Source organism: Fibrobacter sp., from assembly GCF_045131395.1.
Lineage (GTDB): Bacteria > Fibrobacterota > Fibrobacteria > Fibrobacterales > Fibrobacteraceae > Fibrobacter.
On sequence record NZ_JBGUQY010000008.1, the window covers coordinates 1 to 57,671 of the forward strand.

At 50.0% G+C, this 57,671-nt stretch carries 33 protein-coding genes (1 of these 33 running past the window's edge); 23 read left to right on the plus strand and 10 right to left on the minus strand.

The features are described from left to right. The 4 genes from ACJMNB_RS04410 to ACJMNB_RS04425 all read left to right on the plus strand — a co-directional run. Window positions 1–1,228, plus strand: a 1,228-nt coding sequence (locus ACJMNB_RS04410; protein WP_405339382.1) for an FISUMP domain-containing protein, incomplete at its 5' end; no start/stop codon positions are given. 1,952 nt (window positions 1,229–3,180) lie between these two features. After that, entirely contained in the window at window positions 3,181–16,170 is a 12,990-nt protein-coding gene (locus tag ACJMNB_RS04415; protein ID WP_405339384.1) for a hypothetical protein, read from the plus strand. A 6-nt stretch (window positions 16,171–16,176) separates the two neighbouring features. Continuing rightward, entirely contained in the window at window positions 16,177–18,342 is a 2,166-nt protein-coding gene (locus ACJMNB_RS04420; RefSeq protein WP_405339386.1) for a hypothetical protein, read from the plus strand. A gap of 115 nt (window positions 18,343–18,457) precedes the next feature. Continuing rightward, window positions 18,458–20,416: a hypothetical protein gene (locus tag ACJMNB_RS04425; protein ID WP_405339388.1), complete on the plus strand. Its 1,959-nt coding sequence runs from the start codon at window positions 18,458–18,460 to the stop codon at window positions 20,414–20,416. A 2-nt stretch (window positions 20,417–20,418) separates the two neighbouring features. Here the strand turns inward: ACJMNB_RS04425 and ACJMNB_RS04430 are convergent, their stop codons facing one another. After that, window positions 20,419–24,267, minus strand: coding sequence for a DUF3857 domain-containing protein (locus ACJMNB_RS04430; protein WP_405339390.1), 3,849 nt, complete (start codon window positions 24,265–24,267; stop codon window positions 20,419–20,421). Between the two features lie 235 nt (window positions 24,268–24,502). On the opposite strand from ACJMNB_RS04430, the gene ACJMNB_RS04435 reads away from it, so the two are divergent. The 4 genes from ACJMNB_RS04435 (at window position 24,503) to ACJMNB_RS04450 (ending at window position 28,589) form a co-directional block, all read left to right on the plus strand. Beyond that, window positions 24,503–25,285 (plus strand): Rpn family recombination-promoting nuclease/putative transposase, encoded by a 783-nt coding sequence (locus ACJMNB_RS04435; protein ID WP_405339392.1) that lies wholly within the window; start codon window positions 24,503–24,505, stop codon window positions 25,283–25,285. 76 nt (window positions 25,286–25,361) lie between these two features. Further along, the gene (locus ACJMNB_RS04440) at window positions 25,362–26,156 is read left to right on the plus strand and encodes a fibrobacter succinogenes major paralogous domain-containing protein (RefSeq protein ID WP_405339394.1); all 795 of its coding nucleotides are present in this window, start codon (window positions 25,362–25,364) and stop codon (window positions 26,154–26,156) included. Window positions 26,157–26,528: 372 nt separating this feature from the next. Beyond that, entirely contained in the window at window positions 26,529–27,530 is a 1,002-nt protein-coding gene (gap, locus tag ACJMNB_RS04445) for a type I glyceraldehyde-3-phosphate dehydrogenase (RefSeq protein WP_295038476.1), read from the plus strand. A 135-nt stretch (window positions 27,531–27,665) separates the two neighbouring features. Beyond that, window positions 27,666–28,589, plus strand: a complete 924-nt coding sequence (locus tag ACJMNB_RS04450; protein WP_405339397.1) for an FISUMP domain-containing protein — start codon at window positions 27,666–27,668, stop codon at window positions 28,587–28,589. 79 nt (window positions 28,590–28,668) lie between these two features. Here the strand turns inward: ACJMNB_RS04450 and putP are convergent, their stop codons facing one another. Continuing rightward, window positions 28,669–30,210, minus strand: a complete 1,542-nt coding sequence (gene putP, locus ACJMNB_RS04455; RefSeq protein ID WP_405339399.1) for a sodium/proline symporter PutP — start codon at window positions 30,208–30,210, stop codon at window positions 28,669–28,671. 54 nt (window positions 30,211–30,264) lie between these two features. Here putP and tsaA point away from each other — a divergent pair, with 54 nt between their 5' ends. After that, window positions 30,265–30,978 (plus strand): tRNA (N6-threonylcarbamoyladenosine(37)-N6)-methyltransferase TrmO, encoded by a 714-nt coding sequence (gene tsaA / locus ACJMNB_RS04460; RefSeq protein ID WP_405339401.1) that lies wholly within the window; start codon window positions 30,265–30,267, stop codon window positions 30,976–30,978. On the opposite strand, the gene ACJMNB_RS04465 is transcribed toward tsaA, so the two are convergent. Then, on the minus strand, window positions 30,956–32,167 hold the full coding sequence (locus tag ACJMNB_RS04465; RefSeq protein WP_405339403.1) for a sialate O-acetylesterase: 1,212 nt from the start codon (window positions 32,165–32,167) through the stop codon (window positions 30,956–30,958). The two genes, tsaA and ACJMNB_RS04465, sit on opposite strands and share 23 nt — an antisense overlap. 142 nt (window positions 32,168–32,309) lie before the next feature. On the opposite strand from ACJMNB_RS04465, the gene ACJMNB_RS04470 reads away from it, so the two are divergent. Next, window positions 32,310–32,858: a hypothetical protein gene (locus ACJMNB_RS04470; protein ID WP_405339405.1), complete on the plus strand. Its 549-nt coding sequence runs from the start codon at window positions 32,310–32,312 to the stop codon at window positions 32,856–32,858. A 94-nt stretch (window positions 32,859–32,952) separates the two neighbouring features. On the opposite strand, the gene ACJMNB_RS04475 is transcribed toward ACJMNB_RS04470, so the two are convergent. The 4 genes from ACJMNB_RS04475 to sstT all read right to left on the minus strand — a co-directional run bounded on the left by ACJMNB_RS04475 (window position 32,953) and on the right by sstT (window position 39,197). After that, complete coding sequence (locus ACJMNB_RS04475) at window positions 32,953–35,505, minus strand: 1,4-beta-glucanase (RefSeq protein ID WP_405339407.1); 2,553 nt, start codon at window positions 35,503–35,505, stop codon at window positions 32,953–32,955. A 118-nt stretch (window positions 35,506–35,623) separates the two neighbouring features. Then, a complete protein-coding gene (locus ACJMNB_RS04480) occupies window positions 35,624–36,412 on the minus strand; it encodes a hypothetical protein (RefSeq protein WP_405339409.1) in 789 nt (262 codons plus the stop codon). 10 nt (window positions 36,413–36,422) lie between these two features. Then, window positions 36,423–37,724, minus strand: coding sequence for a GGDEF domain-containing protein (locus ACJMNB_RS04485; protein ID WP_405339411.1), 1,302 nt, complete (start codon window positions 37,722–37,724; stop codon window positions 36,423–36,425). A 231-nt stretch (window positions 37,725–37,955) separates the two neighbouring features. Beyond that, entirely contained in the window at window positions 37,956–39,197 is a 1,242-nt protein-coding gene (gene sstT, locus ACJMNB_RS04490; RefSeq protein WP_405339413.1) for a serine/threonine transporter SstT, read from the minus strand. 136 nt (window positions 39,198–39,333) lie between these two features. On the opposite strand from sstT, the gene ACJMNB_RS04495 reads away from it, so the two are divergent. Then, complete coding sequence (locus ACJMNB_RS04495; protein WP_405339415.1) at window positions 39,334–41,118, plus strand: AMP-dependent synthetase/ligase; 1,785 nt, start codon at window positions 39,334–39,336, stop codon at window positions 41,116–41,118. On the opposite strand, the gene thiH is transcribed toward ACJMNB_RS04495, so the two are convergent. After that, on the minus strand, window positions 41,115–42,380 hold the full coding sequence (thiH, locus tag ACJMNB_RS04500) for a 2-iminoacetate synthase ThiH (RefSeq protein ID WP_405339417.1): 1,266 nt from the start codon (window positions 42,378–42,380) through the stop codon (window positions 41,115–41,117). The two genes, ACJMNB_RS04495 and thiH, sit on opposite strands and share 4 nt — an antisense overlap. Window positions 42,381–42,464: 84 nt before the next feature. Here thiH and thiS point away from each other — a divergent pair, with 84 nt between their 5' ends. The 3 genes from thiS to ACJMNB_RS04515 all read left to right on the plus strand — a co-directional run bounded on the left by thiS (window position 42,465) and on the right by ACJMNB_RS04515 (window position 44,296). Continuing rightward, window positions 42,465–42,659: a sulfur carrier protein ThiS gene (thiS, locus tag ACJMNB_RS04505; protein ID WP_072978161.1), complete on the plus strand. Its 195-nt coding sequence runs from the start codon at window positions 42,465–42,467 to the stop codon at window positions 42,657–42,659. Continuing rightward, entirely contained in the window at window positions 42,659–43,297 is a 639-nt protein-coding gene (gene thiF, locus ACJMNB_RS04510) for a thiamine biosynthesis protein ThiF (RefSeq protein WP_405339419.1), read from the plus strand. The genes thiS and thiF overlap by 1 nt, the downstream gene beginning before the upstream one ends. Before the next feature lie 231 nt (window positions 43,298–43,528). After that, window positions 43,529–44,296: a thiazole synthase gene (locus ACJMNB_RS04515; RefSeq protein WP_405339421.1), complete on the plus strand. Its 768-nt coding sequence runs from the start codon at window positions 43,529–43,531 to the stop codon at window positions 44,294–44,296. Window positions 44,297–44,523: 227 nt separating this feature from the next. Here the strand turns inward: ACJMNB_RS04515 and ACJMNB_RS04520 are convergent, their stop codons facing one another. After that, window positions 44,524–46,764 (minus strand): DUF748 domain-containing protein, encoded by a 2,241-nt coding sequence (locus ACJMNB_RS04520; RefSeq protein ID WP_405339423.1) that lies wholly within the window; start codon window positions 46,762–46,764, stop codon window positions 44,524–44,526. Window positions 46,765–46,845: 81 nt separating this feature from the next. Here ACJMNB_RS04520 and ACJMNB_RS04525 point away from each other — a divergent pair, with 81 nt between their 5' ends. From ACJMNB_RS04525 to ACJMNB_RS04555, 7 genes are all read left to right on the plus strand, one after another. After that, window positions 46,846–47,733, plus strand: coding sequence for a sugar phosphate nucleotidyltransferase (locus ACJMNB_RS04525; protein ID WP_405339425.1), 888 nt, complete (start codon window positions 46,846–46,848; stop codon window positions 47,731–47,733). A 2-nt stretch (window positions 47,734–47,735) separates the two neighbouring features. Next, window positions 47,736–48,524, plus strand: a complete 789-nt coding sequence (locus tag ACJMNB_RS04530) for an RNA methyltransferase (RefSeq protein ID WP_405339427.1) — start codon at window positions 47,736–47,738, stop codon at window positions 48,522–48,524. 3 nt (window positions 48,525–48,527) lie between these two features. After that, window positions 48,528–48,866, plus strand: a complete 339-nt coding sequence (locus ACJMNB_RS04535; protein ID WP_405339429.1) for a hypothetical protein — start codon at window positions 48,528–48,530, stop codon at window positions 48,864–48,866. 25 nt (window positions 48,867–48,891) lie between these two features. Beyond that, window positions 48,892–49,326 carry a dUTP diphosphatase gene (locus ACJMNB_RS04540; RefSeq protein ID WP_405339431.1) on the plus strand — a complete coding sequence of 145 codons (435 nt, stop codon included), beginning with the start codon at window positions 48,892–48,894 and terminating at the stop codon, window positions 49,324–49,326. A gap of 143 nt (window positions 49,327–49,469) precedes the next feature. After that, a complete protein-coding gene (locus tag ACJMNB_RS04545; protein ID WP_405339433.1) occupies window positions 49,470–50,204 on the plus strand; it encodes a thioredoxin domain-containing protein in 735 nt (244 codons plus the stop codon). Window positions 50,205–50,316: 112 nt separating this feature from the next. Next, window positions 50,317–53,505: a carbohydrate binding domain-containing protein gene (locus ACJMNB_RS04550; protein WP_405339435.1), complete on the plus strand. Its 3,189-nt coding sequence runs from the start codon at window positions 50,317–50,319 to the stop codon at window positions 53,503–53,505. 117 nt (window positions 53,506–53,622) lie between these two features. Beyond that, window positions 53,623–54,264 carry a hypothetical protein gene (locus ACJMNB_RS04555; RefSeq protein WP_405339437.1) on the plus strand — a complete coding sequence of 214 codons (642 nt, stop codon included), beginning with the start codon at window positions 53,623–53,625 and terminating at the stop codon, window positions 54,262–54,264. 52 nt (window positions 54,265–54,316) lie between these two features. Here ACJMNB_RS04555 and glgB read toward each other — a convergent pair whose 3' ends face one another. Beyond that, window positions 54,317–56,533, minus strand: coding sequence for a 1,4-alpha-glucan branching protein GlgB (glgB, locus tag ACJMNB_RS04560; RefSeq protein ID WP_405339439.1), 2,217 nt, complete (start codon window positions 56,531–56,533; stop codon window positions 54,317–54,319). 88 nt (window positions 56,534–56,621) lie between these two features. Here glgB and ACJMNB_RS04565 point away from each other — a divergent pair, with 88 nt between their 5' ends. Together ACJMNB_RS04565 and ACJMNB_RS04570 are read left to right on the plus strand one after the other, a co-directional pair. Continuing rightward, window positions 56,622–57,455: a pyridoxamine kinase gene (locus tag ACJMNB_RS04565; protein WP_405339441.1), complete on the plus strand. Its 834-nt coding sequence runs from the start codon at window positions 56,622–56,624 to the stop codon at window positions 57,453–57,455. Window positions 57,456–57,463: 8 nt separating this feature from the next. Beyond that, window positions 57,464–57,671, plus strand: partial view of an acyl-CoA thioesterase gene (locus ACJMNB_RS04570; RefSeq protein WP_405339443.1) — the 5' end (the start) only. It continues 224 nt past the right edge of the window; 208 of the gene's 432 nt are visible here — the first part of the coding sequence; it begins with the start codon at window positions 57,464–57,466; its stop codon lies off the right edge, out of view.

Genomic DNA, 57,671 nt, shown 5'->3' on the forward strand with positions numbered 1-57,671 from the left:
CAACTGGAGGTCTTCTGTGAAGATTTTTAAAAGCGTTCTTGTCTTGTCCGTTCTCCTGACAATGCTTGTTGCATGCGGAGACGATTCTTCCTCTTCTGTTTCCCCAGAACCGGCCGGTGATTCTTCGTCTTCTGTCAACCAATCCTCGAGTTCTGTTACGGACAAAGGAACGTCTTCCGGTGGAAGTTCGAAGTCTTCTAGCTCTGTGAAGCCTGATTCGAATGGCTCGCAAAAAAAATCATCTTCTTCGGTGCAGCCGAATAGTAGTGAAGGAAAAACGGTTTCGTCAAGTTCTAACAACGGACAAAATGGGTCTAGTAGCTCGTCTCGGTATAAAACTTGTACGAGTGAAAAAGAGGGCATTGAAGCCTATATTTCGCAAGAAGAAAGTTGGTGTGTTTGCACGAATGGATTTTGGATTCCTGTATCATCTAGCTCTACAGAACCTTCTTCGAGTAGCAAGTATTACGACATGAGTCGGCTTTTTGAGAACGAGAATGGTTATAGCTATGGTGAATTTACGGACCCCCGTGACGGCCAGGTGTATAAAACACTTCGCTTTGAATTTGGCTTTGGGGATGTTGATTCCATCACAATCTTTGCTCAAAATCTGAACTATGGCAAGATGATTACGGGGGGAACCCAGATGACCGATTCTACCAAGTTCTGCTACGATGACGACCCGTGGTATTGCGAGAATGGTTTCGGAGGTTTGTACACCTGGGCTACGGTGATGAACTTCCCCGCGGCCTGCGATAGCTTTGCTATGGGAACAGTCGAATGCCCTGATTCGATTGACCTGACAAAAAATCATATAGAACAGTTGTATGGGGATCCTGACTATGTACTGCATCAAGGAATTTGCCCTAGTGGTTGGCACGTTATGAGTCGAGGAGAATGGGCTGTTTCCATGAGGTATAGTGGTTCAAGAGACGGTGCAAGTTATTTAGGTGGTATTTTGTGGGGCTCTAATCAGCGAGGATTCTCCCTTTTGCCGGCGGGAGTGCTTACGACGCAAATGGGTGATTCCCAAGAGAAATATATTAGATTTGCCAACATTGGTAAGTACGCAGATCATTGGATTCCTGGTGATTATAACGGCGGTTTAGTGAGAGATTCTGTTGCATCGTATGGTAATGCTGTTTTGATTACTCAAGATCATGTGGATCGATATGTGGGTACAAAAAAAGTTTTCGGTCTCTCTGTCCGTTGCACAATGGATTATTAATCCTTAGTTAACCATTCAAAAAAGTTTAACAAAAAAACAGGGCTTTGGGGAAAAGCCCATTGGGAGTTATTATGTCCAAGAAGAACAATAAGAAGTCTATCAAGAAATTCAACCGCAATGCATACAAAATCGAGTCGCTAGAACCGCGCCTGATGATGGATGCGGATGCTAACGATTGGATTGTTGAAGCTGGTTTAACAACGACAACGATGAATAGTTTCGTCGATTCCACAAACGCTGATTTTAGTGTAAATGTAGATGGCTTATCTCGACAACCGGATCAGTCGAATGATTATAAAAGGAATCCGATAACATTTGATGAGGCTTTTGATTTCGTTAATTCTCTTAAGAATTCTAGCGAATACAAAAATATTGAGTCGTTTATAGAGAAATGCGTTAATGCATGCCGTGATGATGTTAGCGCCCCCAAAAAAGCGGCTCTTGAATTGGCAAAACAAAATCTGAATGTGGTCGTGAATACTGCTGGTGTAACCCAGCAAGAAATTGATGATGCCCAGCAGCTAGTCGATGATGCCCAGCAAGAATATAACGATGCCTGGAATGATGCTTTTATTACGACAGATAGTTTGCTTACGAAATTGGATGCGGAAAAACCAAAATCTAATTGCAAGAATTGTAATTTTGCCAAAACAGTCAATGACGAAATTTTAGTCAATGTTGTCGGGATGTCTACAAATTCCCCTTTAAGGTCGAATGAGGATATTAACCCTGATATTGGTGAACAGACTCGTCTCGGTGTAGAATTTAAAGACGCTTATGATAAAACGATTTCATATAGCTGGTCGTTTACGATAGATGGCAAAAAAGATAACGGAATAGATTTTAAGCTACACGCGGATATGTCGCTAGGGTTCCAGCAGGATTTGTCAAAAAAAGATGCAGAACTTGGCGTGTTGGAATTAGAATCTAAGGCTGATGTAGATGAATCTGTTGCCGACTATGGAGTGAATGTCTCGCTCGATGCCGGTGATAATGTTTCGTATGCATTTGATAAATCGTATAATGTCGATTTGAATTTTGAATTAAAGAATTCTAGTCAGTTAAAAAATGATTTAAACTTGAGTTCTGCATCGGACATGGTGTTGAGTGGAACTTCCTTGGCTTCTGCAACTTGGGGTTCCGACGATAATTTGTTGAGAAAAATTAAGTATGTCCAGATGGGGGATGTTCTTAACAAATTGAACGACATGTGTTATGAGTTGTCTACAAGGGCTCGTGAAGGAGACCGTTCATTAAAAAATGATGACCTTGACGGTGCGTTGGATCAAAAAACAACATCTTTGATTGATTTTTCTAAGATGTTTGATCCAATTCTTAAAATCCCTCCCCAATCGCTACAGGAATTGATGACCCGTTTGAAAGCTAAGGCTGAAGTTGTAGTTGAAAATGGGGAATACGTTTTAAAGATCCCGTTTGTGCTTTCTTCTAGTTTGTTGTCTAAAGTTAGCTTTAATAATGAGTTTCTTCAAAAGTTAATAGCTGGGCAAACTAGTGGTTATTTTGATTCAACAAACGGTTTTCGATTTGATGTAACGGAAAAAAATTCTCTTGATTACACAAATGATTCCTCGTTAAGCTTTGACATGAAGCTTACGCTTACGGATTTACCTACACAGCTTGTTACGGATGCGACAATACTAAGAGACTATCTTAAGTATGGTGATGCTGATACATATGGAAAAGAAAAACGCTTAAGTCTTTATGGAAAGTCCTATGTGGCCGAGGGTGATTATCTCGTTTTAGATGAATCTAAAATTACAGAAGATGTTGAAATCGAAATAAGTCATGCAACAAGTACTGTTAAGGCGACCGTTAATAAGGGGACGGAATATAATAGCTCTATTGGTCAAGCCATTGTAAATAAATTCAAGACGATTGATAGCAAGGCAAAGTGTTATTCTAGCAATAGTATTTTTGCATTTGTATCGAAATTGAATGATGTTCATATGGCTGTGACTGGCGGAAATGCTCGTCAAGTCGGAATTTACGGAAACCGTCCGTTCGAGGAATCTTATCTGTTTGAATTGTCGGCTGGCGCCAAAGTGATCGTTGACTCAAAACAGATGGATGTTCCTAAGGACCCTACTCAATTTCAGAAATTTGCTTTGCAAATGCAAAATCAGCTTGGTGCTGGTTATAAGGTTGTCTATGTTGAAGACGCTGCCAATCCGGCAATATTGATTCAATTGGTCAATGATACGTTGAAATTTTCGAATTTTTCGGGTGGAGTAGTAATCAATTCTTTGATTCTTTACAGAAACCAGGATGATCAGACTGCTTTTAGTATAGATCCTTCGCTATCATCTTTTAAGTTTACGATTGATTTGACAAATCCAGTTGACGATGTTGTTGCTGGATCAAGTGTCAGCTCGTTTGAACTGTCTTTTGAATCCTCTGATTTTGAAAAATGCCTCGTTATCGATGATGTCGCTGATGTAATTAATTCAAGATTGGCAAGGTATCAGGATTCGACTACAAAAAAACAGGTAGTCTTTGCAGAAATAATTCAAGATGATACGAATGAAAAAAGACTTGCTTTTAGATGCGATAATCAAAGTATTGATGTGACTGCATCTGAATCTGTTTTTGGCTTTGATAAAGGAACAACTGTTTCAGCTTCGTCGAATTCGATTAGCCTGACAGTCCATGGTGTTGAATATGAAATTAGTTTGTACGATGCTTTAAATGATAACCTTGAAGACAGTAAAGGAAATGCGCTTACAATAAGAGACTTGCTAGAAATTATAAAGCAGAAAATGAAGGCTGTGCATTCTGTGGATCTTATCATAGCTAGCAATGGTCTTTCATTTGACGACGTGACCGAAATAAAAGATTTGGGAGCGTTTACCTTGGTAAAGACCTTGGGTCTCCATGAATATTTAGCGGACAGACCTTTAAAAGATGTAAAGACGAATGTAAGTTTGTCTAATATCAATTTGACAATGAATAACCAAGTTGTGCAGGGTGATGTGGTTGCCCATGCCAATATGGGAATGCTCGGTGTCGATTATTCTGGTAGTGTTGACTTTACTGCCAAATATGAAAATAAGGCTTCTGATTGGGATGAGTTTGTTAATGGTGCTAAAAAGACATGGAACTATGCTTCGAATGCGGCAAATACGATTGGTGTGAATTTGTCTGAAATTATTGACGGAAGTAAACAATGCGGCTCTATTGAAATCTTAGATGCTTCAAATAATTGGGATGGAACGTTTTATCAAAGTACACCTGCAGGAAGTAGCGTAATGTCTTTGCTGAAAAATTTCAGTTCAGACATGAATATGGCGATGTTCGCTACGAGTTTGGCCGATGGACTGCAGAAATTTTTGGACAATAAGATTGTTGGCAATGCGGAGTTAAAAAATATACTCCCGCTTATCGGTCGTTCTGCTCCGGAAGTTTTTGGAATTCAGTCCAAGGTGACAGAATTTGTGGGCGACTTGAAGCGCAATTTGCCCGTTACCTTGCAGGAACTGAGCGCACGCTTAAGTGCTTCGCTGGGTGCAACCCTGAAATTCTCTGTAGAAAGTGATGGAATCAAGGCTTTGTTTGGTTGGACTAAAAAAATAAATCATGAAAAAATAGCCATTAGCACCCTCTCTTTAGGTAACTCTGATATTTTTGTCGGCGGTAATGCTGAAGCGTATTTAGATGGATCTGTTGGATTAACGTTGAATATGAAGGTGGGGACTGTTAAAGGTGCAGATGGCTTTATGCCGGTGACATTCCTAGATGAGTCGATAGTTAATTTTGATGTGACCTTAAAGGGAAAGCCGCTCAAGTTTGACTTGTCTGTTTCGACTACGTCTGCCAGTGTTTCTCTCCTGAAGGTTGTGAGTACGAATGATGTTCCCAGTTATCTGAACATGAAAGCGAACATGGTGATGCATCTTGATGAGTCATCCCAAGAGTTGCAAAAAGACTCAGAAGATTTTAGGATTGGCGGAAAACTGTATGTAGAAGCAGCTGGTTTTGGTATCGGCTATATTGATGTCGGCGTTTATGATAATGGCTTGAATGTTGAATCGTGGGCAGGATCGGACTCTGATTCCAAGGGCAAGTTTAAACTGGCGGATCTTGTTAATACATCTGTAAGAAGTAACTTGATAGATGAAGATGCTACTAAGATTGTTGCGGGAAATCCTGTCTTGGATATGCGTAACGTGAATTTTGACCCTAGTAGCAATAATGCAATATTCCAAAAGTTGCGACTTGTTTCTGATGGATTGGGTTCTGTTTTGCGTCGTGCCCAATTGTGCGCCAGCAATGTCTTTGTGTCCGAAGCGTTGCGCAAGATTCCGTTAATCGGCGACAATATCATGGTGGCGGCTGACTGCCTTACTGAATTGGAATCAAAGTTTATTGAACCAGTAAGACGGTTCTTCTATGGGGATCATGAATTTACCGGAGCCTCGGTGGCCGAGTTCCTTTATGATCTTTTGGATAAGAGCGGCTTTTTGCAGGATGTTGGCTATTGTTCTGAATCGAGTCAGATTTGTTGGGCTGGTTCGACGTTTAATCAGACATTTACGCGTGATGGAAAACGGCGTGTTCAGTACAATGAATCGGAAAATGGGGCTGAATGGCGCTTTAAACTTGGAAAACGGTATAATTTGAATGAAAATGGTGATTTTGATATCGGTTTCCCGGGACTTGGGCTTCGTGGAGATGGTGGAATTGAATCGTATTTTAACTGGGAATGGTATTTGGGGTTTGGTGTATCTGAAACGGATGGTGCCTATATCTTGCTGTCAACAGGAAGTGATGTAGCTAATCCATCAGAAAATAAAGATGTAAGTGGATTTAAGATAACGGATGGAAAAAATAGCTTTCTTACAGGTGATGACATCCGTTTTGAAATAGGCATTGTACCGCACGGCACAATTGATGGTTCTCTTGGCTTCTTAAAGGGAACTGTTGAACTTGATGGTAATGAAGCGCAAAAGCTTACTCTCGGTGTCGATTTGAACGATGGTCAGAATGGTTCTAAAGATTTGCAAGATGATATTCGTACTGATGTAAGTTCTAAGCTAGAAAAAATCAAGATTTCGGATATTGGCAAGGCCCTTTCGATAGAAGCTAACTTAACGGGAGGCGTTAACCTTGATGCGACGTTGACAATGGGCTTGAATACGGGGAGCAGTATATCCATTGGTTTCCCTACGATTATTGCAAATTTCAAAATGGAGTGGGAGGCCAAATTTGGAGATTTAGTCGGCTCTTTGAATAAACTTGGATTTGAGGAAATAAAATTAGATATAGGAAGCTTTGGAGCGAATGTCCTAGAACCAATGCTGGGCAAAATCCAAAAGGTTGTTGAACCTTTGCAACCGCTTATCGACTTCTTGAAGATGGATGTCCCTGTGTTGGATAAGTTGCCGCTTAAGCCGAAGCACATGAAAATGCTTGACATCATCAAGTCTTGCGCCAAGGGGAAGTGTGACCTGAGCTTTTTGGATGATGTGGTTAATTTAGCCAATTTGATTACGCATGTAGGAGACTTAAATAAATTAGGAACGATTTCACTTGGGGCGTTGAGCTTTATTGATTCCAGTGGAAACTATGACAAAAATGCTTTGAGTGGGGTGACTGCGTTTGATGTAAACGCATATTTGAATACTTCTTTAGGATATTTGACAAGGATTTCTTCTCCTGAGGAAGCTGCTGCTAAGGATAAAAAGAAAGAAATTTTCGGTGCCGATGGTCAAGATTATGGGTGGGATATTCCCTTGATTTCAGATCCAGTGGATTCTGTAATACAGTTATTATTAGGGCAACCTTTGAATCTTGTCGAATATCATATGCATCCGCTTATATTCAATACCAAATGGGACAAGAATTTCCCCATTGTGGGCCCCCTTTGTGCTGATATCGGTTTTAGTTTTGGTGCCGATATTAAACTTGCCTTTGGTTACGACACTGTGGGCTTGATGGATTGGAAGAATAGTGGTTTTAAGGATGTTTTAGCTCTGGTAAATGGCTTCTATATCGATGATCGTGATAAAAACGGCGTTGATGTGGCCGAAGTCGTGTTCCATTCGGGTATTACGGCCGGTGCGAGCGTTGCCGGTATTGCTGGCGTAAATGTCGGTGTTAACCTGTGCCTCAACCTTAATTTTGATGACCCAAACAATGACGGTAAAATCCGCTTGCAGGAACTGGCAAGGAACCTTTCGCTTAACCCGATGACCATTTTCGATGCCTCCGTGACAATGGAAGCGGAAGCCTTTGCCTATATCAACTACTTTATTGGTCGCGAAGAATTTGACCTTTGGAAGAGTGGGGCTATTGAACTGTTCAATACCGATCGTGGAGATGCCGACGAACCGATTTTGGTCAGTGAACAGGATGGCGATATTTATGTAAATATTGGAGACTTTGCAGCCAAGCGTAACAAGGGTGATTTGAGCGATGGTGATGATCATTTGTTCGTTTCATCCAACGCCAAAAATGAATTGACTGTTAAATGGCAGCTAGGCTCTGGTAAGGTTATTGAAAAAACAGCAAAAATTGGATCGGGTAAAACCCTTTATGTTTACGCTGGCAAGGGTATAGATGTTGTTACATTCGATGGTACGGCCAATTTCAACATATATATTGATGGTGGAGATGATGGAGACCATATCGATTTGAGTGGTTTGACCTTGAATGACTCGTACACGGCCATTGTAAAGGGCGGCTTCGGTATAGACAGGATTCTTGGAGCCAAGGGACTGGGCGATTGCTTCTTGTTCGGTGAAACGGGTTTCACGGTTAAAGATGATAAAGAAAAAGTCAAATCGGCCTATTACTACCCGGCATCTTATGATTTGGCCGCGGGAAGTGCCTCGGAGCCGGTATCTGGAAACTATATTACGAGCAATGGTACCGGCTTGAACGTTATTTTTGGCGGTGCTGGTGGAGATACGATTGTCGGTGGCGCAGGAAATGATGTCATCTTTGGCGATGGCGGTCATTATGATGTAGGTTCGAAAACTGCCAAACGTTATGACATTTATGAAACGGGTGACTCCGACACTATCTTTGGTGGCGATGGGAAAGACCTGATCTTTGGCGGTGCTGGTGATGACACTATTCGCGGCGGAAAGGGCGATGACACGATTCATGGCGGCTTAGGAAACGATACGATTGCCGGTGATGAAGACGACGATAAACTCTACGGCTACGATGGCATCGATGTCATATTCGGAGACGGATTCGACAAGTCTGCTCTTGCTAGTACATTCCCTAAGGGATATGGTCCCGATAACTACGACGACCGGATTATGCCCAATTTTGGTTTCGACTATAAGAAATTTAATGGATCTTCTTTAAGTGGGAACAAAGTCAATGAACCTGCGGCTTTTACGGCTAATTACGGCAACGACTGGATTGAAGGAAACGATGGCTCCGATGTGATCTTCGGTGACAGTGGAGACGAGAATGGCGGTATTGACCGTATCTTTGGCGGTTCCGGTAATGACCTGATTGATGGCGATGGCGGCAATGACAACATTGACGGTGGCATTGGCGAAGATGTTATCTATGGTGGTCGGGGAAATGATGTCCTCGATGGTGGTGCCGACAACGATATTGTTTTTGGTGATGATGGCATTGATGGTTACACGTTTAAAGGCGATGTTGACGATACTGGGTTGTATACAGCATCAGGTGATGACAATCAAAAGCGCATTTTCGGCCAGCAAATGGGTATGTTTGCCGCTAAATTCGCGGTCGGTTGGAATGCTAAGGCTGACGGCAATGGCGGAAACGATGTCATTTATGCCGGTAATGGAAGCGATATTGTAGATGGGCAATCCGGAACGGATTCCTATAAGATAAAGGTGATGGATAACGGCAACCTCGGCTACACCAATGTAATGGATACTGGTGTAGGCGATTTGGCTGATTCCATGGTTATTGATGGAACTGTCGATGCCGATAACTTCTTGATTCGCGCCTCTTCTGCAAATTTGGGCTTTGTCGCCAAGTTGCCTGGTGAAGGCCCGAATGATCAAATTCAGCGAATCAATTTCTGGAAAACGGATGCTGGTGCAAGAGGCGTTGACAGTGTCGCCTTGAATACGGGTGCCGGTGATGACAGAATCGCTATTGATGGAACTATTTCCGCAATTTCTGTGGATGCGGGTGCCGGCAACGACAACATTACCGTTGGACAGATGTTCAATTCGGAAAGAACTTCGGGTGCAGATGCCAAGGTATTGCCGAAGGATGTTTTTGATACCACTTTCACGACAAAGGGATATTTGAGCAATGGTGTGCAACATTCTACCAATATTGAGGGTGGTGAAGGCAATGATGTCTTTAGCGTGTTGCATAATGATGCCGCGGTGTCGTTGTCTGGCGGAACGGGGAACGATACGTTTAATGTTGCCATGTTCCAAAAGATTGACAGGGTTACAAAAACAAAGTCGTTTGTAGAAAATAGCCCTGTTACCATGATTGGCGGTAGCGGTATCGACAGAATGAATATTGTCGGTAGCGATGGCGACGACAACTTTATTCTGAGAGACGGCAAGGTTTCTGGAAACGGTCTTGACGTTCAGACTGTAAGTGTCGAAAACAAGAATATCTATGGTAGCGATGGCGATGATTCGTTCTATGTAATGGATACCGCAGCAGGCGAAGTCACCAAGCTCATGGGTAACAATGGAAATGATTCCTTCTACAACGGCGGAGCGGGAAAGTCTAAAATCCCGACGGTTACCGGTAATAGCAGGAATAGCGACCCTGATGCTATTGCGGTACAGTTCTATACTCCTGGCTCCAGTGATCCCAAGGATACTGCCGTTAGTGCCGTAAGCGAAGATTACAATGGTGGAAGCCTTGCTTCTAAAGTGTACAACTATCAGGTGAATTTAAACAAGGCTCCTGAAGATGGTGAAATTGTTTGCCTGACTATTTTCGCGCCTGGCGAAACGACTGAAAAAACGAATCGCGGTGACAAGGGTATTTGGCTGGTTGATCCCAATGACAATGACAAGCTTTGCAAGTCTATTACAATTAAATTTGCGAAGAATGCGTCAACAGGCGTCTTTGCATTTGACAAGAAGGTTGATGTTAAAATTGTTGCCTTTGAAGATTCTGTACAAGAAGGAAACGACTATTTCAGCCTGTTGCACAATTTGGTTGTTGAAAATAAAACGTCAACTTATAGGGACTGTAAGAATGCAATTGTTTTCTTGAATGATGCTCCTCTTACGTCTAGGGATAATACCGTAATTAATCGGTTCTCTGTGACCGAGGAACATGTTGCTTCCGTAGAAGAAGTTGCAGCGAAATCATTTGAAGTAGAATTGCGAGCCCAGGTCCCGTCTTCTAGTGCGGTTCAGTGCTGGTATTTGGATAGTGCAGGAGCTCTTCATCCGGTAACGGCTACTGTTGCTGGAAATAAAGCAACGGTCTCTATTCCTTCTTCTGCAGGGGTGGGCAATAGGTTCTATATTAATTATGTTCATAGTGCAATCAATGTTAAAAACGAAAGTGTCGTGCAGTTGAGATACAGTACGACAGGAATGACAGATTTACTTTCGTTTAAATCTGATACAACTGCCACGACAGAATACATTTGTGCGAAAAGTGATATAGAGACGTATAAGACAAATGATAATGTACGCTATTACTATGAAACAGCCGGAACGCAATTGGTTATTTATAGCATTGCTTCTGGGAAATTGGCAACTTTGAATGGTACGATTGCGTTCGATGCCGATGTAGAAGTCTTTGTTCCTGATGAACCGGATGTTCTTAATGATCCTGCGAATAACGCTGGTTCCAGCAACGGAAAAAATACCATCGAGTTCATCAAGGGCCCCCTGTACGAAGACGGTGCTGGCAGAGAGGCCAACCTTGGTCTTGGTAACCCGTTGATGCTGAAATATAATGACGGTAAGGGCTTTGACGAGAAGAATGAAGTATCTGCTGAGTTTAAGGCCGTTCTTGATGCTGCTGCAGCGGCAGCCGCAAAGTTTGATGAAGGGAATTGCAAGGACCGTGTCTTTACAAACAACCATGAAAACGAGAAGGAAGGTGTCGAAAATACGCTCCAGGCTTTGGAGTCTGTCGGTACGTTCGATGAACGCCTGATTGCGGCAGGTGCCGATTCTGCAGAAGTTGTTAATTCTGATGATGCGTTGGTAATGCAGGCTGACACGGAATTCTATGATTCCGATAAGCATTCCTTGCGCTTTGATCATAAGGATGCCAATGCCGAAGATGAAAATCAGTTGACTTTGGCGAATATGGAATACGGTGAAATTAATCTTGGTTTAGCGAAGGACCAGGTTGATATTCATAAGTCCATTTATCGTGAGGACAACTTCCAGACTTATACTGTGGTGAACAGTGGTAAGGGTGATGACGATGTCTATATCCATAGTTATGCCGAAGAATCGGTCAAGGTAATTGCGACTATGGGTGTGGATTTGAAGGAAACGACCTATAAGGGCTCCTTACAGAATGTCGTTGCCTATTCAGTCTCTAACTTCAAGCTGGCTGCCAATGTTGAATCAACGATTTTGTCTGATATTAGAGATGCCAATGCTTCGGCGGCGGCAAGTGACTTGCTTAAGAGAAACCGAGTATTCCTGAACGTTGAGTATTCTGACGGTACGGTCCAGCGCCGCGAAGTTATATTGGATGAATATGACGGAAAAACCGTTACGACTTTGGTGCTTAAGCGTAAGTTGACTCCTGTGGCCAAGGGTGTCTCGATTAAGTCCGTATATTTGGCAAATTCCTATGCAGGAGATGGTACCCTTGTTGTAAATGCACAAGAAGGCGATGATACGATTACGGCCTATGAATTAGACCAGACTACGGGAAAATCTAAGATTACTCGTGACGGCCTTGTCGTGATTGGTGGTGTTGGCGACGATATTATTGATGTCGGAACCAATGCGATTGCCTTTGGGGACCGTGGTCAAGTTGTCTACGAGAATGAAAATGGCGAAGCTGTAACGGTATTGGGCTCGTCTTTGGATCTTAAGGATCCGCTTGAATCCGATCTCGATAAGCTGTATGACGCTGATTATACAACGCCTGCAGAAAAGGTTGATGCGACAACGAAAAAGAATAATACCAACTATTATCAGACCGATGGTGTGGTTCGCGATCCCAAGTACATCCATTCTGTGAGCGAATCTGTGGGTGGAAACGACATTATTACCACTCATGGCGATAAAAACGTTGTAATTGGCGGTGCTGGTGAAGACTCTATTCATCTTGACGGAAACAACAACGTTGCCTTGGGCGATAATGGTGAAGTCCTGTACGAAAGTGTCGTTAAGGATGCTCAAAATAATAAGATTAGTCATGTCTATGGTGATTCCCATAAGACATACCTGCACTATATCCAGACCACCAGCGATACGATGGGCGGTAAGGACGAAATTACCACGGGCAATGGCAATAACGTGGTGATGGGCGGTACCGCATCTGATAAGATTGCAACTGGCTATGGTAATGACATTATCGTTGGCGATGGTGGTGAAGCCTATGTCGATCGCAATCGCGATGCTCTGTTTGTAAATAATCAGGGACGAAACATCAAAACGCTTGATGACGGCAGCACGGATGAAGACGGCAGTGCCGGTTCCGATGTAATCAAGACAAAGGGTGGCGACAACGTTATCTTTGGCGGCCTGAATTATCAGTCCAGAAACTTCGACTTCGTTGAAAATGAGGCTGAGTCTAAATGGAAAACGGTAAATGCGGCTGAAAATAACGAAGACCTGATTGTATCCGGCTCCGGTAAGGATGTCGTGTTTGGCGATAATGCCTACGCTACGTTTAAGGGTAATTCTGCAATGGCCAACGGCATGCAGAATCAGCCTACAGTCTATGAAGAATCGACCGTTAGCTTCAACTTCCAGGGACAGGAATGGAGAGGCCTGGATGCTAACGACAAGGTTGGCGCTCCGGAATATGCTTCCAAGAACTGGAATAACATCAAGGAGTCTGTTGCGGGTACCTATGGTAACGATGACAGCGAAATTGTTTATATGAACAACAAGACCGCTGACAATAATGCCGATGCCTCGACAACGCGCACTCGCATGAGTGGCTTGACTGTAAGCTATGGCGGAAGCGAAGTCCACCGTACTACCAGCACCGATTCTACGATCAATCTCCAGGCATACAATCTTAACCTTTGGAATACCGAAAACGACAAGAATGCAAGGCTTATGAATTCGGGCCTTACGAGTACGGGTCATAACAATCACCTCGAAAATGTGCTCGAAGTCGCGGTTGACGGCCTTGCTCAGTACTTCACTCGCTATGAGGTTGTCGTATACCTCGACATGCCCGATGCCCATTCCTGGGATGGGCAGAGTGTACGACTTGTGTCGCTGTATATTGACGGTAGGCGTGTGCAGGGCTACTATGTGAATGACAACGCTGGAAAGGACTTTGGTAAGTATAACCAAGAAGAAGGCGGTGTCATTGGATTCAAGAAGGCTCAAAATAGCGCTTTTGATAAAAACGGCAATTTCATTTCGTTGACATCACAAAGTGTCAAGAACGTTGAATACGCAAACTATGTCGTATTTGATGTCCCGGAAAATATTGCTGCTGACCGAATTATCGTCACGATTGAAGACGGCTTCGAAGAACCGAACTACAACGGCAAGGATTTGCCGGGTATCGCGGGTCTCCAAGTCAAGGGTAAGCTCCATAAGCAAGATGTAGCTGCTTCTACTGATGTTGAACTTGGTGGAAAGGATGACATCAGGACTGGTGGTGGCGACGATATTGTCGTGGGTGGCACCGGTGGTGATTCGATTACCACTTATGGCGACGAACGCTACGGAATCTACGATAACGATGTTGTGTATGGTGACAATGCAAAGATTGTCTTGACCGATCGCGATAGCGATTTGAATACGGCGTCAACGATTTCGACGGCTGAATCCGTTGCAGTAAAGGATTTGACTCAGAATTACGATGACTTTATCTATACGGGTGACGGAAACGACACTGTTGTGGGTGGCATTGGTTCTGATCATATTGAATCCGGTGCTACGGCTGCCGCCGACTCGATGATGAATAATATAAATGTATTGTCTATCAACCTGTCTCGCGAATTTGAGACCGACTCGCATGTGATTGACGAGAACGAATATGCTGGTGTCGTGGCAGACAATGAATGGCACAATTTCTACCGCAATGGCCATGGCGTTGTTGTGTCTGAATTTGCCCACGAAGAGGAACGCAAGGACCTCCAGGAATATAACAATACGATGGATCGTATTAAGAATAATCCTGAAATGTACAACAAGTATGCCGTTGTCGAAGGTGTAGATGTCCAGCTCTACGCAATGGAACATGGTAGTCAACGGAATGCAACTAACTTGACTATCGAAGACTATGCCGAACTGGATGGCGATACCTCCAACTCCAAGTTGTTCAACACCTACATTGCAACTCAGCAGGCTGACGAAATTGTCCTGAAACTCAACAACATGAATCAGTTCGTAAACGCGTCGCACAATACGATTGACGGAACTTACGACCTGTATGTGTATCTTGGTGGTGATAACGACGACACGGATACTTACAACTACATTTATGAAGTTGCGGTGAACGGAAAGACTCGTTACTTGAATGACTGGACTGGCCGTACGTTCGATGGCGATTACCAAGAAGCCTATTGTTCCGATTATATCGGTGCCATGAGAGCTTTGCATGATGGTACAGCTCCTAAGGTAGGCTTGGTGGGTAACTATGTCTTGTTCCGCGGCCTTTCTGGAAATGTATGCGATATTCGCATCAAGAATGTCTATACCAGCAGCGGACAAGATCCGAAGAACTTGCCTATAATTACTGCCGTTCAGGTGGTTTCTGGTGACGGTCGTTATCAGGAGGCCGAATCGGGTATAAAGAAATTCAATGGCAAGAATTACAATTATGCTGATATAGCTGTTGGCGGCGACCATGACAAGGATCTTGTCTTTGGTGACGATGCTAAGCTGACCTTCGATATCGATGTACCCTATGCCGTAAACGACAACCTTACGGATTATGCGAACCGTGTAATTGATGCTTCGTCTATTGCTCTGACCGATAAGGCCGTGAAGGCGGTTGAAACGAAGGATAAAATTTACACCGGTAAGGATCGCGATGTGGTCGTGGCTGGCGAAGGTGCTGATACCATAGAAACGGGTATTGGTGACGATATCGCTATTGGCGGCAGTGCTAACCTGATGGTTGAACATAATAACCCGATTGGCGTGTTTACTCCGAATACCGAAATTGTGCTGAACCAGCATACGGTTAACACGGCTCTGCATGATCATTATCTTGATCACGATGGTGTTAAGACCGAAGAGTTCCAGTCAAAGCTCGATCAGGGACAAATCAAGGGCATCCAGATTATTGACAATCCGAATGACCGATTTGATGTTATCGATACTGGTGATGAACGTGACCTTTATTCTTTGGGCAACCAGGACAATAGCGAACTTGTTGTTCAAAAGCAGGATGACCCTGTAGACGATCCTGAAGAACAGGGACAGGGTGGTTCTGGTGAACATCAGGAAGAAGGCCTTATTCAGCAGTATGTTCTTGATTCGAAGAATACGAATTACGACCTTTCTATCAAGGCCGGAGAAACCATCATGTTGATCTTGACGGATTGGGAACAGGGTAATCCGTGGTATCGCCCGAATGTTGGCTTGCAAGTAGATGTGAATGGCACTTCGCAGCCGATTCTTGTTTTCAACTGGAACAATCTTGTTGAAAATAATGGTGTCGTAACCTTGGAACCTTCAGGAGCGCAGTCCATTAGAATTGTAGATAACAGCGTCTTTGTCGATATCCCCGATTCGGCAAATGTTGTGGGCGAAAATAAAATTGTCTTGATGATTACTTCTGAAGAAGATCTTAATTTTAAAGCAAGAATTTCTAACAGAAACTATTAATAGACAATGATTCTCGACCAGCAACGAAAAATCTTCCATGAATCCTGGTATCGTCTTGCCGAGGCGAAAGTCTCGCTTCGCGCAAGCGTCCGGGTTCACCGGCAGTTGTACCGAGGCGTACTTTGGTATGTCTTGTACGAATCGTTCACGAACCAGTATTTTCGCTTGCCCGAGGCGGCTTATGAGTTTATCTCGCGGTTGTCGCCTAAAAAGACGGTGGGCGAGGTCTGGAACGACATGCTGAACGGTGGGCTAGAAGATGTTCCGGGGCAGGGCGAGGTTATAGAGATGCTTTCGCAGCTGTACCAGGCGAATATGCTCTCTTACGAGGGGGCTAACGACGGTACGCTCTTGTTTGACCGAGACAAAAAGAAAACTCAAAAGAAGGTGAAAGCTTCGCTTTTGAACATTTTCTTTTTGAAGATTCCCTTGTTTGACCCCGATTCTCTTTTGCGGCGCCTTTCGTGGCTGATCGCCATCATTTTGAGCAAGCCTTTTTTGCTCGTGTGGCTTTTGACCGTGGCGGTCGCCGTGAATTACGGTGTCGAAAATTTTGATGCCCTGAAGGATCAAACGCATGGGTTCCTGGCTCCGTCGAATATCGGCTGGGTGTACGTGTGCACCGTGCTGGTAAAGCTGATTCATGAATTCGGGCATGCGAGTGTCGTAAAGAAATACGGCGGCGAGGTGCATACGGTGGGCGTCATGTTCATGCTGCTTGCGCCGCTGCCTTATGTCGATACCACGGCGAGCTGGGCTTTCCGCGAAAAGTGGAAACGCGCGTTCGTTGGGGCGGCGGGCATGCTCTTTGAATTCTTTATCGCATCGGTTGCGCTTATACTCTGGGCGAACTTGGGTGGCGGTATTGCCAAGGCGCTTGCTTACAACGTGTTCATTATCTGCTCCATTTCGACGGTGCTGTTCAACGTGAACCCGCTCATGCGTTTTGACGGCTACTACATTCTGACTGATTTGTTGGATATGCCCAACTTGCAGCAACATTCTGTACAGCACCTGAAATATTTGCTGGAACGCTATGTTTTCCGTAAGCGCGACGCCGAAGCTGTTGCCGAAACGTGGAGCGAGCGTTTTATCTATACGGTGTATGGTATAGCTAGTTCGATTTACAGGATTGTTCTGTTTACCGGCTTTGTGGTTGCAATTTCGGCGCATTACTTGATTCTTTCGTTCATCATGGGCATATTCTTGTGCCTGACTATGATCGTGATTCCGTTCGGAAAGTTTGTCAAGTACATTTTTGCGGGGCCCTCTTTGGCACAGGTCCGTAACCGTGCGGTGTTCCTGACGACCTTGTTTGTGGTGGCGGTTGTTTCGCTGCTGTTCTATTTGCCCGTTCCCGAAACCTTTACGGCTCCGGGGGTAATCGAGTCTCGCCACTACGAGAATACGATTGTTGCGCAGGGTGGGGTAGTGGTGCGTATTGGCCATGCACCGAACGATTTAGTGCACAAGGGCGATACGCTCATGGTGCTGGAAGATCAGGAACTTGATTTCCGCATTGAAGAAAAAAATGCCGAAATCAGGGAAACGGCGCAGATGTACTTCCATGCGCTTGAATATGCTCCCGAAAACATGCAGCCGATCAAGATTCGGATGGGGGTGCTGAAAGCCGAGCTAGAAGAACTGGCACAGGACCGCGCAAACTTGACTCTGGTTGCCGGACAAGATGGCATCTGGGATGCTCCCGATATTTCGGATTACCTGGGCCGCTATGTACGCAAGGGCGATTCGATTGGAATTCTGCTGGATACGACTTCGTACGACTTTTTGGCGGTGGTGGAACAAGAAAACGTGTCGAGGCTCTTTGCGGGGAAACCCCGTGGCGTGGCGGTTCGCCTGAATGGCGATGCTTTTACCGAACTGCAAACGGGTTCTGTGAATGTGATTCCTACGGCGCAAGATAAATTGCCCTCGAGTGCGCTTGGCTGGATGGGCGGTGGTGAGGTTGAAACACACTCGAACGGTTATTCGGAACAGACGGCGGAGCCTGTTTACCTGGTGCGTGTCGAACTGCCCGAAGATTCCAAGAAACTGGTTTTGATGAACCATGGCCGCTCGGGTAAAATCCGCTTTGACTTGGGCAAGAGCCCGATTGCCCTGCAGGGAATCAGGAAGATTCGCCAAGCCTTGCAGAAGTATTACAGGATGTAGCATAGCGTCACAAACAAGGCGACATAAAACCAGGAACAAAGTAACGCACACGTCATTGCGAGTCCCCTGCAAGGGGACGAAGCAATCCAAAGCGATAAATTGGTGTTTGATATAAATGAACTTAACAGAAAACTACAGATTGACAAGTCTCAAAAAACTTGAGAAAATACCGACGGGTATCGATGCCGCCGTATTTCGTCTATCTGGTAAGTTCAAGGGCCGCGCAAGCGTTCGCCATCGTATTCTAAAGATGGCTAAAAAAATCGACTTGCGTGGTAAAGACTTTGCGCCCCTGAGCGAGTCTATGCTTAAAGACCGCCTTGCAGAAATCAGCGAAAAGTTTAAGCGCCCTGTCAATAAAGCCGCTTTGATCGAAGCCTTCGCGTTGGTGCAAGAAAGTGTCGTTCGCACTTTGGGGTATCGCCCTTATGTGGAACAGCTTGCGGGGGCGCTGGCCCTGTATAACGGGTTTATTGCCGAAATGTCGACTGGCGAGGGCAAGACGGTGACTGCTGCCATGTGTGCCGTGGTGCGCGGCTGGAGTCGCAGACCCTGCCATGTGATTACCGCAAACGATTACCTTGCAAGTCGCGACGCCCAGATTATGGAAAGCCTTTACCGCTTTTGCGGAGTGAGCGTCGGTTGCGTTACCGGGAGTATGAAACCGCCTGAACGCCGTCAGGGCTATGCCTGCGACGTGACGTATTCTACGGCGAAAGAGGTGCTTGCGGATTTTTTGCGTGACCGCATTGCCATGGGCGACGACCAGCATTTTTCTAGGCGCGTGCTCGCCGGTTTTTCTCAACAGGGGCCGTCTGTTGCCGATAGGATTGTGCAGCGGGGAATCTATTCGGCTATTGTAGACGAAGCCGATAATGTATTGATTGACGAAGCGGTGACGCCGTTGATTATTTCGCGCGAAAAAGAAAACGCGGGCTTTAACGAAAGCTGTAGAATCGCTTATGCCCTTTCTCAAAAGCTGAAACGCGATGTCGATTATGCGGTCGATATCCGATTCAGGACGGTTCGGTTCCTTGTGGATATGGATGAACGCCTGGAATCGTTACAGTCGGTGGGCGACGGCTTTTGCAAGGCGAGTTTCTTGAAAGACTTGGTGCGTCAGGCGCTTGTTGCCCGTGAACTTTTTATTTGCGGCAGGCAGTACCTTGTCGAAGAGGGCAAGGTGGTGATTGTCGACGAATCGACTGGCCGTAAGATGCCCATGCGCTCGTGGAATGGCGGCTTGCACCAGATGATTGAACTTAAAGAAGGCCTGGAACTTTCGGGGCTTAAGGAGACTGAAGCCAGAATGAGCTTTCAGCGCTTTTTTAGGCTCTATAAGAATTTTTCGGGCATGACGGGGACCGGTAAAGAGGCCGCAGGCGAATTCTGGACGATTTACGGTGCGTCGGTACTTTGTATTCCGAACCACCGCAAGAATAAACGCAAGATTTCTCACTTAAAGGCCTTTACGTCTAAAAAGTCCAAGCGTGCGGCGATTGTTAATGAAGTTGTCAAAATGCATGAATCTGGTCGTCCGGTGTTGATCGGTACAAAGGATATCGACGAAAGTGAAATCTTGGGCGAGGAATTAGCCAGGCGTGGTCTGGAATGCCGCATTATTAACGCGGTTCGCAGCGAAGAAGAAGCGGCGATTATTGCCGATGCGGGCAAGTTCGGTGCCATTACGGTGGCTACCAATATGGCCGGGCGCGGTACCGACATCAAGATTAAGGACAATGTAAGGCGTATCGGTGGCTTGCATGTAATTGCGACAGAATGCAATGCTTCTTCGCGAATTGACCGTCAGCTTTTCGGGCGCTCGGCGCGTCAGGGGGATCCCGGTAGCGCAAGCCACTATGCAAGTTTCGAAGACGATGTGTTGCGCCGCAATTTGCCGGGGCCTTTGTCGTCGTTCTTTAGACGCATGGGCTTTTTACCGGTGGTGCCAAGCATCGCCGTGATGTGGGCCCAGCATTCTGCCGGAAGTAAGGCCATGAAAAGCCGTATTTCGGTACAGCGAACCGATACCTGGCTCGAGGATTCCCTCGGCTTTAGCGGCAACGGAATTTAATTTTACTTCACCTCGATCATCGGGCTTGTTTCGCTGAGCAGGTAGGTCCATTCTTCGCGGATCTTGTTGTATTCCGCCGGGTCGGCGTAAAGGGCGAAGGTGGTCCACTTGATGCTGTTCTTGCCGTCGAAATTCTTTTCGTAGCTTACGTAATCCGGGTCGCGGGTGAGCGGCTTCGGACCCGTAACCTTGACAGTCTTGCCGTTGGTGGCGGTGACGGATAGTTTGTATGCAAACTGCGTTTCGTGAGGCATGCGAATCGGGTGATGGCGCTTCGAAACCTTCGGCAGCTTGAACAGGCTGCGTTCCCACACGTTGGGGAAACGTCCCTTGAGTTCGGAGCCGCCCTGTCCGAAGTAGCCCTTGGAGGCGTAAGTCACGATCAAGGCCAGGGGCTTGTTGAATTCAGACAGGTTGTCGATACGGATGTTGCCGATGCTCACGTCGGGAATGCCCGAAGCCAGGAAGTCTTCCATGAGCTTTTCCTGTTCCTTGGCGTCGCGGCCGAAGAATCGGTTGCGCATGACGCTGGCGAACTTGCCTTGCAGCGAGATGGAGTCGCGGAATTCGCAGGCACCGTCGTTACCGATAAACAGGCGGTGTTCAATGCCGATTTGATGTTCCTGGTTGTCTTCCAGGATCGGCGTGGTGACCACGTGGCTGCTGTCGTCGTTGATCACGAGGGCCACCTTACCTTCCATATCCAGCGGCACGGGGCGATCGTTGCCCGTCTTGTCGGTGGCGTCTACCCAGCGCTCGGTGATTTGACCTTGGGCCGGAATGTAGAGAATCATATGGTTGAACTGCTGGATGGTGGGGAGGCCAGCGAAGCCTTCTTCGGTGAGGTGGATGGCGGTGAGGTAGCTCTTGACGCCGATGGATTCAAGCATTTCCTTGAGCAAAAGGGCCATGTCCTTGCAGTCGCCCTGATGCTTTTTGAGGGTGACTTCGGCGGTTTGCGGAATAAGGCTGTGGCCGCCGAATCGAATGTCACGGTAACGGATGTCGTGACGCACGAAGTTCACGATGGCCTTCACGGCGTTGTCGTTGGCCTTGCTGCCGCGGACTTCGCGGGCCTTTTCACGTACGCTCACTGCCTGTTTGAACTGGTGCTTGATCAGGTTCTGGTAATCTTCGCCTACGTTCTTCCATTCCTGTTTGCCGGTGAGCATCAGGCCTGCACCGAAGTCGCGGTACACGGGCATGTAGAGTTCCTTGCGGATAATCACCGGGTTTTCGATGCTCCATTCAATGCCGCCCTTGATAGCTTTCTTTTCCAGCGGGCCGTATTCTTCGGTCACAAAGCGGGCGGTGTCGGCGTAAATACGGAAGCTAGACTGGCCCACGGGTACATCTTTACTGCTCACGAAGTCGGTGTAGGGAATCATGCCCTTGTTTTCGATGTTCGTGCGGCTGAATTGCAGGTAAATGAAGTCGCCCGGTTCCAGCTCCTGCAGTGGGAAGTGCGCCGTCTGGGATTCATTCTGGCCGCCGATTTCGGTGGCGTAAGTAATGTAGGCTCCATTCAGGTTCGCCTTTTGCTTCAAATTCCAGTTGCTGTCGTAGACTTCGAGGGCATTCAGGTAAATGCGGTCAAATCCCGGCAAGAAGTCGAAGGTGAATTCGCGGTAAATCGCTGCGCCGCGGATGTCGAGGATTTCCATGAGCATTTCGTCGGTGCGGACCCAGTTGGAACCCTTTTCTGCCTTCAGGGACTGTTTGCTGTAATGAACCACAGCGGGGAAGTCGCCGTCGGTGCCTTGCTTCTTGGCGTTTTCGCTGAGCAGGCCTTTCAGGTTCTTGGTGCGTTCTTCCACCGGAGTGATGGGCTTTTGCAGCGTGCGGTTGTCCGCTTTGCCCAGGAATGCCTTGGTGGCGCTGAGGAAGCTCTTGGCGTCTTCGTTATCGGGCTTGATGGCCAGCGCCTTGGTCAGCGACTTTTCTGCATCGCGGTAGTTGCGGCTGTAGAAAAGAATCTTGCCCTGCATGGTCCAAATCTTGTAGTCGTTCTTGTCCTTGGCCAGCGTTTCTTCGCTGATGGCGCGGGCTTCTTCGTAGCGGCCCAGGAACACGAGGGCATCCATCAAGGTGCTACCCAGTTCCACGCTCATGCCAAAGCGGCGGCGCACCTGGTAAAGAACGTCCACAGCTTCGGCATACTGGTCCAGGCCCATATAGGTCTTGGCCAGATAAACGCCCAAACGGCTGCTGGGCTGGGTGTCATAAAGGCGCTGCACTACCACCAGGGACTGGTTGCGCTGACCGAGACCCCAGAGGGCGTCGCTCAAATTGATGACATATTCCGGGTTGTTCGGGGTGTAACGGAGGGCGGCTTCGGCGCATTCGCGGGCGCGGCCGTAGTCGAACAAGGCTTCGTACATTTCGCCGAGAATGGAGAGCAACTTGCCGTTCTTCTGGACCAGATCCTTCTGGCTTTCAAAGTGGCTGATACCTGGGCCGTAAAGTTCCTTCATCTGGTACACGAATCCGCAGTTGATCAAGTAAAGCGGTTCTTCCGGGTCCATGCGGTTGGCGCGTTCAAAGTAGCTGAGGGCCACCAGCGGCTGGTTCTCTAGCAGGCGCAAAATACCCACTTGGCTCATGATGGCGGCGTTGAACTTGGCCTGTTTCTTGGCAGATTCGGCGTCGCTGGCGGTGGCGGGTTTTTCGCCCACGGTCAGGCCTTCGATACCATGCTGCATGACCTTGCTGTATTTCTTCTTGTTCACACCCTGGGTCCAGCTGACAATCATGATGCCGCGGCCGTCGTCATAGAAGTAGCGGCCTGTGTAGTAGAAGTCGAACTTGTTGACCACATGGGTCAAGGTGAAGTCCTGTGCGTAGCGATCGCCGACCTTTTGGCGGTGCATTTCGATGGTCGGATTGTTGGGGTCTACGCCGAGGCGCACCAGCAATACCTTGAACAAATCCTGGGAATTGACGGCGTCGCTTTCCACGGTGGCGCCGTAAACGAACAGTGATACGTCTTCGGCCTTGTTAGAAAGCACCAGGTCGGGGTCGTCGTTCTGGCGGGCGATTCCTGTCCAGTGATGCCAGAGGGTGTCCTTCACAGCCCAAGTGTAGCCGAGGGCGGGGGAGTTGAAGCTCTGCACGTTGTTGGGCGAAAGTTCCGGGCCAACACTCTCGGCGGTTTCGCGCATGCTGAAGTTTGCAAAGAATTCCTTCCACTCGTTCTTGAGTTCGCCAGGGGGCAGCTGGGTGTCGGTAGCAGAGAGCGTGAGGGTGTACACGCGGCTGCCTGCGCCCGTTACAAAGCCAACGGCCTCGTAGGGGCTGTCGTAGCGCTTGCCGGCGACATCGAAGAAGACGCCGGTGCCGCCGAAAGCTTCTTCAGGGTAGGTTTCGGCGAGAGTTGCCTTCTTGCCGCTAGATTCAAAAGCCTGCATTTCCATCTGGGCGCGGTCCATGAGTCGCATGGGTTCGCCCTTCGGGAGTTCGATTTCGACCAGGACCGCGCGGCGTCCTGTCGTGGCGTTATAGAATTCATAGGGGACGCCGCTCTCGTGGGCTCCTTCATCTGAGCCGCCCACGAGCGCCCAGTCACCCTGCGGCAGACTGAAGCTGAATCCGTCGGAGGCGAAGTCGGTGGCGGTGTTCCTGCGGGCTGCCTGCGATCCGTTGCCGGAACTCGCTTGCGCGCCGTCGTCAAAATAGTTGTCGGTATAGCTGGAGCCGCCGTCGTTATCGCCAGCGGACTGCTGCGGGTTCGATTCTGTCAGAGGCTGGCCGTTGCCGGCGCAAGAAATTAAAGAAACTACGAAAAACAGCCCGAACAGGGGGGCGCAAAAATTGGGAATACGACCAAAATTTTTAAACAAAGAATTGCTCATGACGACAAAAATAAAAAAACGAGGCGCTTAAGCCCCGTCATTCCATAGTCCAAAGTGGAATAACGATTGTATCGTACACTTGATGTTTTATAAACGCAAAAATCTTTTTACATCATAATCGCTTTAAAAACAGGGGTGTTTTTGGACTGTTTTTCCGAAACTGGCGTATTAGTATATAGATAGGGCCAACGCTCTATTCGCTTTTCGGGGGCTGTTCCCCGGTTGTAGAAAAAAAATGGAAACAAAAAACACTCCCTTTGAACAATTGACCATCACCAACAAGTTCATGTTCGCGATGGTGTTCAGTCACAAGGAAATCGCCAAGCCCTTCCTCGAAGCGGTTCTTGGCATCAAAATTCACGAACTTCGTGAGCCCGAACCGGAAAAGACCATCGACGTGAACCCCGTCAGCAAGGGTGTTCGCTTCGACGTATTCGTGAAGGAATCAGGCTCCAAAGGCGAAACCCTCCGCAGTTTTGACATTGAAATGCAGATGGAAGATACCCACGAAATTCCCAAGAGGGCACGCTTTTACCAAGCCATGCGCGATAGCGAGGCCCTGTGCAGGGGCGAAAAATACCGCGACCTGAAGGAACTCTATATTATCTTCCTTTGTTCCGAAGACATCTTTGAGAAGGGGCGCGCCGTCTACAGGTTCAAAAATCTTGAAACTGACGACCCGAAAATCGAAATGGGCGACCACTCTTTTAAAAACTTTTATATTTTTAGTAAGTACCGCGAAGTCGCCGAGAAGTCCATTCGGGATTACATGGAGTATTTTGCCACCAACAAGGCGAATACCCCGGCAACCGAGGACATCGACCGACTTGTGAAATTGTACCAGTCGGACAGTAACACGAGGATACGCTATATGACATGGCAAGAAGAAATAGACGACATGAGAGCCCTTGCTGAAGAAGAAAGGGCTCGTGCGGAAAAGGAAAAAGCTCGTGCTGACGAAGAAAAGGCTCGTGCCGACAGGTACGAGAAAATGCTTCGAGAACTTGGCAAGTTGTAGTTATGAGGCGGTCAAACGACCGCCTTTTTCGCCCAGTTTGTTATATTTTGCAAAAATTTGAAAGTTAGGTGGTTTTATGAAGAACGTTTGGGCATTATCTGCTATCTCGGCGGCTTTGATGTTTTTTGCGGCTTGCGACGACAGCAGCTCCGCTACTCACAACGATGACCCGCTCAGCAGTGGAACCAAGGCATGGTCTTCATCCAGTGACGATGATGACAAGAGCGTCTATGACGCAGAAAACAATACCTTGACGGACCTGCGCGACGGGAAAACCTATAGGACCACCACCATTTCAATACCGGAAAAGGATTATTCCGAAGTGTGGATGGCGCAGAACTTGAATTACGAGACGGTCAATAGTCACTGCTATGATGATGTTGCGTCCAACTGCGCCAAGTATGGCCGCCTTTACGCATGGGCTGCCGCCGTGGGCAAGTCGGAAAGCGAATGTGGCTATGATCAAAGTTGCGACTTTGGTACAGGCGATGTGCAGGGTGTATGCCCCAATGGCTGGCACCTGCCCAGTAAAGATGAATTCGAGGCGCTGATTAATGCGGCTGGCGGCTCCAGTGCGGCAGGCAAGGCGCTCAAGTCCGTGGACGGGTGGGATGATGATGAATATACTGTTCCTAACGACGACGCCTATTCCTTTGCTGCGTTGCCGGCCGGCGACTACGACCATGGCAATTTCCGCAATGAGGGCTACCTCGCGTACTTCTGGAGTTCTACACAGTACAATGAAGGCAACGAGTACAAGTACAATGAAGACAACGCGTACGACATGAACTTGTACTACAGTGACGACTATGCGTACCTGGGCAGCGACTACAAGGGCTTCGGGATCTCTGTCCGTTGCCTTAAGGACTAGATGTAGTCGGGGGTTTTAGGGGGGTGTCCCCCTAGGAGAGGAGGTAGCGAAAGACCCGACTACTGATGCTTTATGGCCGGAAGGGATGTTTCTGGTGAACGAGCCCCGGTTCACAGAACGAAGTTCTGTGGCCCGGTTAGCGAGTGTGCGGAAACATCGCGACGGTCTTTGCTTTATGTCGGGGCTTACGCGAGGGGGAAACTTCCCCCTTTGGGTGGGAAAATTAAACCTCTATAGCCGGTTCGGGGTGATTTTTTCGCGAATATTACTACACAAACGGATTGAATTTTTGTAAATTTACGCCCAACAACGCACCATCCTGCCCTAAAAAGTGGGGTGAAGCAATTTCACAATAAACAAAAGGATCCAATAATGGCTCTCAAACTCGGTATCAATGGTTTCGGTCGTATCGGCCGTATGGTCTTCCGCGCTGCTGTGGAAAACTTCTCCAAGGACATTACTGTTGTCGGTATCAACGACCTTCTCGACGCTGACTACCTCGCTTACATGCTGAAGTACGACTCCGTGCACGGTCAGTTCAACCACGACATCAAGGTAGAAGGCAACTTCCTCATCGTCGACGGCAACAAGATCCAGATCTTCGCTGAAAAGGATCCGTCCGCTATCACTTGGGGTGCCCTCGATGTCGACGTCGTTGTGGAATCCACCGGCTTCTTCCTGACCGAAGAACTCGCTTCTGCTCACCTCAAGGCTGGTGCCAAGAAGGTCATCATGTCTGCTCCGTCTAAGGACGCTACTCCGATGTTCGTGTACGGCGTGAACGACAAGACCTACGCTGGCCAGAAGATCATCTCCAACGCTTCCTGCACCACCAACTGCCTTGCCCCGATTTCCAAGGTTCTCGATGAAAAGTTCGGCATCGTCCGTGGCCTCATGACCACCGTTCACGCTGCAACTGCTACTCAGAAGACCGTTGACGGCCCGTCCAAGAAGGACTGGCGCGGTGGCCGCGGCATTCTCGAAAACATCATCCCGTCTTCTACGGGTGCTGCTAAGGCCGTGGGTAAGGTTCTCCCGCAGCTCAACGGCAAGCTCACCGGTATGTCTATGCGCGTGCCGACTTCTGACGTGTCCGTCGTTGACCTGACTGTCGAACTCAAGAAGGCTTGCACTTACGAAGAAATCTGCGCTGCCATGAAGGAAGCCTCTGAAGGCGAACTCAAGGGCATCCTCGGTTACACCGACGAAGCTGTCGTTTCTACCGACTTCCGCAACTGCCCGAAGACCTCCATCTTCGACGCCAAGGCCGGTATCCAGCTCGACCCGACCTTCGTTAAGGTTGTTTCCTGGTACGATAACGAATGGGGCTACAGCAACAAGGTTTGCGAAATGGCCCGCGTGATCGCCAAGTAAGATTTCTGATTTAGCGTTAGTCGTGCGGACGTAAATTAGATTTCCGCACTTCCGCTAAGAAACCTTTCAAAATTCCCTGTCGGTAACCCCGGCGGGGAGTTTTTTTATATTAGCACTGCGTACAAGGAGGAACAAATGAACAAATTTTTGATTCTATCTATTTCTGTGATGATACTGATGGCGTGTGACGACGATTCGTCTCCGTCGGCGTCTCAATCTAGCTCGAAATCGAAATCTGTTGATTATCGTGCGGAATCAATGCGTGATTTGATAGAGTGTTCGGAAGAACTTGAAGGTAAGATAGCCTTCGTGGAAACAGATTCTACATGGCGAAGCTGCAAACCCTACACACGCAATAATAAAGAATATTGGACGTGGAAAAGACTCGTAAATGTAGATGGCTATTTATATGCTTATGGGGACGCTCCTGCGGGAACCTACGATTGCAATGTCTATAAATGTGTTTCGACTGAGTATTTGAACCCGAATGTAACCTATGGTGAGTTTCTGGACAAGAGAGACAACAAAGTCTATAAGACAGTTCATATCGGAAAGCAGTTGTGGATGGCGCAAAACTTGGTATATACAAAAGGTAATGATTCCTTGTCGGGAGCAAATCTCTTCAGTGGAGATTCTCTTAAGAAGGGGTCTTACTATTTAGCCGGTTATCCATGCCCGGAGGGGTGGACAAATCCGACGAGGGATGACATTGCGGAATTAGTTGCTTTTACGGGTGATACTACCATGAATGTTTTAAAATCGTCTAAAGAGTCTTGGGTTAAAGCTTCTGAACTTACTGACCCGTATGGTTTTTCGCTTGTTAAATCATCGAATATAGTATATCTTACTGAGGATGACGATTATACTCCATATCGAGGTTTGGGATTGCCGCGAGGGGAAAAATCTTCTCAAGGTGCATCTCTGTGGCTGGATAGAAACACTAGTTACCAAACATGGTATGTTCAAGTAAACGACTTTGATCAGAAATATTCTTGCAATGTAGATGCTCCGTATGATAGATACAAAACAGTGCGCTGTATTGCTGTGAGAGACTATTAGTCTTTAAATGTTTTTTGAATGAAAAAGGCTCGTTCATTGAACGAGTCTTTTTATAATGGTTTTTTGCCGGATTGGCTAATTACAGCTTCATGTCGCTCAGGCGGGTGTGTTCCACCTGATCAAACTCCTCTTGGATCTCTTTGGAGGGTTCCTTGGTGCAGAGGCTTACGACCACGATGGTGATGAAGCTGAGCACGAAGCCGGGAACGAGTTCGTAGATCTGGAAGATTTCGGCGGAGAAACCGGAGAGGTAGAACTTCCATACGAAGGTGGTGATGCCACCCACGAGCATGCCCGCGATTGCGGCCGGGAGCGTGGTGCGCTTCCAGAAGAGGGCGAGGAGCATAATCGGGCCGAAGGTGGCACCGAAGCCGCCCCAGGCGAAGCTCACGAGGCTCATGACCACATCCAAGAAACTCTTGCCCTGCTTGACGCCGTCGGCGCTGGGGGCACCCTGCATGGCAACGATAACAGCGATGATGGTAATGACCACGACCACGCCGCGGCTGACCCACATGACTTCCTTGTTGCTGGCGTTCTTGCGGAACAGGTGCTTGTAGAGGTCGTTACTGAAAGCGGAAGCGGAAACCAGGAGCTGGGAGTCGGCGGTACTCATGATGGCGGCAAGGATAGCGGCCATGAGGATAGCGGCGATAGCCGGGTGGCAAAGGGCCTGGCAGAGAATCATGAAGATGCGTTCCGGGTCGTCCACCTTGATGCCGTGGGTTTCCACGTAGTAGCGGCCGAGGAGGGCAATCATGATGACGGCACCGAGGCAAACGGTCACCCAAGTCATGGCGATGCGGCGGGATTCCTTGATTTCTTCGGCATTCTTGATGCTCATGAAGCGCACCAGAATGTGGGGCATGCCGAAGTAGCCGAGGCCCCAGGCGAGGCTAGAAATCAGGGCGATAAGGCCGATGGACTTGCCGGTGGTGGCGTTGGTAAAGAGGCTCATCAGGTAGGGGTTCTGGGCATTCACGGCGTCCATGGTCGCGGCAAAACCGCCCGAGCCGTTCATGATAATCGAGGGAATCACGATGACGGCAATGAGCATCATGGTAGCCTGGATGAAGTCGGTCCAGCAAACGGCGAAGAAGCCTCCCATGAAGGTGTAACTCACCACCACGATGGCGCCGAGAATCAGACCCGTGTTGTAGTTCATGCCGAAGATGGTTCCGAAGAGCTTGGCGCTAGCCACAAAGCCGGACACGGTGTAGAAAAGGAAGAAGGCGAGAATGAAGATAGAGGCGATAACGCGGATAATGCCCTTGTTGTCGCGGAAACGGTTCGAGAAAAAGTCGGGGAGGGTGATGGAGTCACCGCAGAAGTGGCTGTACTTGCGGAGCCTGCGGCCCACGATTTTCCAGTTCAGGTAGGTACCGATGACGAGACCGATGCCGATCCAGGCTTCGGAAAAGCCGCTCACGAAGATGGCGCCCGGGAGGCCCATCAAAAGCCAGCCGCTCATGTCGGAGGCCTGGGCGGACATGGCGACCACCCACTTGTTCATGCCACGGTTGCCCAGGTAGTAGGCATTCAGGCTGTTTGCCTTTTTAGAGAAGTAGAATCCGATGCCAAGCATCATCAACAGGTATAGAATGAAAACGGTTAAAACCATTTTGGTTGTCTCCTTTATATGCATTTAAAGATAGAAAATTCTATATATTGTCCCGTGCAATCGTTTAATGAGATTACTTTCAAGGTTATTGCCCGCATCAAGAGCGATTTCCCGGACAAGTTCGGGATTCCGCGGCAGAGCGGGCTTTTGAAGAATTTACGCTCGACGATTGTTTTTGAGCCGGAATTCAGGAACGCGGACGCCTTGCGCGGGCTGGAAGGCTTTAGCCACCTGTGGCTTTTGTGGATTTTTTCGGAAAACGTGCGCGACACCTGGAAGCCCACGGTTCGCCCGCCCCGTCTTGGTGGCAATACGCGGCTGGGCGTTTTTGCGACCCGCAGCAGTTTCCGCCCCAATCCCTTGGCCATGAGCTGCGTGAAGATTGAAAGCGTGAACTTGACGGGGGAGGGCGCGCCCTCCATTACGGTCAGCGGTGCCGACCTCATGGACGGCACGCCTATCGTGGACATCAAGCCCTATTTGCCCTATGCCGATTCCGTGCCCGAGGCCACCGGCGGCTTTGCCGAGGCCGTGCGTTTCCATAAACTAGATGTCAGCTTTGCCGCCGAGGCGCAAGTAGCGCTTGACGAGCAATTCCCCGAAAACAAAAAAGCAGCCCTAGTAGAGCTGCTTTCCGAAGATCCGCGGCCCGCGTACCAGAAGGACGCCGACCGCGTTTATGGCATCCGGTTTGCCGACTTTGAAATCAAGTTTCAAGTGCAGGGCGACCACCTGACGGTCGTCGCTATTTTACCATTACAGCCTTAACTGCCTTGAAGGATTCACCCTGGGCGCTCACGACGTAGCGGCCTGCCGGGAGTCTGCTGGCAAGCATCAGGGTATTGGTTCCGGCGTAGTTGCCGCTCAAATCCAATACTTCCTTGCCGAGGCTAGAGTAAATCTTGACGGTGAGCTGTTCGGACTTTGCAAGGCTCAGCTGAACATTGCCGGACTTGGTGACTGAAAGGGAACCGGTGCCGAAATGTTCAATTTGAGCGATTCCCGTGCTGTTATCGGACGAAGAAGATTCTTCGACGGCGCTGGAACTGGACTGCGCTTCGCTGGAGCTAGAAACTTCTTCGCTGCTGCTGGATTCCGGTGAGTCTGCAACGGGTTTGAGCTTGTCGCCCAGAACCTCGATCATCTTTTCGGCGTAGCGCTTACCGAAGTCGCGGTATTCCTGCGAGGTAAAGTGCACGTTCTGGCCATCGTTCAGAGCCTGGTTGAACCCTTCGGAGGAGACCACGTAGAAGTTCTTGGACTGCTGCGGGAGCTTTGCTATGTTGTTGTTCGCGCCGCTACTCAAGCCACTACGCAGCACCTCGCCCGCGAGGAACGGAATGTCGTTTTCGAGGCCCAAGTCCTTGATGATGTTACTGTAGACCTTCTTGACCATGGATGGCCACTCCGAAATGCCGGCATCGGTTTCACCCTGGTGGAAGATGATGCCCTTGATGACGCCGTCTTCCTGGGCCTTCTTGGCCATCTCGATCAGGCGGCCATAGGGGTTTCCGCCATAGGCGTTGATGCGCTGGATCATCCAGTCCTGGTTGCGCTGCGAGCTCACGTAGCTTGAATAGTTGTCCTTGTCGAAGAGCTTGATGCTGCAACCGGCAACCGCAACCACGATGACACCCACCTTGATTTTGGAATCGGTCTTTTCGACCATGGTGCGGCCGAAGTAGTCCGTGGGCCCGAGCTTGGCACCATTGCAGTGGGCCAGCGGCGGCACGGCAGTAGACCATTTGCCCTTGGCCTTCCCGGAGCAGGAGCCATTATCGGCCGCCCAGAGCACCTGGAATCGCTCGTCGACAGACTTGTCCTGTTGTCCGATATCGCCTTGGCCTTCCATGTTGGACTGGCCAAAGGCCAGGTAAATATGGAAATTCGGGTCCGGGGCCGCGTTTACTTGAGAAAGAGCCATAGCGAATGCGGCTCCTAACAAAATTTTTTTCATAAATACTCCAAACAATGGGGAAAAATTCCCCCAACTTAAAAATAACCCATTTTTATGGAGCAAATGGGATTGTAAACTTTATTATGTTGTTGGATTTTACAACAAAAAATACTTATATTCAAGGAAAACTTAGAGGATTAATATGAAAAACAAGGTGTTTATCGCAATGACAGCCGCTATGGCAATGGCTGCACTGACTGCATGTGGCGATTCTGGAACGTCCGCTGCTAAAAGCAAGGCTACTGAATGCGCAAACGGTCTTTCTGCAGAATGCTTGCAGGGTTCTTGGAGCCTGATCGGCATCGCTCCTATCAGTACGGATTCTGCAAACCCCGGTGCAGGGGATATTCTTACCGATTACAATTATTCGGCTGCACCTGGTGTCATGACTTTCAACGAAGACGGTACTTTCCAGTTTGACGTGCCGCAGGGAGCTCCCGAAGGTCTTAAGACGGTCGATTGCAATCCCGTTTATGGAACTTGGACCGTTTCCGAAGCTAGCCTTTCCCTGAAGTCTACCGTCAACGGCGTGTGCCTTGGACAGAGTAAGATTACGGTTACTCCGCTGATCAAGCCGGAAGGAGCCGTAATCAAAATGTCTTTGGGCGCCCTTTGGCTGATGGAAAATGTGACCGATCAGGTGGATCTCAAGTCTACGACCACGGAAGTGTTTACCATTAGCGCAAACTAAGAGTAAATACTTCGGTTAAGCCCGATATTGAAAAATCCCCGGCAATAAAATTGCCGAGGATTTTTTTGTGTATTTGGAAATTTTGGAGAAGGCCTTATTTAATCACAAGGACTTTCTGGTTGAGCGTCTTTCCGCTAGAATCCTTGAGGCGGGCCATGTACTTGCCCACGGGGAGCTTGGAGAGGCTTACCACGTTTTCGCTTTCGAGGGTGGAACTCAAGGCGAGCTTACCGTTGGCGGCGTAGAGTTCAATCTTGCTGCCGGCAGGGGCGCTCACATGGAGGTTCCTCTTTTCGAGCTGCATGAAGGTGGCGCTAGATACATTCACGCGGTTCAGCTTGGTCACGAATTCGGTACCTTGGGGGGCTCCCACGATGGTGCCGCGGCCGACGGTGCTCATGTACACGACACCGAAGGTATTCATGTCGCCCTGCACGAAGTTGCCGTTACCCGGGCCGCCGAACTGGTGCATGTCATCGTTCACGCGTTCAAAGGTCTTGCACTTGTCGGTGCTACGGTATATGCCGATCGGGTCGCCGGATTTTGCTGCACCCCAGATAAAGATGGTTTCGTAGTCGGCGCTGGTCTTTGCCTTGCCGATACCGACTGCGATAGCGGTAGATGCGCCTTCGCAATGATTCCAGCTCTTGCCGCCGTCTTCGGAGTAGGCGAGGCCGTTTTCGCTAAAGCCCTTGGGGAGCCAGACTTGAGCCTGGTCCACGGGGACCCACAGGTGGCCTTCCTTGCCCGGAACGGTACGGATGAGTCCGCCGCCGTTGTAGTAAACACCGGCCTGTTCGTTCTGCAGGCGGGCTTCGGATTCAACAAAGGTCTTGCCGCCGTCGGTGGACTTGTAGAGCGAACCCATGCCGCCCATCACGTAGAACACGTCCGGGTTCACGGGGTCTGCGACAATGCGGGAATAGTTGGTCTGGGTGCCGGTTTCGACAGCGGTCCAGGTGGCGCCATTGTCGGCGGAGCGGTACACGGTGGCACCCTGGTCGGGGCGGTGCAGCATCACCTTGCCATCGGCAGAGAGCACGACCAAGCCCTTGGGGCCCTTGAGGGTCGTCTTCACGCTGTCCCAGGTAGCGCCCATGTCGTCGCTGCGGTACATCACGTTAAAGTTCTGGGAATCGTACTGGCCGTACACCGTAATCACGCCAGTGCGGAGCAGGCTTCCGGTCAGCGGAGCGTAGCCCATGCTTTCGGTTGTGCCGATAATCGGCGTGTGGCGCGGGGTGCTCTTGTTAATGTTTGCGTAGGCGGCACCGTCGTAGTCGCCGATGGCGGTTACCAGCGGTCCGTTGGGAATGCTTACGATATCGAGGGGCACGGTTTCTTCGATACCCTTGGACATGAACTTCCATACGGGTACCTTGGCCGTAATATCTTCGGTCATAAAGATGCCGTTACCGCTGGTGACCCAGGCTTCCTTGTTGTTGAAGGGGTTGATTTCCAGGGAGCCGGCCCAGTGAATGGCGTTGCCAGGAATCCAGGCGGTACCGTTGGCATCAATGTTCGGGATATCGTTGTAGTGCTGGCCGTGAATCCAGGTCTTGCCGCCGTCGGTGGTGGAGTAAATGCGGTCGCCGTAGTTGTCCTTACCATCCTTGGTCACGTGGCGTCCGGTGTACTTGCCGAGGGTCGAAATCACGATGTGGTTCTTATTCTTGGGGTCGATGGCCACTCCGCCGTAAGAGCTCTTGTCCTTTTCGTAGCTCTTGGTGGTGCTGCCTTCGTGTTCAACGGAGTCGCTGGGGGTCAGGTCGGTCCAGGTGCCACCTGCAATATTGTACTTATAGAAACCGCCGCTGGCAATATTGTACGGGCCTGGGCCATCTGCGAAGGTCACGTACATGTCGCCGTCTACAATCTTGGCGCGGTGGGGCATCAGGCCCGTGGGCACGCCCTTGACGGCTGCCCAGGTGGCACCGCCGTCGTGGCTTACCTGCAGGTTGTCCTTGGTTTCGGAAATGCCGATGTAAATGGTCTTGGTGGAACCGTCGGCGTTCTTGCCCTGGGATTCATCGAACATCACGAAGCTGATGCCGTTCACGCCGTTCAGGCTAGATTCGGTTGCGCTGGAAAGGGCGACCTCGTAGGCGCTGGTCCAGGTTTTACCGTAGTCGGTACTCTTGTAGAGACCCTTGGTGCGGCTACCGCAGAAAATGATGTTGGGCTTGTTGGGGTCCACGGCCAGCTTTTCGCCGGTCTGGCGACCCATGCCGTTACCGTGGGCGAGCATTTCGACATAGCTGGTGTCCCAGGTGGCACCGTAGTCTTCACTGCGGAGTACGGCAGTGCGACCCTTGCTAAAGTAACCCGTACCGGCCAGCACGTAAATGCGCTTGGGGTCTGTGGGGTCCAGGGCGAAGGCTTCAGTTCCGTAAAGGCCCACGTCATTTTGGCTGATCCAGTCCATCAGCGGAACCCAGGTCTTTTTATCAAAGTCAAAACGGTAAATGCCGCCCACGTCGGTGCGGGCATACAGTAAATTTTCGGCCTTGGGGTGGAAAATCACGGCAGAAACGAATCCACCGCCGTCAAAACGGACGTTTCCCCAGTCGTATTTTTCTGCATTAGCGGTGGTAGCGAGCATCCCAATGCCCAGAACCGACACCAAAACCTTCATTTTACCAAACATACCATCTCCATTTTATAATTTCGCTAATGAAAATACCTAAAAAACGAAAAAAGCGACTTAAAAAGCCGCTTTCCGTTGATATTTATGTTTATGGATTCTCAACAGGTGCAAAACCCGTTTATCTTTCGCTGTAGCTCTTTTCGGCCCGTTCGTTCCGGCGTTTGAGTTCCTGGTTCAGTGGCCAATAAATGGCTGCAAAAAGCACATATCCGCACAAAAGTACAATCCAGTGGTTCCACCCCAGGCGGGTCTCGATAAAGTGCATTTCTACGAACATGAAGGGGCCCGCAATCAGGAACAGGGGCAGTTGCCGGCACTGGTCGCCCAGGGAATAGCGGCTCTCGTAGCTCACGATGGAATTCATCATGGGGAAGCTGGTGCAGAAGCCGCCCATCAGGCGCTTGATAAGCATCAGGCCTGCTACCACCCCGGCGATGGCCGGAGCCTTGATGTAAACGGGCAGGGGAGTCTTGTAACGTACGCCCGACTTGTAATCCTGGGTCTGGAAAAGCACGATTCCCACAATCAGGTCGAAAATGCAGACTCCGATAAATACAGGTTCCGAGTCCGGGATTCGGGGCATCAGGAAGGTTCCCAGGGCCACAAAGAAGGCTAGCCCTGCGATAATGCTGGGGACAATGGGAATCTTGATCTTATAGTGGAGAATGCGGACGATATGCACGTACAAAAGGCACATGAAGCCGGAAATGGCGTTGGCCGCTCCCATGGGGAGCCCGACTGCCAAGTAGGCAAATCCGCAAGGAATGGGGATGGTGGCAGTAACGGCTTTAAGCTGCGGGTCCTTGAGATAGGCGCTCAGGGTTCCAAGCGCCGTGACCATGAAAATCAGCAGCCAGTCGTAAAAGGAGAATTGTAAATTCAGAACATCGAGCACAAGTGTGCGCAAAGATAGAAATTTATTTCCGGTTCTTCTTCATCTTCTGCTTGTTCAGGTACATTGCCTCGTCGGCGCGCTTGAACACCGCATCTACGGATTCGCCGTCCCTGTATTCGGCCATGCCGATAGCTACCGAGAATCGTTCCCAGGGTTCCCTGGCGTTATCGTTTTCGGTTTCGTAGAATTTCAGGTTGGCCTTTTCTACCAAGTTGTGACGGTTTTCGTAGTCGCCGTTTTTCAGAATGACGATAAATTCGTCGCCGCCCACACGGAATACCGGTGAATGCCTGAAGATGGTACATACGATATGGCATGCACCGGCGATATAGGTATTGCCGCTAGCGTGTCCGTAGCTGTCGTTGATAACCTTCAGGTTGTTCAAGTCTATCATGGCAATGCCGAATTCCGTAATCAGCTTTTCTGCAACATCCTTTTCCAGGGTCCTCGCCGCGTTGTCGTAGGCAATCTTGCTACCCACATGGGTCAGGGCGTCCTTGTAGGCCAGCATGGTCATGTTGGCGGCAGCTTCCTGGGCGGTCTTGACCGTTTCTTCGGCTTCCAGGATGTCTTCCACATAGTTCTTCATGTCTTTAGACATCTGGGCGATGGCGTTGGAAAGAGATTCCACTTCGTTGTGGGTGTTGATTTCGGGAACTTCGAAGACGAGATCCTTGGGATCCTTCTTTTTGTCGCGGCTCTTTTCTGCGAAGAGGCGTGCGCTCCTTTCAAGGGCGAGAATGGGGCCCGTCACGTTGTGGCGTAACCATACGATCAATATCAGGCCGAACAAAATGCCTAGACCCAAGGTCAAAATTACGTTGTAAAGTACATAGTTGTTGACGGTCATGTGGAGGTCGTTGATGGCAATATCGGCACAAATGAGACCGTAGTGAACCTTGGTGGATGTAACAAGAGGTTTGCAGGCGGTATAGGCGTATCCCCATTCGGAGTTCTCTTCAAAGAAAGAAATCTCGTCTTTGGCGATGGCTGCCGAGAATTTTTTAAGTTCTTCTGCAGGGTAGCCGTCGCTGGTATCCAGCAGTGGCATGTCCTCTTCGCCTTTGGCCCGCTCTTCGGCGCTGGTGGCGGAGCAGATGTTGACCATCAGGTTGCCACGGACAAAGACCGAATACAGGTAGAACAGTTCGAATTCGTCCACCATGCCGTTGAGCAATTCTTGTACCTTGGTATATTTTTCGCTTTTTTCGCCTGTAATGACGCTTTCGTAGAGGTCGTCCAGGTCGATCTGGGTCGTAATGTAGTTCAGGATGTTGTCGAGTTTGTCGTCGTAACGCTTGTACAGCGATTGTGAATAGGTCAAATAAGCTTGAATAGAAAGAATAAAGCACAAGAACGCAATAAATACGGTGCTTCCAAGGACAAGGCTTTTATGTATAGGTCTCTTATATGCGGCCATCTATTTCTCCAAATGAGAAAATAATTTTTTTTCGAAAAAAAGAAAAAAACGCCCCCCAAAAATATGCAATTAATTGCTGTATGTTGAATTATTCCAACTTGGAATATTTGGCTTTTTTAGCCAAATTCCAAGTTTTTAGCGAAAACGGCGGGGTAGGTGCTTGCCTTCGGCAACCCACCCGCTGTATTCGGCGGCGGCTGTGTACATCACGTCGGTGGAGGAGTTCAAGGCCGTTTCAAGGCTATCCTGTACGGCACCGATGATGAAGCCGACTGCAACCACCTGCATGGCCACGTTATTGGAAATGCCCAAGAAGGAGCAGGCCATGGGAATCAGGAACAGGGAACCGCCGGCAATACCGCTGGCACCGCAGGCACCGATGGTCGCCATGACGCAGAGGGTCAGGGCCGTGGGGAAGTCTACGGAAATGCCGAGTGTGTGGGCGGCAGCTAGGGTCATGATGGCGATGGTGATGGCTGCACCATTCATGTTGATGGTGGCACCCAGCGGAATGGACACGGAATAGAATTCGCGGTCCAGCTTCAACTCTTCGCAAGCATCCATGTTCACGGGAATGTTGGCGGCTGAGCTTCTGGTAAAGAGGGCCGTAATGGCGCTGCGCTTGAGACAGTAAATGACCAGCGGATAGGGATCCTGCTTGATGGCGAAGCTTACCACCAGGGGTGCGATAATGAATGTGGTAAAGATCATTGCGCCGGCAAGTACTGCGACCAGCATGCCGTAGGTCTTGAAGATGCCGATACCGTTGGTGGCAATGGAGGAGTGGATCAAGCCAAGGATGCCGAAGGGGGCCAGGTTGATGAGCCAGTGGACAATTGCCGTAACGGACTTGGTGATGTCTTGCAAGAGTTCCTTGGTGGAATCGCTGGCGTGTAGCTTGATGGCGATACCGAAGATGATTGCCCATACAAGAATACCGATATAGTTAGCCTCGGTAATGGCTTCGAAGGGGTTCGAAACGGCGCGGACAAGCAGGTTGTTCAAAATTTCGCCGATGCCCTTGGGTAAAATGGCGCTTGTGGTGGCTTCTTGAGCCAGTTGCAGGTTCTGGGGGAACAGGAAACTGGCTGCAACTGCAACGATAGAGGCTAGAATGGTGCTGACCATATAGAAGGCAAACACCTTTCCGAATCGTCTGTCCAGTGATGTATTGCTTGTAGAAAGCGAGTTCACGATCAATACGAACACCAGAATGGGGGCAATACCTTTCATGGCTCCTACGAATAGGACGCCTAGTTCGCCGATCCATTTTTGTCCGGGGAGAAATATGCCAAGGAGCGTGCCGAGCACGATTGCGATTGCGATACGGTAGTTCAACTTGGTGCCGTTGTATTTATCAAGAATCTTTTTGAACATATCATTCCTTTTGATTCAAACAGATAAACTAACCCTTCGACACAAATATAAAGAAAAAAAGGGGTTTTGTGATAAAAAAAACAGAAAAAATCCGTGTAATAAATGTATTTTATTCGATAAAGACAGGTTGTTTTGTATGGAACCGCTGCAATATACATCTCTTGCGCATGTATTTTTTGCAAACTGCGACCGGGAAAACTTCGCAGGGTGGTTCCACCGTACCTCCGATGGATGGGTCCATTTTTCGGGAACGAGACTGCGGCACGAAACCCAGTGCTTGGCCCTGGCTTTTAGGGCCCGTGGCCTTACCGCCGGAAAAAGTATCGGCATCGTGGCCGAAAGTTGCCCTGAATGGATTATGGCCGACGTGGCAACCCAGCTGAACCAGGCTCGGGTGGTGCCCCTGTTCCCGAATATTTCGGCGGAGAATTTCAATTACCAGTGTGACGACGCCTCGGTGCAGGTGCTGGTCCTGAATAATCTTTCGGACCTTTCGCCGACCATCGGTAGCCTCATGCCCAGGTTCAAGGCGGTTATTTGTATCGACAAGAACTCGGAGCTGCCGCCCAATGGGGCGTATTGGGATGACCTTGTGAAAGAAGGGGAAGTCCTGTCTAGACAGCCGGAGTCTTCACTTTGGCTGAACCAGCAGATGCATTCCCTGGATCCCGACGATGTGTTTTCGATTATTTATACCAGCGGATCCACTGGGGTTCCGAAGGGCGTGGAACTGACACACCGCAATATGATTTCGCAGATCCAGGTGATCAAGCGGGACTTTTTACGGATCAATAGCCCATCGGATGTGTGCCTTGTGGTTTTGCCCGTGGCTCATGCCTTTGAACGCATGTCGGTCTATTTTTATACCCTTTGCGGAGCCAAGGTTTATTTTGCCGATTCTCCGCGAAACATTGCCGAGAATGTCCGTGAAATCAGCCCCACGGTCATGACGGTTGTTCCAAGAATTCTGGAGCGCCTGTACGAAAGCATGACCGCTGCCGGCGAAAAGATTTGCGGAATTCAAAAATTTGTCTATGAACGGGCCATTGCCTATGCCAAGAACCGCGACCCCATGGAACGGCGTGGGCTGCTCTGCAATATTTACGACAGGCTGGTGTATCGTAGAATGCGCGATGCCATGGGCGGACGCTTCCGCTTGTTGATTTCGGGCGGTGGAGCCTTGAATAAATCCATTTGTCGGTTCCTCTTGAACGTGGGCTTTGATGTTTGTGAGGGCTACGGCCTTACGGAATGTTCTCCGGTGGTCAGCGTGAACAGGCCCGGTATTGCTCGGCCAGGGAGCGTCGGGCAGCCCCTTACCCATTTGCAGGTGAAAATCGGTGCACACAGCGAAGTGCTTGTTAAGGGTGACAGCGTGTTCAAGGGCTACCGTAACAGGGCTGACTTGAATGCCGAAATCTTTACGGAAGACGGATTCTTTAAGACGGGGGACCAGGGGTATTTCGACCGGGACGGTTACCTGTACTTGACGGGTCGCCTTAAGGAACTGCTGAAGACCAGTACGGGCAAGTACGTGAGCCCGAACCCCATAGAACTGGAATTGGGGCGTCACCTGTTGATCGAACAGGCTCTCGTGATTGCCAATGACCGTAAATTCGCTTCGGCGCTGCTTTTCTTGAATCCGGTGAATGCCAAGCGATTCCTGAAACGCGTGGGGAACAATTTCAACCTTGAAAAGGCCTTGAAGTCAAGGCGTATTCGGGAATCTATCAAGCGTCATGTGGAACGCGTCAACAGCAAGCTGAACCATTGGGAACAGATCCGCCAGTGGACTTTGATCGGTGACGAGCTGACCGTGGAATCTGGGCTCTTGACGCCCACATTAAAAATTCGGCGATCCGTAGCCGAAGCCCGGTTCGCCGAAGAAATCGAAAAAATGTACGAAGACGCGTCTAACTAGACGTATAGGTAATCGTTCAATACAGGCTGCAGGCCTTCGCCCGAGATGTCGCTGTACATGGCGTTGAAGCTGCGGCCGTCGTTGATTTCGAACTGTTCGTCGCCACCTTCGCCGTCATCGTGACCGCTGTATTTGCTTTCGTGGTCGCCGATGCCTGTAGAAACACCTGCAGAAACCTTGGTTGCTGCAATCTTCACGATGCCGTTGCGGAATTCCTTGCTTTCTCGGCTGGAAACCGTAATGCCCACGTACGGGAGGAAGATGCGGTAGGCGCAGAGCACCTGGCAGAGTTCCTTTTCGTGCACATCCAGCGGGTCAATTTTATCGTTGTTGATGATGGGGCGCAGTCGCGGGCAGCTGAGGCTCATTTCGGCGTGAGGATACTTCTTCTGCAAGAAATACACGTGGAGTGCGCTGGCTAAGGCGTCGCGGCGGAAGTCAGAAAGGCCGAGGAGAGCAGAGAAGGCAACGCCGCGCATGCCTGCCATCAGGGCGCGTTCCTGGGAATCGAAGCGGTACGGGAATACGCGCTTATGACCCATCAGGTGAAGTTGTTCGAAACGCACCTTGTCGTAGGTTTCCTGGAAAACTGTCACGTAGTCCACGCCGCATTCGTGCAGGTAGCGGTATTCGTCGGTATTCACCGGATAAACTTCCACACCTACCATGCGGAAATACTTACGGGCCAGCTTGCAGGCTTCGCCGATGTATTCCACGCTGCTCTTCGCGCGGCTTTCGCCTGTGAGAATCAGGATTTCTTCCATGCCGCTGTTGGCAATCACCTTCATCTCGTGCTCGATCTGCTCCATGGTGAGCTGCATGCGCTTGATGTGGTTGTAGCAGTTGAAGCCGCAATACACACAGTAGTTTTCGCAGTAGTTGGCGATATAGAGCGGCGTAAAGAAATAGACGTTATTGCCGAAATGCTTGCTGGTTTCGATTTTGGCCTTGGCGGCCATCTGTTCCAAGTAGGGAGCGGCGGCGGGTGACAGGAGTGCCTTGAAGTCTTCCAAGGTGCAGCGGTCATGTTCCAGGGCGCGCTTTACGTCCTTGCCGGTATACTTTGTGTAATCGTAATTTTCAGATTCAGAGAGAACTTTTTCGGCAATGTCCGACTGGATGACTTCCATGCCGGGCAAATAGTCCATAATGTTCGTGCGGGCACTTGGATCGTTCTCGATGCGGTGCTTTTTTGCGAGAGCTCCTTCCGAGAGGTAGCCAGAATCAAACAAGTAGTTATTTTCTTTTTTTTCGCCGTCCATTTCAGCAATGCCTTTTTAAGTCCGCACCAAATATAGTAAAGCGTTCGTTGCCACCGCGCTTGCATGGTTTTCTATATTTGTAATATGCTAACGATTAATGGACAGAGTGTGGATGCTGCTGGAAAGACTGTGGCGGAGTACCTTGCGGAAGCAGGGTACAATACCGTGCGCATTGCAGTTGAACGGAACGAAGAAATTGTTCCCAAGGCGAAGTATGCCGAGACGGTGCTGGCCGACGGCGACGTAGTCGAGGTCGTGAATTTTGTAGGTGGCGGCTGATGAACGCTGGAATGCCCTCTCGAGATGAAATGCTTGCCGCGCTTGAAAAGCGGCAGGGGAGTGAAGCGGTCCGAAAATTGCAGGCGGCCACGGTTGCCGTTTGCGGTTTGGGCGGCCTGGGCTCCAATATCTCAATCTCCCTGGCGCGTGCCGGAGTGGGCAAACTCATTCTGATTGATTTTGACAGCGTCGAGGTGACGAACTTGCATCGCCAGCAGTACAAGGCGTGCCAAGTGGGCAGGCCGAAGCCCGAGGCGCTGCTTGCGAACTTGAAAGAGATTGCGCCGTATACGGAGTATGAAACTCATTTTGAGAAAGTGACTGCCGAGAATGCGGAGGCGTTGCTTGCCAAGGCCGACGTGATTTGCGAGGCGTTTGACAATGCCGAGGCCAAGGCGATGCTCGTGAATACGGTGCTCGAAAGTATGCCCCAAAAGTACTTGGTGGCGGCATCTGGCATGGCGGGCTACGATAGCGGTAATTCGATTACGACTCGCAAAGTGACCAAGCGTTTTTATGTATGCGGTGATGGCAAAAGCGATGTGGCCGATGGAATCGGGCTCGTCGCGCCCCGCGTGATGCTTTGCGCCGCCCACCAGGCCCTGACCGTGATTCGCCTGATTCTTGGGCTTGAATAGATAAAATTTTTTATTCTGACAAGACCTTTTCTATATTTGGTTCCGATAAAAATGTGGCCTCTAAAAATTGCTTTGATGAAGAAAATTTGAGTGAGACCGAGTGCAAGCAGGAACGAGAAGTGGCGAATACTGGTGGTATTTGCCACTTTGAGAGACGAAATTGCACGATGTGTCGCAACCAAATTTTTGAGAATGAATTTTTAGAGGACGCATTGCAAAAAAGAAGGTTTTATGGACGACAAACTCGTTATCGGTGGTCACGAATTTAATTCGCGTTTTATCTTGGGTTCCGGCAAATACTCCCTCAAGTTGATTGAGGCTGCTGTGCGCGATGCTGGCGCAGAGATTGTCACTCTCGCCGTGCGCCGTGCGAATACGAAGGATCACGAAAACATTCTGGATTACATTCCGAAGGGTGTGACGCTGTTGCCGAACACTTCCGGCGCACGCAACGCCGAAGAGGCGGTGCGCATTGCGCGTCTTTCCCGCGAACTCGGCTGCGGTGATTTCGTCAAGATCGAAATCATGCGCGACACGAAGTACCTTTTGCCCGATAACTACGAAACCATCAAGGCTACTGAAACCTTGGCAAAAGAAGGTTTCGTAGTGATGCCTTACATGTACCCGGATTTGAACGTGGCGCGCGACCTCGTGAACGCAGGTGCCGCAGCCGTGATGCCGCTTGCCGCTCCCATTGGGTCTAACAAGGGTCTTTCTACCCGCGAATTTATCCAGATTCTCATCGATGAAATTGATCTGCCGATTATCGTGGATGCTGGCATCGGTAAGCCTTCGGAAGCATGCGCGGCCATGGAAATGGGCGCCGCCGCGATTATGGCGAATACCGCTCTTGCCACCGCCGGCGATTTGACCATGATGGCCCAGAGCTTCAAGCTTGCTATCGAAGCGGGTCGCAAGGCCTACTTGGCAGGCCTTGGGCGCGTGCTGACGCGCGGCGCTTCCGCCTCCGACCCGCTCACAGGATTCTTGAGAGATTAATAGGGGTTTTAGGGGCCGCGCCCCTAGGCGAAGGGGTAGCGAAGGATAAATAAAAAACGGCTCGTTGGAGCCGCTTTTTTTTGTTTAGCCGAAGTGAGGGGAATTCGTTCCCCTGTACAGACCGCTCGGCTCTATCGCATCAATTAAATGTGACTTCGCCTCGCTCTCGCCACCACGACTCATTTAGATGAGTCGCTTGTGGCTCACAGTTGATCGCTCGGCTCTATTTACTGAACATCAATCTGCACTTTATACATGGCCTTGCGCTGGGTGAGTGCGCCGCGGGGAGCCGTGGTGATGGTGAGGTTCTTCTTGGTCACGCCGGGTTGCTGCTGCAGGGTCTTGAGGAGTTCCTGGTTACGTGCTTCGGCCATGGCGAGGATTTCTTTTTCCATGGTCTTGCGGTCCAGTTCCTTGGCGTGTTCTGCGGCGTATGCGGCGTAGGCGCTGTCCTTGTCTTCGATGGCGACAATGGCCTTTTCGTCAAGTTCGTTGAGGGTTGTCTTGTTTTGGGTTGCCTTATAGAAGTCGGTCTTGAGCTTGTGCGTCTTGTAGGCTTCAACCGTCTTCTTCATGTTGAAGTTTTGCACGAAGTTCAGCTTTAGCTTCTTGTCCTTGGCGAGGACTTCCACCATCTTCTGTGCCTTGGCGTACTGTTCGCTGGTGAAGGAACTGGCCAGAGGGTCGATGTAGATTTCGTCGTTCTTGCCCAGGTCGATTCCGATTGCGCCTGCACCGGTAGCGGCCACGTTGCCCACGACTTTGAGCGGGGAGAGGGCCACCTTGATGAGCAGGTTCATCACGGTCTGCCACACGATCTTCAGGTAAGAGAATTCGGGATCCTGTACGTTGCCCTTCACGGGAACGTCGAACTCGATTTTGTCATCCTTGTCCTTGAGAATGTAGAGGCCAACCTTCATGGGAACGGTGAATTCCGGGTCGGTATTGGCGTCCTTGTCGGCGACGTCGATGTTGTAGATATCGATGGTGTTCTTACTATCGATATTCCAATCGTTCATCTTGTTTTCGCTGGCGAAAGCCATGGTGCCCGAGCTGATGGGGTAGCCGGTGTAGTGATGGCTATAGGGCGAGAAGTGCTTGAGGGCCAGGTTCTTTACGCTGATGTAGGCGTCCATGGTGCCGATGTCGGAGAGTGCGCCCTTGTATTTAAGGGTCAAGGCACCGCCTTCGGGGAAGGCTGCAGAAACGTTGATGGTGCAGGGCGTGTTGAAGTTGATGTTGGAGCCGTTGACGGCAATGTTGCTGACCTTGTAGTTGAAGGTCTGTTTCGGGGTGTGGTCGGTTGCGGTTACGTTGGTATTGACCACTTGCAGCTTGTTGATGACAGCCTTGAGGGGCTTGGACTTTTCGGCGGTCTTGGGAGCTTCTTTTTCTGTGGAATCGACCGGTGCGGCCTTGGTGGGCTTGTTCAGCGGTTCCAGCAGGACGTCGATGTTGGTCTTGCCGTCTTTGTAGAGATCCAGGTGTGCGTAAGCCCCGTTCACAATGACGGAATCCACGCGGAAGTCCATTTCGTTCAGGTTCGCCTTGGCTATGCCCACGCCCACATGAGAAACGCCCAAGGTCTTGCCGCTGGTTTCGGTAAGCTTGATGCCGTCAACGGAGACGGTTCCGCTTACGTTAGAAGAAAGAACGTTGTTCACGTTGCCGGCCACATTCAGGTTTACACCCAGGGATCCTTCAAAATCCTTGTACTTGATGAAGTCGTTGAGGTAGGGCTTGGCGACGGAGAGGGCCAGATTGTTGAGGGTGACGTTCACGCCGAAGTCCTGGGTCTTCATGTTGAACTGGACGTTGACGCCCAGGTCGCCACCGTTGGCGAACTTGAGGTTCACGCCGATGTCGGTATCCTTGTTGCTGAAGTAGACGGCGGGAATGGCGACGGAGAAGTCCTGGATATGGATCTTGGAGCCCACCTTCAGGTCTTCGTAAATGATATTGCCTTTTTCAAGCGTGATGTTTTCGACCGCGATGTTGAAGCCGATGGATTCGGTGGGGTCCAGGTTCAAGGCCTGAGCCGAATCGCTTGCAGGGGCTTCCTTGGCGGTGGAGCCGGCCGTAGAGTCGGCGGCGAACTTGTTCAGGATGTCGCTGAAGTTGAACTTGTCGCCCCTCTGTGCTACGCGGGTATAGAGGCCTTTCAGGTAGATTTCGCTGACGCTGATTTCTTTCTTGATCAGGTGCGAGGGGTTCACGTTAATGCGGAACTTCTCGAAGGCCACGAAGGGGGTGGTGCCGTCCGGTTCGTAGATGGCGAAATCATCGACGGTGACGGTAAACGAGAACGGGCTGAATTCCACGTTTTCGATTTTCATCTTGCGGCCGATGAGTTCCTGGGAGTGGTCGACGATGTAGTTCTTGGCGATGCCGGGGGCTACCTTGAGTGCGGCGAAGACGATAACGATCAATGCCGCGAGAACGATTAGGGCGATGTAACGTTTCTTCATGATGCCTTAAAAATAGAATTCTTGTTTTGTAGATGTGTGTTAATTTTTTTTAGAACGCCTTTTTCTATCTTTATACATATAATGGAAAATTCCTCCTTGAATAACGATTCCCTGAACGTCTTGATTTTGGCTGCCGGATTGGGGACGCGCTTGCGCCCGCTGACCAATGACATGCCGAAGCCCCTTGTTCCCGTGGTAGATGCCTCTATTTTGGACCTGCAGGCCCGAAAGGCCAGGGCCATCGGGAACGTGCGACTGCATGCGAATGCTCATTACCTGGCTGAACAGGTGGTAGCGGCAGGCAAGACCCTGGGATTCGAGAAGGTCTGGGTGGAATTGCCCGATATTTTGGGAACGGCGGGACCGCTGAAGCGCATTTATAATGAAGGCTACCGTGGTGGCCTCTTGATTATGAATGGGGACGCCTATTGCGATTTTGACCTGAAGGCGTTTGTGAAGAATGCCCAGGAACAGGCGGCTATGCCGAATGGGCCGCAGGTGGCTTTGCTGGCGGTGGATTTTCCGAAGGTGAATACCTTCCGCGTGGGTGCCGACGGTCGCTTGGCAGGCGTTGTCGGTCGTTTCGGTAGCGAAGAAGGTGCGCCCGCTACATTCTCGGGCGTATCTTGGTACAGCGATGAAGCTTTGTCCAGAATCCGTGACGGTGAATTCGACATCCGTGAATTCTGGAAGCAAGAGATTGCCGCGGGTCGTGCCCCCTTTGTGGACATGACGCAGTTGCATGCCACCTGGATCGATATGGGGTCGCCCGAAGGCTTGATGTCGGCGGTGGAGGCTCGCCTTAAAGAATTGGGCCGCAGCCCGGATGAAGCCGTTGTGGAAGTTGGCATCACGATTCCTGCCGGCGTTACCCTCAAGCATTCCGTAATTTATGAAGGTGCCGAGATAAAGGCCGGCGAAGTAATTGAAAACGAAATCCGCGGTCGCGGTTTTAAGTGGAACGTTTAGATATGCGCAAATTCAGAGTAGTACTTGTTGAACCGGAACATCCCCATAACGTTGGCTTCGTGGCTCGCGCCATGCATTGCTACGCCCTCGATGAACTTTATATCGTTTATCCGAAACGTGACAAGGTAATTGAAAATTCTTACCATACCGCCCCGAATAGTCACGAAGTCCTGGATAAGGCGACCATCGTGCATAAGTTCGAAGATGCAATCGGCGATTGTGCCTGCGCCGTCGCTTTCAGCCGTCGTATTTACGGTTCTGCGATTAAACACACCATGATGCCGGGGCTTGCGGAACTCTTGCCCGAGAACGGAACCATTGCGCTGGTGTTCGGTCGCGAATCTTGCGGCCTTGAAACCGAAGAAGTGAACGCATGCACTTACCAGTGCGAAATTCCGGTGCCGGGACTCATGAGCCTCAACTTGGCTCAGGCTGTAACGGTGGGCCTTTATGAACTTTGCCGCAGCGGTGCGCTCGCAAATGGTGAAGGTCGCGCCAAGCGCGGAAGCAAGGGTGCCTGCGAAACGGCTCCTGCTACCATCGACCAGATTGACAGCTTCAAGAAGTTCTTGGACCGCTATTTGACGGGCCAGTATCACGACCAGTCCTGGCGAGATAACTTCCTCAACACATTGTTGCAGCGCCTGCACCCCACACGCAACGAACTTTCTGCATTGTTCGGCCTTATTCGTAACCTTGCTAAAAAGCCAGCTCGCTTGGAGCAGGCTGCTGACAAGGCTGCTGCACAAGCCGCAAAAGTTGCCGAAGCCGCTGAAACCGCAGAATCCTAGCCTATGGAAATCGAATACAACATCGCTGGAAGAATCTTGAAGGATGGCGAAACCCGCGCCATCTCACTTGCTGAGATTCTTTCATCGGCAGGTGTTGCGAGCGCTGCTGACCTTTCCGAAGAAACCCTCGCCGCCTACTGCAAGTCGGTTTCCGAGCAGAACGCCTGCAAGGTGTATGTATGGAAAGACCGCGAGGAATACGGCAACGCAAATGTGTTCAACGGCGGCTCCGATTACGAAGTCGTGAACGAAGTTTGCTTTCTGGTGGTGTGCGATTGCGGACAAGAGGTGGTACGTGAAACCACGAATCACTGGAACGAAAAGATTGATGAAGTCATTTAGAGACTAACCATTTTATATTTGCATTATGACCACGAAAACGATTAAGATTCAGTATTTGGACGATTCCATTCCGCGCCTGACCTATGTGGGCGGCAAGTCGGATTGGATTGACCTTGCGGCGGCAGAGACCGTGACTCTCAAGAAGGGCGAGTTCCGTCTGATTCACTTGGGGGTGGCCATGAAGCTCCCTGAAGGCTACGAGGCGCACATTGCCCCGCGCAGTTCTACGTTCAAGAATTTCAAGATCTTGCAGGCGAATTCTGTGGGCGTGGTGGATTCCAGCTACTGCGGTGCCAACGACTGGTGGAAAATGCCTGTCTACGCCACCGAAGACGTGACCATTGAGAAGGGGAGCCGCATCGCGCAGTTCCGTATCATGGAAATCCAGCCTACGTTGACTTTCGAAGAAGGTGTGCTCGACGGTGCTGACCGCGGTGGCTTCGGCTCTACCGGCGTTTAGAAAATTTTTGTTAACAAAACCTGGTTTCTAATAACTTGTATCTATTGATGGAGGTCGCGGTGAAGTTGCCGCGACTTTTATATATTTCCCCTACACAGTTAGGCATGGGCCTACTAGGATTTTTTAACATCAAAAGGAAAAACATGAAACGTCTCCCCATTGTTGCTATCGCAGTATGCTTCGCCGGTCTCGTAGCCTGTAACCAGGCTTCTGCTGGCGGTTCGTTCAACCAGCAGGCCAGGCTCGACAACCTGGAGAAGGAATTCAAGCAGGTCAAGGAAGAATTCGAAATCATCAAGTACGCTCTCGACAAGCGCGGCATTTCCCTGGAACAGGCCCGTGCCGAAATGGAAGCCGACAACAAGGTTTGGGACATTCCCGATGAAGATAGCCCGGTTTTCGGCAACACCAAGAACCCGAAGCTCACCATTGTTGAATTCACCGAATTCCAGTGCCCGTACTGCTCTCGTATCGCTCCGGTGATGCAGGAACTCAACAAGAAGTACCCCGACCAGATCAAGTTCGTGTACAAGCACTTCCCGCTCAGCTTCCACTCCAACGCCCGCGCCGCTGCCGCTTCTTCTATCGCAGCCCAGAAGCAGGGCAAGTTCTGGGAATACCGCTACGCTCTCGCTCCGCATAGCCGCGAACTCGGCGATTCTATCTATGTCGAAGTTGCCAAGCAGATCGGTTTGAATGTGGAACAGTTCAAGAAGGACATGGTTCTCGACTCTGCCATGAACGCCCGTATCGACAAGGACTTCCAGCTCGGTACCGAAGTCGGCGTGCAGGGCACCCCGAACTTCTACATCAACGGCAAGCGTCAGGACCGTTTCAGCCCGGACCTCGTCGAAAAGCTCTTGAAGGAAGCCAAGTAATCGCCTGGGCGGTTCAATCTGTAAACGCGACTTCGTGTCGCGTGCTCCCTTTTTTAGCACAAAAATTTTAATTTCAAAATCAAACTAAACACAACCAAAAGGACACGATCATATGATGAAGCGTACATTGACTGCCGCTACCGTCGCCCTCCTCGGCTTCGGTGTAACGGCTACAATGGCTCAGCCGAAAGCACCGCGCGTAGTTCCTTACAAGTTCTTCGACGAACAGTATCGTCAGGGGGGCTTTGACTACGCATACGGCGGCAAGAGCAAAGGTATCACCATTACGAAGGACGGCGGCTACAAGTCTAAGGCTGCCTTGAACATTAAGCTCGACCCGAGCGAATATTCGGGCGCTTCTGTTTGCTTGTACAACGAAACCTTCGACCTCAACAAGTTCATTCTCGACTCCAAGCTCGAGTTCATGATCAAGGGTAAGAAGGGTGGCGAATCCGTCAAGGTCGGCCTTTTGGACGAAGAAGTTTCTGACGGAAAGAAGACCCAGGTTGTCCTTCCGATGAACAAGTACATCGAAGGCGGCGCCATTACGACGGAATGGAAGAAGGTTTCTATTCCTCTCGTGGACTTCCCGGATCGTGGTCTCTACTGGGACAACACCCGTAAGTCCGAATTCCCGGCCCGTATCGACTGGGACAAGATTGCTGAAATCCGTTTCTCCATCGACAAGAGCGGTGCAAAGGATTTCGAAGTCTGGGTTGACAACATCGAAATCGTCAAGGGCAACAAGAAGGCCAAGCCTAAGGCCAAGATTGTTTACTGGGATGAAAATACCGATGTCATCAATGGCCCGAAGAACCCCGAAAAGCTCGACGGCAAGGTTAAGCCGGTCGCTAACGGCGTGTTCTACTCTGACGGCCTGAAGGGCTTCAGCTACAGCTACGGTGGTCTCTCTGCCCAGCGTGAAGCTGATTCCAAGACTCCGGGTAACAAGAACGTTCTCGCCCTCTATATCGATAACAACGACTGGTCCGGCGTGACCTACTCCATTGGCGAAGGCAAGTACATTGACCTTTCCAAGGTTCGCAATAAGGGCGGTCTCTATTTCTGGATCAAGGGTAAGCTCGGCGGCGAAAAGGTGTACGTCGGTATCCTCGACAACCAGGGCAACGACATCAAGAGCCAGACCAAGATCAGCCTGAACGACTGGATTGAAGGCTCCAAGGTCGGCACCGACTGGAAGCTCGTGAAGATTCCTCTGAAGAAGTTCAACGACAAGGGTAAGGCTTGGGACGCTAACAAGCAGGCCGAAGTCGCCAAGGACATGCAGTGGAACAAGATTCAGGAAATCCGCTTCTCTGTGGGCAAGGGTGAAAACGCAGGCGAACCGGGCAAGCCGGCTCCTGTGACCATCTTTGTTGACCAGATTACCTTCACCGAAACCATCGACTGGGTTGACCCGGATATCAAGTGGGACAACTGGAAGTCTAAGGCTCCGGACATGGTTATTTCTGACTTCGAAGGCAAGTTCGCCAAGGATGTGTGGGAACCGTCTAAGGGCCCGAAGTCCAAGGTCGAAGTGGAAATGCCGTTCAAGACCTCCAAGCTTGATGGCAACTCCCTCAACGTGAAGCACTTCGAAATGTCTGACTGGGTTGACGTCGTGCTCGACCTTGCCAAGAATAGTGCTAACCACGATGCCAAGGGCCGTGACTGGACCAACCACTGGGGCATCATGTTCGACGTCTACTCTGAACGCGCATGGCAGTCCATCACGGTTCAGGTGGGTGACGCCGGTAACGAACTCTTCGTTGCCAACACCGGTGTTCCTCGCGGTCGTACCACGGTGATCGTGCCGTTCCGCGCATTCTCCAAGTTCCCGTACTACCAGCCGCCTAACGCCAAGGAAAACGGCCAGTTTGACCTCAAGGGCGTTGTCTCTCTCGACTTCAAACCGGGTGGAGAAGGCTCTAACGGTAGCTTTGAAATCGACAACATCAAGCTCACCAACCAGAAGGAAGTCAAGGCTGCTGAACGTCCGGCTCTCGTGAAGGTTGAAGTCAAGGGTACCGGCGACGTGATCAACCCGAACATCTCGGGCGGCCTCTTCGGTATCAACGCTGCTCTTTGGGATGGCGACATGCTCGACAATCCGAAGTTCAAGGTTCAGACATCCGAATACGCCAAGCGCATCAACCACGGCATCATCCGTTACCCGGGTGGTCTCCGTGCCGATGACGACCACTGGAAGGAAATCCTCGACAACCACGACTGGATGGTCGATACCGACGAATTCCTCGCCTGGTTGAAGAAGACTGGTTCTAACGCCATGTTCACCGTGAACTTCGGTTCCGGCACCGAACAGGAAGCCGCCGCTTGGGTGAAGCACACCAACATCGACAAGAAGGCCGGCATCGTTTACTGGGAAATTGGTAACGAAGTCTATGGTAACTGGCACCCGTACTATGAAAAGTATGGTAAGGACGGCGGTACCATTTATGGTAAGCGCGCCCGTAAGTTCATCGAAGCCATGAAGAAGGTTGACCCGACCATTAAGGTTGCAGTCCTCGGCGTGCTCGATGGCCAGTGGAACGATAACGTGCTCAAGGAAACCGGCGACATTGCCGACGGTCTCATTGTTCACCACTACCCGCAGCACTTCGGTGAAGAAAATGACTTCGCCATGCTCTCTGCTCCGCAGGACCTCGTTCCTATCTACAGCCGTCTCCACAAGGTTGTGGACAAGTGGACCAGCCACTTCAATAAGGACAAGAAGATTGAACTCTGGCTCACCGAATGGAACTCCGTGGACTTCAACCCGGGTCCGCAGACCATCGCTCTCGAAAACGGTCTGTTCGTTGCTGACTACCTCGCTATGCTCGCCACCGAAAACGTGGACAACGCACAGTACTGGGATATCCACAACGACATCACTCCGGAAGGCGGTGACTACGGTTACCTGACCCGTTCTGCAGAAGAATGCATGAACTGCCCGCGTCCGAGCTACTGGGCATTCCAGATGGCTTCCGACGCTCTCCGCGGCAAGCTCCTCAAGACCGAAATCACCGGTGACAAGGAATCGCTCATCACGACCTACTACACCGAAAACGGCAAGAAGAAGAGCCTCCTCGTGATCAACAAGAGCCCGTACAGCGACTACGAACTCAAGTTGAACATTCCGGGCTTCAAGGGCAAGGCCACCGTCCAGACTCTCGACAAGAGCTCCGAAAAGCTCAAAGAAGGCTGGGCAAACGATCCGTCCAAGAAGGCCAAGAAGGGTGTTGACGTAAGCAAGCCGATCAAGGTTGGCAAGCGCACCGTCACCCTTATCACGGTGGAATAAGGAATATCATTCCGGCTTAACCGCCGGAATCCGCCTTTAAAGAAACGCCTCGGCTCTGCCGGGGCGTTCTTTTTATGCAATCTTTATAAGTATATTTTCAAAAAAATGGAGATAAATGTGTTTCGTAATCTTTTTTTGATAGGATTCTCTTTTATATTGTGCTTTTTCTTTTTCTCCTGTGGAATCTCAACGGGAGGAGGTGATGGTGCTTCTGGCTCTTGTCAAAATGTTTTGAAAGTTCATCCCCAAAAAATGAATTTGTCCGTTGAATTAGATTGTCCATATGACAGTACATGTGATGCAAGGTTGTTGTTTGAGAATATGGAATATTCGGATTCATTGAATAGTTGTTATGGGAATTTTGAGTATTTGTTCGTTTCTGAAAAACAAAGGTTAAAAATCCATAGATTTGAAGAAATATCTGTAGCTTTAGATTCTGAAGAACATATCCGTTTTTCTTTGCTAGATGAGACTAATACTGAGAAATATTATGATGTTGACCTGTCTAGAATTATTCATTCTTTCGAAGTTGTAGGGGATTCTGTAAAAATTGATATGCTAAGTGCTGGTTTTTCTGAGATACGGATGGATTGTCCTTCTTCTTGGGAACGATGCCGTTTTGATTCGGACTATGAATATGTTATGGTTGGCATGGATTCAACATGGTCGAATGGATTTACATTTGATCAATATTTATATAATCAAAGCTCGATGGAATCCGACAGCATACATGTTTATGGAAAAATAGAATTTAGATAAAAACGGCAGCTTTAAGCTGCCGTTTTTAAGTATGAATTAAAGAACTTGTGAGTTATCGTTCCAGGCGGAAGTAGACTGCGGCGAGGGGCGGGAGCTTGATGTTCAAGCTGCATTCGCGATTCTGCCACGGAATGTCCTGCGTCCAGACTTCGCCAAAGTTACCCACGTTGCTGCCACCGAACATAGAGGCGTCGGTGTTGAAGATTTCTTTCCACTTGCCGCGGGTCGGAGCGCCGAGGCGGTAGTCGTTGCGGACCACCGGCGTAAAGTTGAAGACGCACAGGATTTGGTTCCCGTGGTCGTCCTTACGCACGAAGCTCACGATGGAATTGTCGGCATCGTCGCACCAGATCCATTCGAAACCGGTGTAGTAATGGTCGATTTCCCAGAACGGCGCGTTTTCCTTGTACAGGTGGTTGAGCGTCTTCATCATCTGCAGCAGCTTTCCGTGGCTGTCCCAGCTGACCAGGTGCCAGTCGAGGGAGCGCTTTTCGTTCCATTCACGGAACTGACCGAAATCGTTGCCCATGAAGTTGAGTTTCTTGCCCGGATGCGCGTACTGGAATGCGTAGGTGAGGCGGAGGTTTGCAAATTTCTGCCAGTTGTCACCTGGCATCTTGCCGAGCATGGAACCCTTGCCGTGCACCACTTCGTCGTGGCTGAAAACCTGGATGAAGTTTTCGCTGTAGGCATACACCATGCTGAAGGTCAGCTGGTTGTGGTGATACTTACGGTGAATGGGTTCGTGCTGAATGTAGCTCAGGAAGTCGTTCATCCAGCCCATGTTCCACTTGTAGTGGAAGCCGAGGCCGCCCTGTTCAGGCGGGCGCGTGATGCTGGGGAAGCTGGTAGATTCTTCGGCAATCAAGATTGCATGGGGCGTAAGACGGCCCATGATGCTGTTCAAGTGCTTCAGGAATTCCAGCGTGTCATAGTTGATATTGCCGCCGTCCTTGTTCGGGACCCACTGGCCGGGGCCCTTACCGTAGTCGAGGTAGAGCATGGATGCCACAGCGTCGACGCGGAGGCCGTCGCAGTGGAATTCCTTGAGCCAGTACATGGCGTTGGCGATAAGGAAGTTCTTGACTTCGTTACGGCCCAGGTTAAAGATGTAGGTGCCCCAGTGCGGGTGTTCGCCCTGGCGCGGGTCGGCATGTTCGTAACAGGCGGTGCCGTCAAAACGGCCCAGGGCGTGGGCGTCTTTCGGGAAGTGGGCCGGAACCCAGTCCACAATTACGCCGATTTCGTTCTGGTGGCAAAGGTCCACAAAATGGCGGAACTGGTCAGGCGTACCGTAGCGGCTGGTGGGGGAGTAATAACCGGTGACCTGGTAGCCCCAGGATTCGTCCAGCGGGTGTTCAGCCAGCGGCAAGAATTCCACGTGGGTGTAGCCCATTTCCTTGAGGTAAGGAATCAGGGTTTCTGCCAATTCGTCCCAGTTCAGGAATCGGTCCGGATTTGCGGGGTCGCGACGCCAGGAGCCAGCGTGGACTTCGTAAATGTTCATGGGAGAACCGAAGACCTTGGTTGCCCAATGGGTTGTCATGTAAAGGTCGTCGCCCCATTCATAGCCATCAAGGTGTGTGGTAATGGAGGCTGTTGCCGGGCGAACTTCGCTAAGCTTTGCCAGCGGGTCCACCTTTACGTGGAGGTTGCCATCGGCACCGTGGATTTCGAAACGGTAGAGTTCGCCTTCGCCAATGTTCGGGATAAAGATTTCCCAAATACCGGTGGAACCTAGCATGCGCATCTGGTGGCGGCGGCCGTCCCAGCTGTTAAAGCTGCCGACTACCGAAACGGCACGGGCGTTGGGAGCCCAGACTGCGAAGTGTACGCCTTTAAAGCCCTGGTGTTCTACAAGGTTTGCACCGAGCTTGCGGTACAGTTCGTAATGGGTGCCCGAGCTGATCAGGTGGCGGTCAAAGTCGCTAAGTACAGGGAGGAATGCGTAGGGGTCGGTAAGGGTGTATTCGTTATTGTCGCCCTGGCGAATGATCAAGTTATAGAAGAAGGGTTCGTATTCCTTGTCGAGAATAGCTTCGAAGAAACCCGTATCGCCAAGCTTGATAAAGTCGAATTCAAATTCGCCATCGCAGGATTCGCCGCGGATAAAGCTTGCCTGCGGCTGGTAAGTACGAATCACCGTCTTCACACCGCGGTCCGTATTCAGCGGGTGCAAACCTAAAATCGAAAACGGATCCTTTGTATTAAAATCCCAAATGGCACGCATGTCTTCCGAAGTCAAGCTCGTGAAGTCATTCCATTCCATACAATACTCCTGTAAAACACCTAGTTGTAACGTCGTAAATATAACTTAATAATAAAAAAATCGGCCTGCGCAATTCTATATTTGGGCCATGTACAGGCGAGTCCTAACAATTCAAGATATTTCGTGCTTTGGGCAATGTTCCCTGACGGTGGCGTTGCCGATTATTTCTGCATGTGGTGTAGAGACGGCAGTGCTTCCGTCGGCAATTCTTTCGACTCATACGGGTGGCTTTACAGGCTGGACTTTCCAGGACCTTACCAAGGAAATGTTGCCTATCAGTGAGCATTGGAAATCCATTGACGTCCGCTTTGACGCTTTCTATACCGGTTATCTGGGTTCTATTGAGCAAATTAACATGGTGAAACACATCATGGAGACCAACGGTGTCGATTGTGCCATGCGTGTGGTGGACCCGGCTATGGCCGATAACGGTGCGCTTTACCCCGGTTTCAACATGGAATTTGTGGCAGCCATGAAGGACTTGTGTGCCCATGCCGATGTTTTGCTCCCGAACATGACCGAAGCCTGCATGCTGACGGATACGGAATACAGCGAAAACGTGGACCGCGCCACGGCAGAAACCCTTTGCAAAAAGATTTGCGAATTGGGGACTGGTTCCGTGGTCTTGACCGGTGTGGGTTTCCGTCCGGGCTATACGGGCGTGCTGCTTTATGACGGCAAGGAATTCAACTATTACGAACACCGCAAGATCACCAAGGGCTTTAACGGCACGGGCGACTGCTATGCCTCTGCCTTTGTGGGTTCCTTGCTGCGCGGGCGTTCCATGGTCGACGCGGCCCGAATTGCGGCGGACTTTGTGCTGGAATGCATCGAAAAGACCTACGAAGATAAATCTCACTGGTATGGTGTGAAGTTTGAACTGGCCCTGCCGAACTTGATCAAGAATTTGGCGAACGAATAGGAGCTTTTATGGCAATTGCAATGGAAGAAACTGTAGAACCGATGCAATATACCCAGGTGTTCAAGGTGACGCCTGAAATGATTGACGATAACCATCACTTTAATAACGTGTGGTCGGTACAATGGATTCAGGATATTGCCATTGCCCATTCCGATTCTGTCGGTGGAACCACCTTGATGCGTGAACTGGGGGCTGGCTGGATGATCCACGTGCAGC

Bases quoted from the DNA above. Each gene is read 5' to 3' on its own strand.
- ACJMNB_RS04420 (WP_405339386.1), top strand. From the start codon at position 16,177: ATGATTCTCGACCAGCAACGAAAAATCTTCCATGAATCCTGGTATCGT.
- ACJMNB_RS04425 (WP_405339388.1), top strand. From the start codon at position 18,458: ATGAACTTAACAGAAAACTACAGATTGACAAGTCTCAAAAAACTTGAG.
- ACJMNB_RS04430 (WP_405339390.1), bottom strand. From the start codon at position 24,267: ATGAGCAATTCTTTGTTTAAAAATTTTGGTCGTATTCCCAATTTTTGC.
- ACJMNB_RS04435 (WP_405339392.1), top strand. From the start codon at position 24,503: ATGGAAACAAAAAACACTCCCTTTGAACAATTGACCATCACCAACAAG.
- ACJMNB_RS04440 (WP_405339394.1), top strand. From the start codon at position 25,362: ATGAAGAACGTTTGGGCATTATCTGCTATCTCGGCGGCTTTGATGTTT.
- gap (WP_295038476.1), top strand. From the start codon at position 26,529: ATGGCTCTCAAACTCGGTATCAATGGTTTCGGTCGTATCGGCCGTATG.
- ACJMNB_RS04450 (WP_405339397.1), top strand. From the start codon at position 27,666: ATGAACAAATTTTTGATTCTATCTATTTCTGTGATGATACTGATGGCG.
- putP (WP_405339399.1), bottom strand. From the start codon at position 30,210: ATGGTTTTAACCGTTTTCATTCTATACCTGTTGATGATGCTTGGCATC.
- ACJMNB_RS04465 (WP_405339403.1), bottom strand. From the start codon at position 32,167: ATGAAAAAAATTTTGTTAGGAGCCGCATTCGCTATGGCTCTTTCTCAA.
- ACJMNB_RS04470 (WP_405339405.1), top strand. From the start codon at position 32,310: ATGAAAAACAAGGTGTTTATCGCAATGACAGCCGCTATGGCAATGGCT.
- ACJMNB_RS04475 (WP_405339407.1), bottom strand. From the start codon at position 35,505: ATGTTTGGTAAAATGAAGGTTTTGGTGTCGGTTCTGGGCATTGGGATG.
- sstT (WP_405339413.1), bottom strand. From the start codon at position 39,197: ATGTTCAAAAAGATTCTTGATAAATACAACGGCACCAAGTTGAACTAC.
- ACJMNB_RS04495 (WP_405339415.1), top strand. From the start codon at position 39,334: ATGGAACCGCTGCAATATACATCTCTTGCGCATGTATTTTTTGCAAAC.
- thiH (WP_405339417.1), bottom strand. From the start codon at position 42,380: ATGGACGGCGAAAAAAAAGAAAATAACTACTTGTTTGATTCTGGCTAC.
- thiS (WP_072978161.1), top strand. From the start codon at position 42,465: ATGCTAACGATTAATGGACAGAGTGTGGATGCTGCTGGAAAGACTGTG.
- thiF (WP_405339419.1), top strand. From the start codon at position 42,659: ATGAACGCTGGAATGCCCTCTCGAGATGAAATGCTTGCCGCGCTTGAA.
- ACJMNB_RS04515 (WP_405339421.1), top strand. From the start codon at position 43,529: ATGGACGACAAACTCGTTATCGGTGGTCACGAATTTAATTCGCGTTTT.
- ACJMNB_RS04520 (WP_405339423.1), bottom strand. From the start codon at position 46,764: ATGAAGAAACGTTACATCGCCCTAATCGTTCTCGCGGCATTGATCGTT.
- ACJMNB_RS04525 (WP_405339425.1), top strand. From the start codon at position 46,846: ATGGAAAATTCCTCCTTGAATAACGATTCCCTGAACGTCTTGATTTTG.
- ACJMNB_RS04530 (WP_405339427.1), top strand. From the start codon at position 47,736: ATGCGCAAATTCAGAGTAGTACTTGTTGAACCGGAACATCCCCATAAC.
- ACJMNB_RS04535 (WP_405339429.1), top strand. From the start codon at position 48,528: ATGGAAATCGAATACAACATCGCTGGAAGAATCTTGAAGGATGGCGAA.
- ACJMNB_RS04540 (WP_405339431.1), top strand. From the start codon at position 48,892: ATGACCACGAAAACGATTAAGATTCAGTATTTGGACGATTCCATTCCG.
- ACJMNB_RS04545 (WP_405339433.1), top strand. From the start codon at position 49,470: ATGAAACGTCTCCCCATTGTTGCTATCGCAGTATGCTTCGCCGGTCTC.
- ACJMNB_RS04550 (WP_405339435.1), top strand. From the start codon at position 50,317: ATGATGAAGCGTACATTGACTGCCGCTACCGTCGCCCTCCTCGGCTTC.
- glgB (WP_405339439.1), bottom strand. From the start codon at position 56,533: ATGGAATGGAATGACTTCACGAGCTTGACTTCGGAAGACATGCGTGCC.
- ACJMNB_RS04565 (WP_405339441.1), top strand. From the start codon at position 56,622: ATGTACAGGCGAGTCCTAACAATTCAAGATATTTCGTGCTTTGGGCAA.